The 57,671-nt window shown below is 64.2% G+C and carries 42 protein-coding genes (1 of these 42 running past the window's edge); 27 read left to right on the plus strand and 15 right to left on the minus strand.

Annotated features, from left to right (window positions below; all coding sequences use genetic code 11):
- Both F757_RS0120775 and F757_RS0120780 read left to right on the plus strand, forming a co-directional pair.
- Window positions 1-255, plus strand: a 255-nt coding sequence (locus F757_RS0120775) for an IS3 family transposase (protein ID WP_027213072.1), incomplete at its 5' end; no start/stop codon positions are given.
- Between the two features lie 454 nt (window positions 256-709).
- Window positions 710-2,185, plus strand: coding sequence for a DUF1254 domain-containing protein (locus F757_RS0120780; protein WP_027213073.1), 1,476 nt, complete (start codon window positions 710-712; stop codon window positions 2,183-2,185).
- Between the two features lie 133 nt (window positions 2,186-2,318).
- Here F757_RS0120780 and F757_RS0120785 read toward each other — a convergent pair whose 3' ends face one another.
- Genes F757_RS0120785 through F757_RS0120795 form a run of 3 tightly spaced genes read right to left on the minus strand, consistent with a single transcriptional unit; the run spans window position 2,319 to window position 7,836 of the window.
- Complete coding sequence (locus tag F757_RS0120785) at window positions 2,319-5,396, minus strand: Hsp70 family protein (RefSeq protein ID WP_027213074.1); 3,078 nt, start codon at window positions 5,394-5,396, stop codon at window positions 2,319-2,321.
- The gene (locus F757_RS0120790) at window positions 5,393-7,252 is read right to left on the minus strand and encodes an Hsp70 family protein (protein WP_027213075.1); all 1,860 of its coding nucleotides are present in this window, start codon (window positions 7,250-7,252) and stop codon (window positions 5,393-5,395) included. The genes F757_RS0120785 and F757_RS0120790 overlap by 4 nt, the downstream gene beginning before the upstream one ends.
- Entirely contained in the window at window positions 7,249-7,836 is a 588-nt protein-coding gene (locus F757_RS0120795) for a DUF2760 domain-containing protein (RefSeq protein ID WP_027213076.1), read from the minus strand. Before F757_RS0120795 ends, F757_RS0120790 begins: the two co-directional genes overlap by 4 nt.
- 460 nt (window positions 7,837-8,296) lie before the next feature.
- On the opposite strand from F757_RS0120795, the gene deoC reads away from it, so the two are divergent.
- The 7 genes from deoC to F757_RS0120830 all read left to right on the plus strand — a co-directional run bounded on the left by deoC (window position 8,297) and on the right by F757_RS0120830 (window position 17,929).
- On the plus strand, window positions 8,297-9,304 hold the full coding sequence (gene deoC / locus F757_RS0120800; RefSeq protein WP_027213077.1) for a deoxyribose-phosphate aldolase: 1,008 nt from the start codon (window positions 8,297-8,299) through the stop codon (window positions 9,302-9,304).
- A 14-nt stretch (window positions 9,305-9,318) separates the two neighbouring features.
- Entirely contained in the window at window positions 9,319-11,718 is a 2,400-nt protein-coding gene (locus tag F757_RS0120805) for an aldehyde dehydrogenase family protein (RefSeq protein ID WP_027213078.1), read from the plus strand.
- Between the two features lie 144 nt (window positions 11,719-11,862).
- Window positions 11,863-12,834: a ribokinase gene (locus tag F757_RS0120810; RefSeq protein ID WP_027213079.1), complete on the plus strand. Its 972-nt coding sequence runs from the start codon at window positions 11,863-11,865 to the stop codon at window positions 12,832-12,834.
- Between the two features lie 93 nt (window positions 12,835-12,927).
- Entirely contained in the window at window positions 12,928-14,007 is a 1,080-nt protein-coding gene (locus F757_RS33900) for an ABC transporter permease (RefSeq protein WP_035467289.1), read from the plus strand.
- Between the two features lie 157 nt (window positions 14,008-14,164).
- Entirely contained in the window at window positions 14,165-15,169 is a 1,005-nt protein-coding gene (locus F757_RS0120820) for an autoinducer 2 ABC transporter substrate-binding protein (protein ID WP_027213080.1), read from the plus strand.
- A gap of 102 nt (window positions 15,170-15,271) precedes the next feature.
- Window positions 15,272-16,819: a sugar ABC transporter ATP-binding protein gene (locus tag F757_RS0120825; protein WP_035467277.1), complete on the plus strand. Its 1,548-nt coding sequence runs from the start codon at window positions 15,272-15,274 to the stop codon at window positions 16,817-16,819.
- Between the two features lie 15 nt (window positions 16,820-16,834).
- Window positions 16,835-17,929 carry an ABC transporter permease gene (locus F757_RS0120830; RefSeq protein WP_027213082.1) on the plus strand — a complete coding sequence of 365 codons (1,095 nt, stop codon included), beginning with the start codon at window positions 16,835-16,837 and terminating at the stop codon, window positions 17,927-17,929.
- A gap of 206 nt (window positions 17,930-18,135) precedes the next feature.
- Here F757_RS0120830 and F757_RS0120835 read toward each other — a convergent pair whose 3' ends face one another.
- Window positions 18,136-18,861, minus strand: a complete 726-nt coding sequence (locus tag F757_RS0120835; RefSeq protein ID WP_027213083.1) for a DeoR/GlpR family DNA-binding transcription regulator — start codon at window positions 18,859-18,861, stop codon at window positions 18,136-18,138.
- A 381-nt stretch (window positions 18,862-19,242) separates the two neighbouring features.
- On the opposite strand from F757_RS0120835, the gene F757_RS0120840 reads away from it, so the two are divergent.
- From F757_RS0120840 to F757_RS0120855, 4 genes are all read left to right on the plus strand, one after another.
- Complete coding sequence (locus F757_RS0120840) at window positions 19,243-19,503, plus strand: DUF2934 domain-containing protein (protein ID WP_027213084.1); 261 nt, start codon at window positions 19,243-19,245, stop codon at window positions 19,501-19,503.
- A gap of 81 nt (window positions 19,504-19,584) precedes the next feature.
- Complete coding sequence (locus F757_RS0120845) at window positions 19,585-19,860, plus strand: hypothetical protein (RefSeq protein ID WP_013339370.1); 276 nt, start codon at window positions 19,585-19,587, stop codon at window positions 19,858-19,860.
- 170 nt (window positions 19,861-20,030) lie between these two features.
- A complete protein-coding gene (locus F757_RS0120850) occupies window positions 20,031-21,077 on the plus strand; it encodes a glycosyltransferase family 4 protein (RefSeq protein ID WP_027213085.1) in 1,047 nt (348 codons plus the stop codon).
- A gap of 69 nt (window positions 21,078-21,146) precedes the next feature.
- A complete protein-coding gene (locus tag F757_RS0120855) occupies window positions 21,147-23,093 on the plus strand; it encodes an HAD hydrolase family protein (RefSeq protein WP_027213086.1) in 1,947 nt (648 codons plus the stop codon).
- Window positions 23,094-23,142: 49 nt separating this feature from the next.
- On the opposite strand, the gene F757_RS0120860 is transcribed toward F757_RS0120855, so the two are convergent.
- The 4 genes from F757_RS0120860 to F757_RS0120880 form a co-directional block, all read right to left on the minus strand.
- A complete protein-coding gene (locus F757_RS0120860) occupies window positions 23,143-26,109 on the minus strand; it encodes a winged helix-turn-helix domain-containing protein (RefSeq protein WP_027213087.1) in 2,967 nt (988 codons plus the stop codon).
- A gap of 195 nt (window positions 26,110-26,304) precedes the next feature.
- Window positions 26,305-27,237 (minus strand): helix-turn-helix domain-containing protein, encoded by a 933-nt coding sequence (locus F757_RS0120865; protein ID WP_027213088.1) that lies wholly within the window; start codon window positions 27,235-27,237, stop codon window positions 26,305-26,307.
- A 240-nt stretch (window positions 27,238-27,477) separates the two neighbouring features.
- Window positions 27,478-28,299: an alpha/beta fold hydrolase gene (locus F757_RS0120875; protein WP_027213089.1), complete on the minus strand. Its 822-nt coding sequence runs from the start codon at window positions 28,297-28,299 to the stop codon at window positions 27,478-27,480.
- 391 nt (window positions 28,300-28,690) lie between these two features.
- A complete protein-coding gene (locus F757_RS0120880; RefSeq protein ID WP_027213090.1) occupies window positions 28,691-29,209 on the minus strand; it encodes a Dps family protein in 519 nt (172 codons plus the stop codon).
- Window positions 29,210-29,568: 359 nt separating this feature from the next.
- Here F757_RS0120880 and F757_RS0120885 point away from each other — a divergent pair, with 359 nt between their 5' ends.
- From F757_RS0120885 to F757_RS0120930, 10 genes are all read left to right on the plus strand, one after another.
- A complete protein-coding gene (locus F757_RS0120885; protein WP_027213091.1) occupies window positions 29,569-31,440 on the plus strand; it encodes an amidohydrolase in 1,872 nt (623 codons plus the stop codon).
- Window positions 31,441-31,497: 57 nt separating this feature from the next.
- Window positions 31,498-32,964: a mechanosensitive ion channel family protein gene (locus tag F757_RS0120890; protein ID WP_027213092.1), complete on the plus strand. Its 1,467-nt coding sequence runs from the start codon at window positions 31,498-31,500 to the stop codon at window positions 32,962-32,964.
- Window positions 32,965-33,237: 273 nt separating this feature from the next.
- Entirely contained in the window at window positions 33,238-33,879 is a 642-nt protein-coding gene (locus tag F757_RS0120895) for a phosphohydrolase (RefSeq protein WP_027213093.1), read from the plus strand.
- A 25-nt stretch (window positions 33,880-33,904) separates the two neighbouring features.
- Window positions 33,905-34,156, plus strand: coding sequence for a DUF1427 family protein (locus tag F757_RS0120900; RefSeq protein ID WP_027213094.1), 252 nt, complete (start codon window positions 33,905-33,907; stop codon window positions 34,154-34,156).
- A 368-nt stretch (window positions 34,157-34,524) separates the two neighbouring features.
- Window positions 34,525-35,475 carry a VOC family protein gene (locus F757_RS0120905; RefSeq protein WP_027213095.1) on the plus strand — a complete coding sequence of 317 codons (951 nt, stop codon included), beginning with the start codon at window positions 34,525-34,527 and terminating at the stop codon, window positions 35,473-35,475.
- Window positions 35,465-37,036, plus strand: coding sequence for an alginate export family protein (locus tag F757_RS0120910; protein WP_027213096.1), 1,572 nt, complete (start codon window positions 35,465-35,467; stop codon window positions 37,034-37,036). The genes F757_RS0120905 and F757_RS0120910 overlap by 11 nt, the downstream gene beginning before the upstream one ends.
- A 212-nt stretch (window positions 37,037-37,248) precedes the next feature.
- The gene (locus tag F757_RS0120915) at window positions 37,249-38,976 is read left to right on the plus strand and encodes an FAD-dependent oxidoreductase (RefSeq protein WP_027213097.1); all 1,728 of its coding nucleotides are present in this window, start codon (window positions 37,249-37,251) and stop codon (window positions 38,974-38,976) included.
- A gap of 11 nt (window positions 38,977-38,987) precedes the next feature.
- Window positions 38,988-39,977, plus strand: a complete 990-nt coding sequence (locus F757_RS0120920; protein WP_027213098.1) for an MBL fold metallo-hydrolase — start codon at window positions 38,988-38,990, stop codon at window positions 39,975-39,977.
- Window positions 39,978-40,048: 71 nt separating this feature from the next.
- A complete protein-coding gene (locus F757_RS0120925) occupies window positions 40,049-40,606 on the plus strand; it encodes a DUF3331 domain-containing protein (protein WP_027213099.1) in 558 nt (185 codons plus the stop codon).
- Between the two features lie 113 nt (window positions 40,607-40,719).
- Window positions 40,720-43,722, plus strand: coding sequence for a winged helix-turn-helix domain-containing protein (locus F757_RS0120930; RefSeq protein WP_027213100.1), 3,003 nt, complete (start codon window positions 40,720-40,722; stop codon window positions 43,720-43,722).
- A gap of 168 nt (window positions 43,723-43,890) precedes the next feature.
- On the opposite strand, the gene F757_RS0120935 is transcribed toward F757_RS0120930, so the two are convergent.
- The 3 genes from F757_RS0120935 to F757_RS0120945 form a co-directional block, all read right to left on the minus strand.
- Window positions 43,891-44,823 (minus strand): LysR family transcriptional regulator, encoded by a 933-nt coding sequence (locus F757_RS0120935; RefSeq protein WP_027213101.1) that lies wholly within the window; start codon window positions 44,821-44,823, stop codon window positions 43,891-43,893.
- A gap of 178 nt (window positions 44,824-45,001) precedes the next feature.
- Window positions 45,002-45,925 carry a LysR family transcriptional regulator gene (locus F757_RS0120940; RefSeq protein WP_027213102.1) on the minus strand — a complete coding sequence of 308 codons (924 nt, stop codon included), beginning with the start codon at window positions 45,923-45,925 and terminating at the stop codon, window positions 45,002-45,004.
- A 97-nt stretch (window positions 45,926-46,022) separates the two neighbouring features.
- Window positions 46,023-46,976 carry a 2-hydroxyacid dehydrogenase gene (locus tag F757_RS0120945; protein WP_027213103.1) on the minus strand — a complete coding sequence of 318 codons (954 nt, stop codon included), beginning with the start codon at window positions 46,974-46,976 and terminating at the stop codon, window positions 46,023-46,025.
- 401 nt (window positions 46,977-47,377) lie between these two features.
- Between F757_RS0120945 and F757_RS0120950 the strand changes: the two genes are divergently transcribed.
- Window positions 47,378-48,772 carry an MFS transporter gene (locus F757_RS0120950; protein ID WP_027213104.1) on the plus strand — a complete coding sequence of 465 codons (1,395 nt, stop codon included), beginning with the start codon at window positions 47,378-47,380 and terminating at the stop codon, window positions 48,770-48,772.
- 104 nt (window positions 48,773-48,876) lie between these two features.
- Here the strand turns inward: F757_RS0120950 and F757_RS0120955 are convergent, their stop codons facing one another.
- From F757_RS0120955 to F757_RS0120965, 3 genes are all read right to left on the minus strand, one after another.
- Complete coding sequence (locus F757_RS0120955) at window positions 48,877-50,295, minus strand: carbohydrate porin (protein ID WP_027213105.1); 1,419 nt, start codon at window positions 50,293-50,295, stop codon at window positions 48,877-48,879.
- 168 nt (window positions 50,296-50,463) lie between these two features.
- Window positions 50,464-51,246: an ABC transporter ATP-binding protein gene (locus tag F757_RS33905; protein ID WP_035467280.1), complete on the minus strand. Its 783-nt coding sequence runs from the start codon at window positions 51,244-51,246 to the stop codon at window positions 50,464-50,466.
- A gap of 14 nt (window positions 51,247-51,260) precedes the next feature.
- Entirely contained in the window at window positions 51,261-52,982 is a 1,722-nt protein-coding gene (locus F757_RS0120965; protein ID WP_027213106.1) for an ABC transporter permease subunit, read from the minus strand.
- A gap of 1,836 nt (window positions 52,983-54,818) precedes the next feature.
- Here F757_RS0120965 and F757_RS33910 point away from each other — a divergent pair.
- A complete protein-coding gene (locus F757_RS33910; protein ID WP_051376836.1) occupies window positions 54,819-55,493 on the plus strand; it encodes a response regulator transcription factor in 675 nt (224 codons plus the stop codon).
- Window positions 55,494-55,567: 74 nt separating this feature from the next.
- Entirely contained in the window at window positions 55,568-56,095 is a 528-nt protein-coding gene (locus F757_RS0120975) for a hypothetical protein (RefSeq protein WP_027213107.1), read from the plus strand.
- A gap of 78 nt (window positions 56,096-56,173) precedes the next feature.
- Here F757_RS0120975 and F757_RS0120980 read toward each other — a convergent pair whose 3' ends face one another.
- Window positions 56,174-56,938 carry a TerC family protein gene (locus tag F757_RS0120980; RefSeq protein WP_027213108.1) on the minus strand — a complete coding sequence of 255 codons (765 nt, stop codon included), beginning with the start codon at window positions 56,936-56,938 and terminating at the stop codon, window positions 56,174-56,176.
- Between the two features lie 132 nt (window positions 56,939-57,070).
- Between F757_RS0120980 and F757_RS0120985 the strand changes: the two genes are divergently transcribed.
- Window positions 57,071-57,671: the 5' portion of a LysR family transcriptional regulator gene (locus F757_RS0120985; RefSeq protein ID WP_027213109.1), read on the plus strand. It continues 281 nt past the right edge of the window; 601 of the gene's 882 nt are visible here — the first part of the coding sequence; the start codon lies at window positions 57,071-57,073; its stop codon lies off the right edge, out of view.

Consider the following 57,671-nt stretch of genomic DNA (forward strand, 5'->3'; position numbering starts at 1 on the left):
TACCGGAGGATGCTCGATCAACGTGGCCTGACCCAGAGTATGTCGCGCAAGGCAAACTGCCACGACAACGCAGCGATAGAAAGCTTCTTTGGCACCCTTAAGTCGGAGTTCTTCCGCCTGAACAGGTTCGAAAGCATCGATGCACTGAAGGCCGGCATCAAACAGTACATCCACTACTACAACCACAAGCGCATCAAGCTGAAATTGAAAGGGCTGAGTCCCGTGATGTACAGAACTCAGCCCTCAACAGCCTAGCCGACCAAACTGTCCAACTTTACGGGGTCAGTTCACCTTTGGGCGCCGTTTTTTTTCGCAGATTCGCTGGGAAGGCGAGGGATCACACGACTACCGACGACAAACTCAGGCCTCATTGAAGGCTGCGAACAATCGATCCCAGCAAGCTCCTGATTCAATGACCGTCCGCGCGCCCGACACAATCGCACATAATGTTCGCGCCATCGCCCCCTGAAAAGAGGGGGGCGAATTGCCCGCCCAAGTGAGTATCGTTATATTCGCCGTACTGCGTGGCACGCCGTACTGCGCGGCACGAACGGCTATCCGGACTTGGGCCGTGATCCGCCGCGGGGTAATGGCTGGCGTTTGGAACTATCGTCCGCTAGACGGTAGTCAACGGGCCTGCTATTTACGTTTTGCTGGTTGGGCATACCAACCGAGCCCATGTCGGCTCTTTCTGAAGAAGGGAGCGATTGTGAACACCCAGAAGAAACTTATTGTTGCCGGCGTTTGCGCATTACTGACCGTTGCCAGCGTGGCGCATGCCGGTGCTGTCGCGCCGTCGCCTGGCTGGAACGAGGCGATGCCAGTCGGTCCCGATACGAGTGTCCGGGTCACCGAGAGCTACGCCCGGATGGTTGCGCGCGACACTTACTTCTGGGCTTGGCCGATGGTCAACATCTACAACCGCCGGCTTGCGTTCAAGCAGGCGCCCAAAGTCGGTTTGATGAACGGCACGCTTCCCTACGCGCCGCTGAATCGGCTTGCCATGTTGCACGACTACATTCAGCCGGAGCAGCGCTGGGTTGCCTGTCCCAATCAGGACGTCGCTTACGGCGCGGGTATTGCAGCGTTGGACGAGACGCCCGTCGTCGTGCAGATTCCTGATTTTGGAACCCGCTTCTGGGTTTATCAGATCGTGAATACGCGAACCGACAGCTTCGCGCAGTTAGGCTCAATGTACGGCACGCGACCGGGATTCTATCTGCTGGTCGGCCCAGACTGGAAGGGCAAGGTCCCGGCCGGTATTACGAAAGTATTCCGGTCCAGCACCAACACGGCCTTCGTGGTCCCGCGGGTGTTCATGGACGACACTGCGGAGGACCGCGTCGCCATTCAGCCTGCGCTTGCCGGGATCGACATCTACCCATTGTCGGAATTCGACGGCAAGCCCAAGCGGCGCGACTGGAGCAATTTACCTGCGCTCAAGTCGCCAACCGGAGATGACAGCTCCGGCGAGACCAAATGGGTCCTGCCAGAGAAGTTCTTCGACGAATTGCCCCTCGTGTTGAAGGACTCGCCACCATTGCCGGGCGAAGAAGCACGCTACGCGCAAATCAATGCGGTACTCGCCGCAGCGAAAGATGACCCCGCGCTCAAGCGCGCGATGATTGACGAGGCCGTCAAGACCGAGCACGAGCTCATCGACCCGCTCCTGCAGTTCCGCAACTGGGGCCGGCCAGCGGGCAATCACTGGAGCTCGACCGCCAACAACGCCTCTTTCGGCACGGACTACTTCACTCGCACGGCGGTGGCCAAGTCGAACATACTCGTCAATGCGCAGACAGAGACCAAGTACCTGTACCAGGACCTGGATGCCAACGGCCAGCGGCTCTCCGGTGCGAATCGCTACGTGGTCACTTTTCCCAAAGGCCAGACGCCGCCCGTCGACGGCTTCTGGTCGCTGACCCTGTACGACGAGGCTCATTTTTTTGTGCCGAACCGCCTTAAGCGTTACTCGCTCGGCACCAAGAACCGGAACCTGAAGCTCAATGCAGACGGCTCGCTGACCATCTACGTGCAGGCAGATTCACCCGGTGCCGACCGGGAGACGAACTGGCTCCCGGCACCGGCCGGCGCACCGTTTTCGCTATACCTGCGAGCCTATTGGCCCAAGACGGGGATCGTCGACGGCTCGTGGGCTCCGCCACCCGTGTTGCTTGCCCGGTAATCGCACACAGGGTCGAGCGTCGTCCTAGGTCTGCGGTGTCACCACGTTCGCAGGCTTGCGTCGGCCCGCCATTGGTGTTGCGCAAGATAGCCTGGCATCCGGCGCGCTCAGCAAGCTCTTCCCGCCGAACCGCTCACTCCGAAATCAGCTTCAACCCGGCAGGCAGCGATTCGCCGAACACGCGCCCTTCGTCCGCATTGTCGAGCTCGATGATTTCGCCGACCATCGCAATCCACGCGCGCGGCGCGTTGGTCGCTTCGAGCCTGCGTATCACAGCTTCGCGCGTCTCGTCCGGCAGATCGCGCGAACGGTCGCCTGTCATGCGTGCAATCTGCACGGCGGCAAACGCGGCCGGGTCGACCTTCTTCCAGTCGAGCGCAAGTATCGCATCGAGCCACCTGCTCGCGACCTCGGGCGGCACGACGTTATGCGCGCTGCCATAAAACGGCTGGCGCGCGCCGATCCGTCCGACAGCCCACCAGGTCTGGTGATTTTCGGCAGGCTTTTGCAAACGCGCGAGCACGGACTCGCCGAGCTCGACCTTGCGCTCCACGGGAATACGTTCGAGCGACGCGCTCAGGCGAACCATATCGGCAATACCGGTTTTCGACACGTCGAACGGCAGCTTGTGACGCGACTGCGCCGCTGCTTGCAGATACGTCATCGCGTCGAGCACGCGCAACTGCGCAGTTTCGTCGAGGCCGCCTGCGGCGCGGCGCCACAGCGTCCACCATTCCGACCAGACCTGGCTTTCCTGGACGTACTGAATACCGTCGTCGAACAGCGACCACAGTTGCTCGACGCGCCATTCGTCGAGCGGGTAGCCAAAGCCCGGGCGCACGCAGTAGCCGGCCAGATTCAGCCAGAGCCGCTCGTGGTCCGCGGAGCGTCGGCGGCGCTTCGCGCGTTCCCATAGCGCGCCGAACAGTTCCCGCAGTAGCGCGCTGTTCCACGTCTCGCGCGGGCCGAGCAGATGTTCGAGCTGCGAGCGCAGGCGCCTGATTTCCTTTTTATCGACGTTTTGCGAGCGCGCACCGAACGACCGGTCGATGTGTTCGATGGCTTCGTCGAGCCGCGCATGCCGCGCGCTGGCCGCATCGTCCGCGACAGTCACATGCGCGTGCTCGCGCCGCAGCTGGACTTCGAGTAGCCAACGCTCGGCGGGATTGTCCCGGTCGATGCAGTGCACTTCGAGCGTGCCGACCTCGGTGAGCGAGGTGGCGATGCGCACCGCTCGCTCGCGGGCATTGCCCGCACCGCGCGGCGCAACGATGGTGGCGATGGGCGGCAGGCGCACGAAGTCGCCGCTCGAAAGGTCCGCGAGCTCGCCGGGCGCATACACCGTGTCCGCGCTCGACGACACGAGGTGAAAGCGCACCGGATGCCCGAGCCGCAGTGCAAACGTGCGTTCCGCGATCAGGATTTCGTGGCCTTCCTCGGTGCCGCGCGGCAGCAGGCAGATGCCGCGTTGCGCAGGGGGGCCATTGTCCGCCTTGTGCTGTTCGTGCTGTTCCTGCGGTTGGTGCGGTTCGTGCGAGTGGTGCTGTCTATGCGGTTCGTGCGGTTCCTGGCTGCCCCGCGCCGGTTCGTCCAGTACGAGAAAGTAGCTGCGCGGCGAGCCGCCGCCGATTCGCGGCGCGCCGCCCGCGCGCGCGAGGCTGTAGGCGACGGCCCCGCGCGCGACGGCGACGTCGGGATTGTCGTTATGCAGCACGTTGAGCGGCTCGCCGCGCCACGCGCCCAACGTCTCGGCGAGTCGCTGCTGCAGCGGCTGCGCACGGAACACGCCGCCGTTCAGCAGCAGCGTGTCGGGCACGGGAAGGGGCGGCGGTGCGTCGCTCGCGGCCCCAAGGCTCCCCGCAGCGCTGGACGATGTGGAAGAGGCCGCAGCCCCCGCCGCGTGGCCATGCCCGGTACCGCTCGCGCTCCCATCGCCAACGTCTGCGCCCAGCGCCTTGCGCGATTGCGCGTCGAACCGGCTCAGAAAAGCCGCGATATGGCGCGTGACGGCGGCGTCCGTCGCATAGGGCAGACCGAATTCGACAAGCGCGCCGCGCGGCCTGCCAGGCCGCTCATGCGACCCGACCACCGGAAAGAATCCGTCGACGATCACGCGCTCCACTTCTTCGCGCGTGATCCGGGCGCTGCGCGCGCCGCCGACCAGCTTCGAGCCCGCGCCAAGCAGCGTGATCGCCGCAGACTCGGGCGCGTCGGCTCCGAGCAACTGTTCCTTCGCAGCCCGGCAGCGCTCGACCAGTTGCGACAGGCTGGCCGCCGACAAACGGGCACGCTCGCCGCCGCCCGCGAGCCGCGCTTCGACCAGATGCGCGAGCGCGAGGTCCATGTTGTCGCCGCCCAGCATCAAATGGTTGCCCACGCCGATACGCGTGAGCTGTGGCTCGCCATCGGCCATGCTCACTTCGATGAGCGTGAGGTCCGTGGTGCCGCCGCCCACGTCGCAAATCAGCACGAGGCGCGTATGAGCGAGTTCTTCGGCAAGGCGTTCGCGATGGTGAAACAACCAGTCGTAAAAGGCCGCCTGCGGTTCTTCGAGCAGGCGCAACGCGGGCAGCCCGGCCATGCGCGCCGCCTCGACGGTGAGGGCGCGCGCGCCTTCGTCGAACGAGGCGGGCACCGTGAGCACCACGTCCTGATGTTCGAGCGGCGCCTCGGCAAAGCGCTGATTCCATGCCGCACGCACATGCGCGAGATAGCTCGCGCTGGCTTCGACGGGCGAGACCTTGTGGACGTCGTCGGCGGCGCCCCAGGGCAGGATCGGCGCGACGCGGTCGACGGACGCATGCGAGAGCCAGCTTTTCGCGCTGGTCACGAGGCGGCCGGGCACCTGCGCACCGAGCACCCGTGCAAGTCTTCCAATGACGGCAGGCGCTGCCTCGGCAGCGCCTTGGGCCGGCGCGCCGGACATTCCCGCGCCTGGCCCCGAACCGCTTGCGCGGCCAGCGTGCGCGGGCGCTGCGGCGGCACCTTGCGCCGCGCTCCACGGCAACAGCAGATCAGCTGGATCGAGCTCGCCCGGCGCCGGGTGATACCGCACCGAGGGCAGCAGCGGCCGTTCGGCAACTTCGCCGGGACTGACGAGCTGGTCGATGCCGAAGACGCGAATCTCCCGCGCCCCGGCCTCGGCATACGCGAGCACCGTGTTGCTGGTGCCGAGGTCGATGCCGACGCAGTACCGCTTCATGTCAGTCATGCATTGACGCTGCCGCGCACGTCGAATTCGACTTTCCAGCGCTCGTCCGTGCCGCGGGGCACGGCTTCGAGTTCGAGCGTGCCCGCTTCGGTCACGCGCGCGTGCAGCTTCACGGGGACCACTTCGCCGGCCGTGCGGCCCGACGCAGGCAGGGTCGCCTGAATTTCTTCAAGCTCCTGAAGTTCGTCGGGCCCCCAGAAGTCGAGCAGCGTGCCCACCTGATCGTGACGCCGCACCGACGAGCCGAAAAAGCGGAAGTGCACCGGCTCGCCGACCACCAGCCCGAACTCCTGCGCGGGCAGCTCGGCTTCGGTGCCTTCTTCCATGCCGAACGGTGCGACGCACAGCGCCTGAATGGGCGGCTCCATGCCGGGCACGGCCGGCATCGCCGATTCGATCGCGATGTAGTAGGCCCGCGCGGTGCCGCCGCGAATTCGCACGCCCTGGCCGCGCCGCACGTAGCCGTAATAGGCGGCGCCGCGCGCGACGGCCAGATCGAGATCGGCGCCTTCGAGCAGACGCGCCGGCGCCGCGCCTTCCGCGGCAAGCCAGCCGTTGAGCGTGCCCATGATGCGCTCGACGAGCAGCGCCGACTTGAACACGCCGCCGTTGAACAGCACCGCCGTGGGATGCAGGAAGCTCGCTTCGTGCGCCGACGCTTCGGCCGCGACGGGACGCAGTCCTTCGAGATCGGCGAGCGCGCCGACCTGCTTGCCGAGAAACGCCGCCAGATGCCGCGTGATACCCGCGTCCTGCGCATACGGCAAGCCGAGCTGCGTGAGGCCGGCGCGCGTGCGGCTCACCGGACGCGCGGCGCTTTCCACCTGTGGGAAAAAGCCTTCGAGAATTGTCTGTGTCAACTCGGCGCGCGTGAGTTCCGTGCGAATCGATCCGCCGATCAGCTTCGAGCCGCGGCTCGGCACGATGAGCGGCACGGTGTCGGTGGCCGGGTCGCTCAGCAGCGTTTCTTTCGCCGAGCGGCAAGCATAGGTGAGTGCGCGCAACTGCCACGCGTCGGCCTGGGTGCCTTGCGCGGCCAGCTTGCGTGCGACCACGTGCGCGAGCGCGAGGTCCATGTTGTCGCCGCCGAGCAGAATGTGTTCGCCGACCGCCACCCGATGCAGTTCGAGATTGCCCTCGCGCTCCACCACCGCGATCAGCGAGAGGTCGGTCGTGCCGCCGCCCACGTCCACCACGAGGATGATGTCGCCCACCTTGACCTGCTTGCGCCATTGGCCGCCGCTCTTCTGGATCCAGCTATACAGCGCGGCTTGCGGTTCTTCCAGCAGCGTCATGCGGCCGTAGCCCGCTGCCTCGGCGGCTTCCGCCGTCAGCTCGCGCGCGGCCGGGTCGAACGACGCGGGAATCGTCACCGTGATGTCCTGGTCGCGAAACGGCGCGTCCGGATGCGCGTGGTCCCACGCTTCGCGCAGGTGGGTGAGATAGCGCACCGAGCTTTCGAGCGGCGAGACGCGCGCGACTTCGGGCGGCGCATCGTTCGGCAGGATCGCCGCGCGCCGGTCCACGCCCGGATGGCACAGCCAGCTCTTCGCGCTGGAAACGAGCCGGATCGGCGTCGCCGCGCCGCGGCTGCGGGCAAACTCGCCGACCGCGAAGTCGCGCTCGCCGGTCCACGGCAAATGCAGATCGCCGGCGCTGAGTTCGTCCGGATGCGGCAGATACAGGAACGAGGGCAGCAGATCGAGATCGGCAATCGCGCCGGGGCCGCTCAACTGGGCGATGGGCAGCACGGCGAGCGTGGTCCTCTCGCCGTCGCTGGCGCTGGTGTCGACATAGGACAGCGCACAGTGCGTCGTGCCCAGGTCGATGCCGATCGAATAACGCGCGCCGCTCATAGCTCCACCTCGGCCGGCGCAATCACCTTCGCGTTGTGGGTTTCGGCGAGCCTCGGCAGCCGCACTTCGTCGACACGCCAGCCACGGTGGCTGATGTTGCCGACAAACGGCGCCTTGCCGACGACATTGCCCGTCAGGCGGATCGCGCTTGCGTCGAAACCTTCCTGCAGCGTTACGCGGCTGCCTTCGGCTTCGTCGCGCACCGGACGGATCGTGAAGTGCTCGCGCAGCGTCGCGCGGCAGCCTTCGTGCACGAGGCGCGCGGCGGCGCCGATATCGGCGTCGCTGAAATGCCTGATTTCTTCCTCGACGAAGTCGATGAAGCGCGCGTCGCGTTGCAACAGACCCAGCAGTTGCAATGCGGCATCCGGGCTCGCCTCTTTGAGTACCGGCGCGGGTGCGGCGGTCGGTGCGGGGGCGGGTGCTGACGAGGGTGCCGGCGCTTGCGTCGCGGTGTGCGCAGGCGCGGCGCCGTCACGCACGCGCAGTACCGCGGCGGCGAAGTCGCCGTCGCCGAGAATGCGGAAAAAGGCGCCGACAGCCAGCGAGATCCTGCCGAGGAAGGATGGGTTCGAATCGTTCATCAATGCTCCTGAGATGCTCTGTTAGAGGACGAGCTGTCCTGTGTCCGGAGCGGGCGCGCGAGGTCGATAGCCACGGCGCCCGCGTGCAATACGCATGAGGCCAGAACCAGTGTTGCCGTCAGCAACGGCGCAGTGCGCCGCCACGAGCGGCGCGAGGCGCGCGCAAACCCGTATTTTGCCTTGTGACGCGCCCGCTGAGGGCAAACCCGCACATTCTCGCGCGCGAACGCGGGGAGATTGGCGGCGACGAGCGGCCTTGCCGGGCGCCGCCAGGCGTTTTGTGAACTTTACATCGCGATTTCACATCGCTTATCACAGCGGGCAGCCCGCCGCGCGCGCCTTCAGCGCGAAATGTGAGGATTTACCCGTAGACGATGTGATAATCCTCTCAAAGCGGAGTAGCATACGACTCACTCATTCGCCGGCCGTTGTCGTGCCATGTGCTCATTCCGGACGTCTCATGCCTGATTCTTTCCCGTCGTCATCGGTCGTCGCGCTGCGCGGCGGGCCGCTCGTTCATCCGGTGCGCAACCCCGGCATGCCGTTCGACGCCGCGTGGCTCGACGGCTTGCGCGTCAATCAGTCGGCCGTCGAGCGGCGCTGCGCCACCCTGACCACGCGCCGCACCGTCAAGAAAGATGCGCAGGCCGCGTGGCTGCTGAAAGCCGTCACCTGCATCGATCTCACCACGCTCAGCGGCGACGACACCGAGGGCCGCGTGCGGCGTCTGTGCGCCAAGGCGCGCCAGCCGGTGCGCGCGGACCTTCTGGACGCGCTCGGCATGGGCTCGGAGCGCATTGCCACGGGCGCGGTGTGTGTGTACCACCGGTTCGTCGCCGCCGCCGTGGATGCGCTCGAAGGCAGCGGCATACCCGTGGCGGCAGTGTCCACGGGTTTTCCGGCCGGCTTGATTCCGCATCCGCTCAAGCTCAAGGAGATCGAGGCTTCGGTCGCGGACGGCGCGGCGGAAATCGATATCGTCGTCACGCGCGAACATGTGCTGACCGGCAACTGGCAGGCGCTCTACGACGAAGTGCGCGAGTTCCGCGCGGCCTGCGGCCCCGCTCATCTGAAGGCGATTCTGGCGACCGGCGATATCCGCACGCTGTCGAACGTGGCGCGCGCGTCGATGGTCTGCATGATGGCCGGCGCCGACTTCATCAAGACGTCGACGGGCAAGGAGGGCGTGAACGCGACGCTCGACGTTTCGCTCGTGATGGTGCGCATGATCCGCGAATATCAGGAGCGCACCGGCGTCGCGATCGGTTTCAAGCCCGCGGGCGGCGTGTCGAGCGCCAAGTCGGTGCTCGCGTATCAGATCCTGATGAAGGAAGAGCTCGGCCGGGCGTGGCTCGAACCGGCGCTCCTGCGCATTGGCGCGTCGAGCCTGCTCGCCGATATCGAGCGGCAACTCGAACACCACGTGAGCGGCCGTTATTCCGCTTTCAACCGTCACCCCGTAGCCTGAAAACAGACCAACCCATGAGCGTAGCGGAGTATTTTTCTTCGATGGAGTACGGCCCCGCGTCGGAAGACGACCAGCCCGCGCGTGCATGGCTCGCGCAGCATGACGCGCGCTTTGGGCATTTCATCGGCGGTGCGTGGCATGCGCCGGCCAGCGGCGCGCGGTTCGTGTCCCACGCGCCGGCAAGCGGCGAGCGGCTCGCCGAGATCGCGCTGGGCGACGCTGCGGACATCGACGCGGCGGTCGCCGCTGCGCGCGCCGCCCAGCCGGGGTGGGCAGCGCTCGGCGGCGCGGCACGCGCGCGGCACCTGTATGCGCTTGCGCGCATGGTGCAGCGGCACAGCCGGCTCTTCGCGGTGCTCGAAGCGCTGGACAACGGCAAGCCGATTCGCGAGACGCGCGATATCGACGTGCCGCTCGTCGCGCGCCACCTGCTGCATCACGCGGGCTGGGCGCAGTTGCAGGACAGCGAGTTCGCGGACTACGCACCGCTTGGTGTGATAGGCCAGATCGTGCCGTGGAATTTTCCGCTGCTGATGCTCGCGTGGAAGATCGCGCCGGCTATCGCAACCGGCAATTGCGTGGTGCTGAAGCCTGCCGAGTACACGCCGCTCACCGCCTTGTTGTTCGCGGAGCTCGCGCATCGCGCCGGGCTGCCCGCGGGCGTGCTCAATGTGGTGACCGGCGACGGCACGACGGGCGCGGCGCTCGTCGAACATCCGCAGGTCGACAAGATTGCGTTCACCGGCTCCACTGAAGTCGGCAAGCAAATCCGCTCGGTCACGGCGGGCTCCGGCAAATCGCTGACGCTCGAGCTCGGAGGCAAGTCCCCATTCATCGTATTTGACGACGCGGATCTCGACGCCGCCGTCGAAGGCGTGGTCGACGCGATCTGGTTCAACCAGGGGCAGGTTTGCTGCGCGGGGTCGCGCCTTCTCGTGCAGGAAGGCGTCGAAGCGCGTTTCATCGCGAAGCTCAAGCGCCGCATGGCGAGCCTGCGCGTGGGGCCGTCGCTCGACAAGAACATCGACATGGGCGCGGTCGTCGATACAGTGCAACTGGAGCGGATCCGCTCGCTTGTCGAAAGCGGACGGCGCGAAGGCTGCACCGTCTGGCAGGCCGAAGAATGCGCGTTGCCCGCCGCTGGCTGTTTCTATCCGCCCACGCTCGTGACGAACGTTGCGCCCGCATCCATTCTTGCGCAGCAGGAAATCTTCGGGCCGGTGCTCGTGACGATGAGCTTTCGCACGCCCGACGAAGCCATCGCGCTTGCCAACAATTCCCGCTACGGGCTCGCCGCCAGCGTATGGAGCGAGACCATCGGCCGGGCGCTCGACGTCGCGCCGCGGCTCGCGTCGGGCGTCGTGTGGATCAATGCGACGAATCTGTTCGACGCGGCGGTCGGCTTCGGCGGCTACCGCGAGTCGGGCTACGGACGCGAGGGCGGACGTGAGGGCATTTACGAATATCTGAAACCGCGCGCGTGGCTCAATCTTCCGAAGCGCCGCACGGTGGACGCCACGCAGCAGACAAGCCAGCGCACGCAGTTAGCGCATGACGCGCCGAACATCGTGTCGATCGACCGCACGGCCAAGCTGTTCATAGGCGGCAAGCAGGTGCGGCCCGACAGCGGCTATTCGCTGACGGTGCATGCGCCGGACGGCACGCCGGTCGGCGAAGTGGGCGCGGGCAATCGCAAGGACATTCGCAACGCGGTGGAAGCGGCGCGCGCGGCGCACAAGTGGTCGCAGGCGAGCACGCATAACCGGGCGCAGGTGCTGTTCTATCTTGCGGAAAACCTGGCGGTGCGCGCGGACGAATTCGCGCAGCGGCTCTGCATGCGCAATGGCGCTGCGCCCGAAGCGGCGCGTGCCGAAGTGCAAGCGTCGGTCACACGACTCTTCGCTTACGCGGCGTGGGCCGACAAGTTCGACGGCGCCGTGCATACGCCGCCGCTGCGCGGTGTCGCCCTTGCCATGCACGAACCGCTTGGCGTGATCGGCATTGCGTGTCCGGACGAAGCGCCGTTGCTGGCTTTCGTTTCACTCGTGGCCCCCGCGCTTGCGATGGGTAATCGCGTGGTGGTGCTGCCGGGCGAGGCGGGGGCGCTCACGGCGACCGATTTCTATCAGGTCGCCGAGACGTCCGACGTACCCGGCGGCGTGGTCAACATCGTCACGGGCGCGCGCGCCGGTTTGCTGCCGGCGCTGGCGAGCCACGACGATGTGGATGCCGTCTGGTGTTTCGGCAACGCGGCGGACTCCGCGCTTGTCGAGCGTCTGTCGGTCGGCAACCTGAAGCGCACCTTCACCGACTACGGAAAGCAGTTCGACTGGTTCGGCCGTGCAAGCGAAGGCAGGCCGTTCCTGCGTGAGGCGGTGCAAGTGAAGAACATCTGGATACCGTACGGAGATTGACCGAGCAGCAGCGAATGCACGTCAATCAAAACATGGAGGAGACAACGTGCCGAACAATCTGGACTTCTTGCCGTTGACGAACGCGGGGCATCCGCGCGCGCCGGGCTGCCACGCGATGCGCGCCGCGCGCGGAGGGCTCGGGTCATGAGCGCACAGCAGCAGGCGGGCGGACGTGTCGTCATTCTCGGCATCTACGTGACGGACCTGACCTTTCGCGCGGCGCGCATGCCGTTGATCGGCGAGACCATTGCGGGCTCGGCATTCGCGATGGGGCCCGGCGGCAAGGGCTCGAATCAGGCGGTGGCTGCAGCACGTGCCGGTGCCGAAGTGGTGTTCTGCACGCGCATCGGCGACGACGCGTTCGGCTCCATCGCGCAGGCAACGTGGGTGCGCGAAGGCATCACGGCACGCGCGTCGGTGTTGCGCGGCGTCGCGACGGGTGCGGCCCATATCTTCGTCGACGACACCACCGGCATGAACGCAATCATCGTCGCGGCGGGCGCGGCGGGCACGCTTGGCGCCGCCGACGTGGACGCGATAGAAGCCGACATTGCGAGCGCGCGCGTGTTCGTCACGCAACTGGAGCAGCCGCTCGCGGCCGCGCGGCGCGGCCTGGAAGTGGCGCGCAAGCATGGCGTCGTCACGGTGTTCAATCCCGCGCCCGCCATGCCGCTCGACGACGACATGTTCCCGCTGTGCGACTACATCACGCCGAACGAAAGCGAGGCGGCTGCGCTCACCGGCGTGCCCATCGCGAATGTCGACGATGCGCGCCGCGCAGCCGACGTGCTGCTCGCCAAGGGCGTTGGCGCGGTGATCGTCACGCTTGGCGAAGGCGGCGCATTGCTGCATGACGCAACCCAGTCGGTCTGGCTGCCCGCGTTTCGCTGCGGCGCCGTGGTGGAAACGGCGGGCGCGGGCGACGGCTTCACCGGCGGCTTTGCGGCCGCACTCGCACGGGGCGACGATCCGGTCTCGGCGATGCGCTTTGGCTGCGCGCTCGCGGGCATCTCGGTCACGCGCGCGGGCACGGCGCCTTCCATGCCGACGCTCGCCGAAATCAACCAGGTGTTGAGCGAGTACAGCGAGTCCGGTCAGGCCGCGCAGGTGTCGTAAGGCGCTCGGGCAGTTCCGGGTTCGCGCAGTGCGGTGTCGTCGCGCGCTAACGTGCAGTACAGTGCAATGCAGTGTCAGGAGATCATGAGCGCCATGAAGTCTTCGTTTGCTGCGGGAAAACTTTTTGCCGACCGGCAACTGAATTTCCTTCTGATCGTCAACGTGCTCGTCGTGCTGGTTGCGACGTGGCTCTCGCACGGCCAGTTCGTGGACATCGACAACCTACAGTCGATGGGCGGCCAGCTTCCCGAACTCGGTCTGCTCGCGCTCGGCATCATGCTTTCGATGGTGTCGGGAAACGGCGGCATCGACCTCTCCGGTGTCGGGCTCGCGAATCTCTCGGGCATGGTTGCGGCCATCGTGGTGCCGCGCTTCGTCAACGCTGACGAAGCGCCGCTGCTGTACACGTCGCTCTTTTGCGCGATCGTGCTCACCATGGGTTTGCTGGGCGGCCTGCTCAACGGTGTCGTGATCGCGCGCCTCAGGCTCACGCCGATTCTTTGCACGCTCGGCACGCAACTGCTTTTCACCGGCTTCGCGGTGGTAATCAGCAACGGCGCCTCAGTACATGTCGATTATGTCGAGCCACTGTCGGACATCGGCAACGGCACGGTGTTGCAGGTGCCGATTGCGTTCTGCATCTTCATTGCCGCGGTGATTCTGCTCGGCTGGCTGTTAAGGCGCAGCCCCTTCGGCCTGCGTCTCTATCTGATGGGCACGAATCCGAAGGCTGCGTTCTATGCCGGCATTCCGCGCGCACGCATGCTCATTACGACTTACGCGATTTGCGGCGTGCTCGCGTCGCTCGCCGGTCTGATCAGCGCGACTCATACGTCGAGCGCGAAATGGGACTATGGCAACTCGTATCTGCTGATCGCGATCCTCATCGCGGTGATGGGCGGCGTCAATCCCGCGGGTGGTTATGGACGCATCGTCTGCGTGTTTTTCGCGGCCACGGTGCTGCAGTTTCTGTCGAGCCTCTTCAATCTGCTCGGCGTCTCGCAGTTTTTCGGCGACTGCGCGTGGGGCTTTTTGCTGCTCCTGTCGCTGGCGTTTGCGGGCGGCGAACGCTTGCGCGCGATTTTCGGCTTCGGCGGCGGTGGGGCAAGCCCGACGACCGGCCCGGCAGCGGGAAGCGCCGCTGGCGCTAACGGCGGTGCACGCAAGCCATAGCGTCGGCATTAGCGCGTGAGCGCAAGGCAAGGCAACGATCAAGGTAACGATCAACGTAACGATCAACGTAACAACCAGGGCGAGCAGGGTGCCCTCCCTGTTCGCGACGGCTGACACGGCCAGCACGGGCGACATCGAACGATAAAGGAGACATTGCATGAAACTGACTCGACTGGGTGCCGCGCTCGCAGCAGGCGCAGTGGCGGTGGGCGCGATTGCCGCGGCGCAGGCAGCCACCAACGAAACCATCGTCACGGTCGTCAAGGTGACGGGCATCAACTGGTTCAACCGCATGGACGACGGCGTGAAGGAATTTGCCAAGGAAAACGCCGGCATAACTGCGTACCAGACCGGGCCTGGCCGCGCGGACGCGGCGCAGCAACTGAAGATCATCGAGGACCTGATCGCGAAGAAGGTGACCGCGATTGCCGTGGTGCCCTACGACCCGCCGACGCTCGAGCCGGCGCTGAAGAAAGCAATGGACCGCGGCATCAAGGTGGTCACGCACGAAGCGGACAACGCGAAGAACACGATGGTCGACATCGAGGCATTCGACAACACCGCCTACGGTGCGGGCCTGAACGAACGGCTTGCCTCTTGCATGCACAACGAAGGCAAGTGGGCGGTGCTGGTCGGCTCGCTCGGCAGCCGCTCGCAGGTGCAATGGGCCGACGGCGGCATCGCCAACGCCAAAGCCAGGTACGCAAAGATGAATCTCGTCGAGCCTAAGCTCGAAACCAATAACGACGGCGAGCGCGCGTACGAAGTCGCGAAAGAAGTGCTGCGCAAGCATCCGGACCTGAAGGGCTTCCAGGGTTCGTCGTCGCTGGATGTGATCGGCATTGGCCGCGCCGTCGAAGAAGCCGGCATGCAGGGCAAGATTTGTGTGTATGGCACGGGCCTGCCGACCGAAGCCGGCAAGTTCCTCGAAAGCGGCGCGATCAACGGTATCGCCTTCTGGGATCCGAAGCTCGCGGGCATCGCGATGAACAAGGTCGCGAAAATGCTGGTCGACGGCAAGACGGTGGAAAACGGCGCCGATCTCGGCATTCCCGGCTACACGAAGGTGACGGTCGCGAAGGGTCCGGGCAAGGGCATCATCGTGCGCGGCCAGGGCTGGGTGAACGTCGACAAGTCGAACTACAAGCAGTATCCGTTCTGATTCCGCTGTTCATTTCGAGGCGTGCCCTGTTGGCACGCCTCGACCTTGCGACCGATCATGATGAATCAAGAAGACCAGGCTTCCAGGCCGTCAGCTCAACCCATGTCCGCTCAGTCCGCTCACTCCGCTCACTCCGCTCAGCCCTTCTTGCAAGTGGTGGGCGTGCATAAGCGCTTTACCGGCGTGCATGCGTTGCGCGGCGTGAGCCTTGCGTTCGAGCGCGGCCAGATCTATCACCTGCTCGGCGAAAACGGCTGCGGCAAGAGCACGCTGATCAAGATCATTTCCGGCGCGCAACCGCCGGACGAAGGGCAGCTCGTGATAGAAGGCGTCGCGCATGCGCGGCTCTCCGCGCTCGAGGCGCTCGCTGCCGGCATCGAAACCGTGTATCAGGACCTGTCGTTGCTGCCGAACATGAGCGTGGCGGAAAATGTCGCGCTCACCGCGGAACTGGCTACTCACGAAGGGCGGCTCGCGCGCACCTTCGACCGCCGCGTGCTGGCCGCCACGGCCGCGCGTGCGCTCGAAGCGGTGGGGCTGCCCGGCAATGCGGAATTCCAGGCGACGCTCATCGAGCAATTGCCGCTCGCCACCCGCCAGCTCGTTGCAATCGCGCGTGCGATTGCAAGCGAGGCGAAGTTCGTGATCATGGACGAACCCACTACGTCGCTCACGCAAAAGGAAGTCGACAATCTGATCGCGGTGCTCGCAAGTCTTCGTGCGCAGGGCGTGACGGTGCTTTTCGTGAGCCACAAGCTTGACGAGTGCTACGCGATAGGCGGAGAAGTGATCGTGCTGCGCGACGGACAGAAGATGGCGCAGGGACCGATCGCGCAATTCACCAAAGCGCAGATCAGCGAGTTGATGACAGGCCGGCATCTGTCGAACGAGCGGTATCGCGAAAGCGCGCACGCACAGAACGTCGTGCTCGACGTGCGAGGCTTCACGCGCGCCGCCCAGTTCAGCGACGTCAGCTTCAAACTGCACGGCGGCGAGATTCTCGGCGTGACGGGGCTGCTCGATTCGGGCCGCAACGAACTCGCGCGCGCACTGGCGGGCGTGGCGCCCGCACAAGCGGGCGAGGTGCTGCTCGACGGCAAGCCCATTGCGCTGCGCATCCCTTCGGATGCGAAACGCCACCGCATCGGCTATGTGCCCGAAGACCGCCTGAACGAAGGGCTTTTTCTCGACAAGCCGATTCGCGACAACGTGATCACCGCAATGATCTCGAGCCTGCGCGACCGCTTCGGCCAGATAGACCGCGCGCGTGCTCAGGCGCTTGCCGAGCAGACCGTGAAGGATTTGCAGATCGCGACGCCCGGCGTCGACAAGCCCGTGCAATCGCTTTCCGGGGGCAACCAGCAGCGCGTGCTGATTGGCCGCTGGCTCGCCATCGACCCGCGCGTGCTGATCCTGCACGGACCGACAGTAGGCGTGGACGTGGGCTCGAAGGACATCATCTACCGGATCATGCAGCGGCTTTCGCAACGCGGCATCGGCATCATTCTGATCAGCGACGACCTGCCCGAGCTTCTGCAGAACTGCGACCGCATCCTGATGATGAAAAAGGGACGCGTGGCCGCCGAATATCGCGCCGACCAGTTGGCCGAGGCCGATCTGTATCACGCGCTGCTTTCCGAAGCGGCATAGAGGACGTCAACCGCCATGAACTCGCGCATCCAGCCGCGCATGAATTCGTCCAAAGTTTCGTCCAACGCTTCGCCAGGCAGGCAGACCATGACCACTCCGAATGTCGTCGAAGTCGCGCCGAGCGTCGAACCGCAAGGCTTGCGCATGAGGCTCGCGCGCAACCCCGAATGGTTCACCGTCGCGCTGATCGTGGTGACGTGTCTGATTGTCGGCGCGATCAACCCGCGCTTCTTCCAGTTCGCGACGCTGTTCGATCTGCTGCATTCGGCGACCACCATGTCGCTGTTCGCGCTCGGTACGCTCGTCGTGCTGGCGTCGGGCGGCATCGACGTGTCGTTCACCGCCATTGCCGCGTTAACGATGTACGGCATCACCAAGGCGGTGTTTGCCTGGTGGCCGGATGCGCCGTTTGCGCTGATACTCGTCACCGGGGCGCTGGGCGGTGTAGTGCTCGGCGTTGTCAACGGGCTGCTCGTGCATCGGCTCAAAGCGCCTTCGCTGATCGTCACGATCGGCACGCAGTACCTGTACCGCGGCTTGCTGCTGACCTTCATCGGCACGACGTTCTTCATGAACATTCCGCACAGCATGGATCACTTCGGCCGCATTCCGCTGTTTTTCTATCACACCGCGGACGGACTGCGCGCGGTGCTGCCGGCTTCGGTGCTGGCGCTTGTCGCCGCCGCGCTCGTCACATGGTGGCTGCTTAACCGTACGATGATGGGGCGCGGTGTCTATGCAATGGGCGGCTCGCTCGCCATCGCCGAGCGGCTCGGCTACAACCTGCGCGCAATCCATCTGTTCGTGTTCGGCTATACGGGCATGCTGGCGGGCATCGCCGGGATTCTGCATGTGTCGAATAACCGCCTGGCGAACCCGTTCGACCTGGTCGGCTCGGAACTCGACGTGATCGCCGCCGTGATTCTGGGCGGCGCGCGCATTACGGGCGGTACGGGGACCGTGGTGGGAACCTTGCTCGGCGTGGTGCTGGTTACGCTGATCAAAAGCGTGCTGATTCTCGTCGGTGTGCCTAGTACGTGGCAGAAGGTGATTATCGGCGCGTTCATTCTGCTGGCCGGTACGCTGTTCGCGTTGCAGCGCAAGCGCTGAGGGATGGGTGGTCGCGGTTTGGCGGCTTTGCGCCATCACGCGGAGCGCAAGCACTCAGGCAGACGGTTTAGAGGCTTTGCGGTTTAGAGGTTCTGCGGTCCAGCGGTTCTGCGGTTCTGCGGTCCAGCGGTCCAGCGGCTTTGCGCCGCAACACCGCGCGAAGCGAAGCGCGCCCCGCGAGGAACACCTCGCGCCCCCGACCCGTGCTACTGAAGCTTGCGCGCCTGCTGGCCCTGTTCGGTGATGATCGAGTCGAAGTCTTCGATCTGCGAGAAGCGCACCGCCTTCACGACGCCGAACTTGCTTTTATCCACCACCAGATGCCGTTCGACGGCGCTCGCCATCGCGGCCTGCTTCACCGCGACCTCATGGAAGTTCCAGCAGGTCACGCCACGCGCGGTGTCCACGCCGCCCGCCGAGATAAACGCCTTGTTGATGCCCATGCGGCGCAGCATCTCGAGGCTTTCTTCGCCCGCAAACGAATCCGACGAAGGCACATAGACGCCGCCGAGCAGAATCATCCGCACATTCGGCTTGCGCCGCAACGCCTCCGCGACGTTCAGCGAATAACACACCACGGTGACGTGGCGCTCGGGCGGAATCAGGCGCGCAAGCGCCACGAGTGTCGTTCCGCAATCGATGAAAAGCGTTTCGTTGTCGCCGATCAGCCCCGCGGCAATGGACGAAGCTTCGGCCTTGGCCTGCGCGAAATGATCCTTCTCCTGCTCCAGCGAATAGCCCGCGTTGTTCGGCACGTCGGTCGCGCTGACGATGTAGCCGCCCAGATAGGTGAAGCGGTCTGAACTGGCAGCGATGTCGCGACGTACCGTCATCTCGGAGACGCCGAGCAGGGCGGCGGCATCGCGCAGGCGCATCACGTTTTGCCGGGTCAGCGCGTCGGCCAGAGCGCGTAGGCGATCGGGTTTGAGCATGGATTTCCTGGCGCGTGGGGTGTGTGAACGACGTTAGATTTTGTTCAGGCGTGTTGAAACGATTATAACGACAGCTGACAGGCGCGGCGAGCGCTGAGGCGAAGCAAACCGCGAGTTTTGTGCACGCAGTGCTGCTGCGTCACATGCACGAATAACAACACTCCGTAGCGCCATACGCATAGCGCAACACAACTAGCGCCATACGAATAGAGACGCACGACAGGACGCGCACGCGGCCAGACCGCGCGCGAACACGCCGGAGACCGCGCAAACACGCCGCCCGCCGCCAACGTGGCGAATAGGAACGCGCTTTGCTCGCTTCACCAGGCGGCTCCGCATGGGGCCGCGCCTTTCGACTGACAACCACGTTTGGAGATTGCCATGGACGGCCTGCCGGGCGAACCCACCGTAGAGGACCGCATCCGCAAGCGCGCTTACGAATTGTGGGAAAGCGACGGCTCGCCCGAAGGCCGGGCCGACGATTACTGGGCACGCGCCGAGGCGCAGATCCAGGCTGAAGGCGAAGCGGGCGACGGCGAGCCCACGGCCGCCGCCGATCAGTCGGGCAAAGGGCGGCGCGCGGCCGAAGCCATTGGCGACGAAGGCGCAGAGGTGCCCGACAACACGCCCGGCAGCCGCTAGCCGCGGCGTAACGCAAGGTGCCGCAACGCAGCGCAGCGCAAGGCAACGCAGCCCATAACCACGACACGCGGGAGGAGCATCATGGATTTCGAATACGGAGGGTGCATCGTTCACCTGACGGCGGGCGTCGACGCCGGCACGATCGTCGCGCATGCAAGGATCGAGGTCACACCAGGCAGCGTAAGTTCCGGCGACGACACGCACGACATGGAATTTCACCGTGATTTCGTGGACGAACACGAAGCGCTCGAATTCGCGCGCGAGCGTGCGACGGCGTGGATCGACGAGCACGTCGAGCGTGCAGAGGGCGCGGAGCCGGCGGCGCCCGCAGACGGCTACAGCGGCCCGATCGCCTAGTGCCTTCGCAACGCGATGGCGGGCGCTCGACATGCGATGAGCGCTACGCTTAATTTCATTGCGGGTCTGTACATTTTTCCATCCGCGAAAACTGCCGCGGCTCACGCGCGACCTCGGCGGGCATGCACCATGCGGCGCGTCTCGCATCGGTTAGTCGAACGGAGCAGGGCATGCGTATCGCGCAGGTTTCGCCGCTGTATGAGAGAGTGCCGCCCGTCGCGTATGGCGGCGTGGAAAGAGTGGTGGCGTGGCTGGTGGACGGTCTCGTTGCGCGAGGCCACGACGTGACGCTCTTTGCGAGCGGCGACTCGTGCACGCGAGCGCGGCTCGTGTCCGGCAGCGACTGCGCGATTCGCCTGATTGAAGATACCGCCGACCCGCAGGCGTTCCACTTCGCGATGCTCGAGGAAGTGGTGCAGCGCGCGGACGAATTCGACATCGTGCATTTTCATACCGACTACGCGAGCTTTCCGTTCGCGCGGCGGCTGAGCTGCGCGTCGCTGACCACCTTGCACTGGCGGCTCGATGTGCCGGGCCTCAGCACGCTTTACCGGCAGTTCGCCGACATGCCGGTGGTGTCGATCTCGAACGCGCAGCGCGCGCCGTTGCCGTGGCTCGACTGGCGCGCCACGGTGCATCACGGCCTGCCCGCCGATCTGCTGCGCTTTCATGACCGGCCCGACGCTTACGTGGCTTTTCTCGGCCGCATCGCGCCCGCCAAGCGGCCCGATCGCGCGATCGACATTGCACGGCGTGCGGGTTTGCCGATTCGCATCGCCGCGAAAATCGACAATGGCGACCGCGCGTATTTCGAGGAAGAGATTGCCGGCCTGTTGCAGATGCCGCATGTCGAGTATTGCGGCGAAGTGGACGACGCCGGCAAGAACGATCTGCTCGGACAAGCACGCGCATTGCTGTTTCCGATCGACTGGCCCGAACCCTTCGGCCTCGTGATGATCGAGGCGCTCGCGTGCGGCACGCCGGTGATCGCGTTCGATCACGGCGCGGCGCGTGAAATCGTCGAACATGGCGTGACAGGCTTTCTGGTCGATTCCATCGACGAAGCCGTGGCCGCGCTCGCGAAAATCGACAGCATCAGCCGCGCCGCGTGCCGCGCGGCCTTCGAGCGCCGCTTCACGGTGGAGCGCATGGTCGATCAGTACCTGCACATTTACGAGGCGATGGTGCGCGACGCGCAACCGCTGCAGGCCGGCTGAAGTTCGGCTCAAGTACGGCTGAAACACGGCTCAATCAGACAAACGAACGGGGATCACGGAGCGCTTTCCATGCGATTTTTTGCCCTTGCGACCGACTATGACAACACCCTGGCGTCCGACGGACGCGTTGCCGACGCTACGTGGGACGCACTTGAGCGCCTGCGCGCATCGGGCCGCCAGGCGATCCTCGTGAGCGGCCGCGAGATGGACGACCTGCTCGAAATCTGTCCGCGGCTCGATCTGTTTTCGCGCGTCGTCGCGGAAAACGGCGGCGTGCTGTACACGCCTTCCACGGGCACGCGGCGCCTGCTGGCGCCGCCGCCGCCGCCCGCGTTCGTCGACGAATTGCGTAGACGTGGCCTCGCGCACTTCAGCGTGAGCGAGACGCTGGTCGCGACGATGAAGCCCGCCGAGCAGATCGCGCTCGCGGTGATTCGCGATCTGGGCCTCGGCCTGCAGATCATCTTCAACGGCGAGGCGGTGATGATCGTGTCGCCGGGCATATCGAAAGCAAGCGGCCTGCACGAGGCGCTCGACGAACTAACGCTGTCGCCGTTCAATGTGGTGGGCGTGGGCGACGCGGAAAACGACCACGCACTGCTCGACGCATGCGGTTTTTCGGTCGCGGTGGCCAATGCGCTGCCGGCGCTCAAGGAGCACGCCGATATGGTCACGAGCCAGGCAGCGGGCGCGGGTGTCGCGGAACTGGTCGACGCACTGGTGAAGGATGATCTGCACGAGCGCGCGAGCAGGGCGCAGCGCAGCCGCGTGCTGATCGGCCATGCCCGCGAAGCTGTTGAAGCCGCTGGGGCCACCGGGGGCAGCAGGGCAACCGAAGCCACCGAAGCCAGAAGAGTCACCGAAGCCAGAAGAGCCACCGAAGCCAGAAGAGTCACCGAAGCTAGCAAAGCCACCGAAGCCCCGGACGTGTACTGCGCCGCGCACGGTTCGGTCGTGCTGCTCGCGGGCGAATCCGGCTGCGGCAAGTCAACCGCGTGTGCGGGTCTGCTCGAACGCCTCGCGGGCATGCAGCAGCTCTTGTGCATCATCGACCCGGAGGGCGACTATCAGAACGACGACGATACCATCGTGGTCGGCGACGCCCACACCGCGCCGCTGATCGACGAAATCGTGCAACTGCTGCTGCGTCCTCCACGCTCGGCCGTGGCCGTCAATCTGCTACGGGTGCCGTTGGCGGAGCGGCCGGCATTCTGCGCCTCTCTGCTGCTCGAGGTGCAGCAGTTACGGATGCGAACAGGGCGGCCGCATTGGCTCGTGTTCGACGAGGCGCATCATCTGTTTCCGGCCGGCTGGGCCGGCGCGAGCCAGACCATCCCGCAGACGCTGGAAACAGCGCTCGCCATTACCGTGTCTCCGCAGCAACTAGACAGCGCATTCCTGCGCCAGGTGAACCTGCTGCTCGCGATGGGCCCAAGCGCCGGCAAGGCGGTGCAGGAACTCGCGAAAGCCACCGGCAGGGCCGTGCCGCAGCTCGCTGGAACCGAACTCGAAACGGGGCAGGCGCTGTTATGGCGCCTCGACTCGCCCGCGCCTGAAGGCGTGATCCGCCTCGAGCCGGGTAGCAAGCACCGGCTCAGGCATCGGCGTAAATACGCTGAAGGGCTGCTGATTCCCGAGCGCAGTTTCTATTTCCGCGGGCCCGAGCAGGCTTTGAACCTGCGCGCTCATAATCTCGTGCTGTTCGTCGAAATTGCCGAGGGTGTCGATGCGCCCACGTGGCAGTATCACCGCGAGCGGGGCGACTATTCGCGCTGGTTCGACAAGGAGATCGGCGACCCGGACCTCGCGGCGCAGGCACGGCAAATCGAGCAGGACGCTTCGCTCGATGCAGCCGAAAGCCTCGCGCGGATCAAGGCGGCTGTGCAGGAACGCTACACCCAGCCGGAAAATCCGTCGATGCCCGCCGTGCTGACGGCGAAGAACATGGATGCCGCGGCGGACGTAGCGACCGGCGACGGCGGCCGGAAGCGCTCCAAAGGGGAGAACGCGACGTAGCGAAAATCAATCCGGACACCGTATTAGTCCGGCATGCCGTGTGTGCTATCTAATCGACCCGCGCAAGGCTGCGGTTTGCCTTGCGCGCAGCGCGCCGACGTGTGTCCGACCGTGCCGCATGCACCGCATCCACCGCATTCACCGCATTCGCCCCATCCACCTCATTCGCCCCATTCGCCGGCCGCGACAGTGCGCCGCTCGTGCGTTGTGCGTCGCGCAGGGTCGCGAGCGTGGCGAAGAGCATGCGCACGTCCGTCGCACTGGAAGATGCATCAAAACAAGGCGCGATCTGCTCGAGCATTTCAAGGGCTTTTGCGGCGCGCGCGCCGTCGCCGGCCTCTTCGCACCACAGCGCCGCCAACGCGAGACACGCACGCAGTTCCCACATCTTCGCGCCTTGCCGGCGAGCCATCGCGAGCGCTTTGGCCAAACACGCTTCTGCGTCGGCGAACTGCTGTTGCGCGCGCGCGGCGATGCCGAGCACGCGCAACAGTTCAGGCACGAACATCATCTCGCCGTTGCTCTCGCAGAACTGCAGCGCTTCGTTGAGCCGGCGCGCCGCTTCGTCGAGCCGCCCGGTTTCCACCAGCGCCTCGGCATAAGCGGCGATGAAGAGCGTGATCAGCCGCCGGAAGCCGCGTGCGATCAGCGCGTCGAGAGAACTTTCCAGCAGCGCGATGCCGCGTTGCGTTTCACCGCCGAGAATATCGTGGTACGCGGACAAGCAGTTGCAGTAGTCGCGCCACACGTCGAGGCCGTGCAGCGCTACCTGGGAGCGCATGATGTCGAGATACACCGCCGCGCGGCCCAGATCACCGCACATCAGCGAGAGCGGCGCCGCCGAGGCTCCCAGCGTGTGCGTGAGCGAAGGCTCCATGATGTCGGGGCGCACGAGGCCAACGAGCGTGTCGACGAGCCGCATCGCCTCCCCGCAGTTACCCTCCAGCCATGCAATGCGCGCGAGCGTGCCGTTGCAGTAGACGAGCGGGTCGACGGGAATGGTGTTGTCGCGCAGTCCGCTGTATTCGAGTTCCGCAAAGCGGTTTCTGGTGCGCAGCAGTTCTGTCCGTGCGAGCGCATGACGGCCGAGGCAATGCTGCGAGATGGCGGCGATCTGGTCGGCCAGGGTTTGCTGCCAGGGGTTGTCGCTTTGCTGCGCGAGCTGTTGCAAGCGCGCGGCGAATTGAGCGGATGCATGAATGTCGCCGCTCGAAATCATCGTGGTCCATAAGCCCCACAGCGCACGCGCCTGGTATTCGCTGTCGGCACGCTGTGTGGCGAGCGCGTAGACCTTGCGCCACAATTGCCCGGACTTCGGCACAAAGCCGCGCACGTGCGGCAGCGCCGAGGCGAGCGCCGTGCGCACGCGCATTTCGTCGCGAGCATCCACGCTTGCCTCGGGCAGCGCGTCCAGGGCTTCCACGGCGCGCTCCGCGCGTTCGCAGCACTCCGCGATCATGCCGGCGTCGAGCAGCGCGGCCGTGAGATTCGACGCGAGCTCGATGCCCAGTTGCACGTCGCCGTCCGCTGAAAACGCCCAGTCGTACGCATGGCGCGCGTCGTCCAGTGCGTGCTTGAGGGCGGCGGCGCTGTGCGCGTTGCCCCGCACGGTCTGCGCGGTATGCAGATTGAAGCACTCGGACAGATAGCGCGCGTGGCGCACGGCGAGTTCCTGACGCTCGCCTTCGGCCTGCAGTTTTTCGAGCGCGTAGGCGCGGGTGGATTCCAGCAGCCGGTAGCGCGCCACCGGGCCGTCGAACTCCACGTTCACGAGAGACTTGGCGAGCAACTCGCTGATAGCGCTGATTGCATCGGCCACGCTCAGGGACGCATCGCAGGCCACCGTGCACATCGCTTCAAAACTGAACACGCCGCCGAACACTGCGCTTCGGCGAAACAGCGCCTGCGACTTGGCGTCGAGCAGCGCGAAGCTCCAGTCGAAGGTCGCGCGCAAGGTTTGGTGGCGCGGCAATGCGGTGCGGTAGCCGCCCGCGAGTATCGCGAGGCGATCGTCGAGCCGTTGATGCACGCCAACCACGCCCAGCGTCACGACGCGCGCGGCCGCCAGTTCGAGCGCGAGCGGAATGCCGTCGAGCCGCCGGCATATTTCGCCGACGAGCCGCAGCTCCGTACTGTTTGTGCCGATATCGCGCTGCATGGAGTTCGCGCGCAGCAGAAACAGGTTGACGGCGGACTGCTGCAGGATCTCGGCGTCAGCGCTGCCTGGCTGCGGCACGTCGAGCGGTTCCACGCGAAATACGGCTTCGGCCATGATCCGCAAAGGTTCGCGGCTTGTCACGAGCACGCGCAAGTCCGCGTTGGCGGCGGCCAGTGTTTCGACCACTTCCGCGACATGGGCGATCACATGCTCGGCATTGTCGAGCACCAGCAGGCGGCGCCCGGCGAGCGCCGCCGCGATCTGCACAAGGCTCGGCGTGGTGTGTTCGGCCGGCAGGCCGCAGCCTTGTGCGATGGCCGCCAGCACGTCGTCGCGCGTGCTGAGCGTTGCGAGTTCGACGAGCCACACCGGCTGCGGGAAATCCTCCGCGGCTTGCCGCGCGGCTTCGACGGCGAGACTCGTCTTGCCGATGCCGCCGGCGCCGACCAGCGTCAGCACGGGCACGTCGGCCAGCATCGAACGGATTTGAGCGATCCCCGCATCGCGCCCGACCAGTTGCATGCGCTGCGGCGGAAGNGGGTGCCCGGCGGTCGCGTTGGCCGTGGTCCGTTGCCGGGGCACGAGCCGATAGCCGCGGCCGGGCACGGTCAGGATCAGATCGCGGTCCGCGCCGAGGATCTTGCGCAACGCGGACAGATGAACCTGGATATTGTTTTCTTCAACGATGGTGTCGGGCCACACCGCATCCATCAACTCGTCTTTCGTGACGAGGCGGCCTTCGGCCTTCGCGACGATCGCGAGAATTTCGAACGCGCGCGAGCCGAGCGGCACACGTTCGCCGTCGCGCCACAAGGTGCGCAGTTCCAGATCGATTTGAAAGCGGCCTAGTTCAATCATGTCGTTTTCAATTTCCGGGACAACGGGCTCTAAAGGAAAACATGCAAGCGGCATGGCAGAAATTACCGCATGGGGGCCGCCTTGTCTTGTCGGTTAGTGCGATCTTTGTTGGAAAGTGTAAAGAGGAACAAGCAGGGAATGCCTCGCGCCGTCTCTGGCACCGCGCATTGAGCGGCAGCGGCTATAGCCGCCCGCCTAACGCCCGGCCTGCCGACGCCAATGTCCAGGGGGCGTGCCGACCAGTTGCGAAAATGTCCGCGTGAAATGGCTCTGATCCGAGAAGCCGCAGGCAATGGCGATGTCGGACAGCGAACGGTCCGAGCGTCTCAGGAGTTCGCGCGCTTCTTCGACGCGCCGCTCGAGCGGCCATTGATGCGGCGTGCGCTGCGTGGTCTCGCGAAACGCGCGAATGAAGTAGCTGCGCGAGAGGTTGCACGCCGCGGCGATCTCTTCAATGGACACATTGCCTTGCGTCCTCGCGAGCAGCATGTCCTTGGCGCGCGCTTCCTGCCATGCGGACAGACGCCGGCTGACGCGATCCGAACCACGCGCGGGCTCGCCGTAACGATCGAGCAGATGCGTGCCGATCGTCACGCCGAGCTGTTCGATGAAAAGCGGACTCGCCTTGTGTTGCGCTTGCAGCGTGAGCGCGAGCACCTGGGCGAGATGGCCGAGCACCGGGTCCTTGCTACCGGCCACGGTGGCAATGCGCGCGAGGCCGCTGCCGCCGCGCTCGTGGCAGGTGTCGCTGACGAACGCGCGCGACAGTTCGATCAGCACGAAGTCGAAGCCGCCCAGTAGTTCGGCACGGTAGTCGTCGGCGAAATTCCGGACGTACACCGAGTCGCGCTCGAACTCGTGCGTAGTCCAGCGATGTTGCGAATAGATGCGCCGGCGGTGTCCTGTACCCAGCGATACGCCGATCAGAATGCCGCGGTCGCAGCCGTCCAGTGCGACCGGGTTCGTCTCGCTGCCGCGTGTGCATTTGCGATGGAAGCGGAATTCGCCGGTATCGAGCTCGACATCGTGCTGCAACTGACTCGACAGACAGCCAAGCGAGTCCTTGCGACGCACGGCCGGATCCACACAAGCGGAAGAAGCGGCGGATGCAAGGGTTGGGTTGAACATGGTCGTCACCTCGGTTCGTCGCAGCCCCCGACTGCATGCCGCTAATTTACTCGGACATAATTAAATGTAAGTGAATCGTCATTATGCCGGTTCGCCGGCCATTGGGAAATGCGTCTACGCCGCCCGCGCCGCAGCGCGTGGCGGGCGAATGGTGCGCAACGGGTCCGGTGGGAACGTGGCCGCGAGCCGCTCGTGAGCGAAGCCCGCGGCCAGAAGCTTCGGCGCGCGGCCCATGCAGTCTTAGCTCTGCAGGAATTCCAGCAGGTCGGCGTTGACCTTGTCGGCGTGCGTGGTGCACATGCCGTGCGGTGCGCCGGCATACACCTTCAGCGTCGCGTTCTTGACAATCTTTGCCGACAGGCGGGCGGAGGCGTCGATCGGCACGATCTGGTCGTCGTCGCCGTGCAGGATCAGCGTGGGCATGTCCATCTTCTTCAGGTCGGGCGTGTAGTCCACCTCGGAGAACTGCTTGACGCATTCATACTGGCCTTTGATCGAGCCGAGCATGCCTTCGCGCCAGAATTCGTCGATCGCGCCTTGCGAGACTTTGGCGTTAGGCCGGTTAAAGCCGTAGAAGGGCATCGCCAGATCCTTGTAGAACTGCGAGCGGTTGGCCGCGACGCTCGCGCGAATGCCGTCGAACACGGACATAGGCAGGCCGTTCGGATGCGCTTCGGTCTTCAGCATGATGGGCGGCACTGCGCCGATCAGCACGGCCTTCGCGACGCGCGAACCGCCGTGGCGGCCAATATAGTGAGCGACTTCGCCGCCGCCCGTGGAGTGGCCGACCAGCGTCGCATCCTTCAGATCCAGCGCGTCCATCACCGCCGCGAGGTCGTCGGCGTAGGTGTCCATGTCGTTGCCGTGCGACGGCTGGTCCGAGCGGCCGTGGCCGCGGCGGTCATGCGCGATCACGCGATAACCCTTCTGCACGAGGAACAGCATCTGCGCGTCCCAGGCGTCCGCATCGAGCGGCCAGCCGTGCGAGAAGACGACCGGCTTGCCGGTGCCCCAGTCCTTGAAGAAAATGCGCGTGCCGTCTTTCGTGGTGACCGTGTTCATGGTGTGTCGCTCTCCGTGCCTGGAATGAGGTGAGTTGCCCGCAGGGCTGCTGCCGCCGGTCGATGCCGCGGCCATCGCGACGCCGGGCGCGGCGAACGCGGCCACGGCCGCGCTTGCGCCCGCTGCGAGCAAGTGGCGGCGATTGGCCGATGGAACTGCGGATGGGTTAGCCAAATCTTTTCTCCGTACCTGTAACGTGATGGTGTGCACCGCGCATGCGCGATGCGTGAGTCGCAATGCGGACGTGACGCGGCATCGCAGGATTGCAGATCCTACGGACGCGAATATTCGCCGTACTTCAGATTGCTTAATTGTTGTTAATGCGGCGCGGTGCAAGCGGCCCCGCGCAAGCCGCCCGTTCACTGCGCGCTGTCAACCGTGGCGCGCAGGCTCACGCATGGCGTCCGGACTCGAACAGGAACCACACGCGCTGTTCGGCTTCGTCGATCCAGTTTTCGAGCAGGCTCGCGGTGGCCACGTCGCCGTACTCGTCGCACAGCGAATGCGTTTCGCGCATGTGGCCAGCTAGCGCGAGGTTGTCCTCGCGCAGCTCGGCGAGCATGTCGCCGGGCGTCACGAACTCGGCGTCGTTATCGGCAATGCGTTGCAGCTTCGTGATGTGCCCGGCCGAGCGCAACGTCTTGCCGCCGATCTTGCGTGCGCGCTCCGCAATGGGGTCGGTGGTCGCGTAGATCTGGTCGGACTGCTCGTCGAGCAGCAGGTGATAGTCGCGGAAGTACGGGCCGGACATGTGCCAGTGGAAATTCTTCGTCTTCAGATATAGCGCGAACACGTCGGCAAGCAGCGTGGTCAAGGCGGCGGCGATGTCGCGCGTCGCGTCTTCGGTCAGGCGGCTGGGCGTCCTGAGCGGCGCTGCGCGATGCGCTGCGGCCTCTTTTGCGTCTTTCATGTCGAGTCCTTGCAAGTCCTTGTTGGAAGAGGGTGAGCGGGCAGGCCGGCAGAAGGTCTACCGCGCTGCCAGTGTAGGAACGCCGCGCCCATAAAGTCCTGCAGAAAAGATGAAAAATTCTGAGGCGCGTGCACATGCGCGCTGCGTCTCTTTCGGCGGACAGTTCTTTTAAGAACTATTAAGGGTCTCCACAAGGACTCGGCGAAACGTCGCCGATAGACTGCCTCCAGTCGATCTGCAAAGCGCGACCTGCACAGCGCGACCCGCAGGGCGCGCTCGCAACGCCCGGCTCGCGCAGTGAGCCGGCGCGGCACGTCGTTCATATCAGTCTGCCTGTCCTTTCCCCTACGGAGCCCGTCATGTCCCAGGACCCGTCATCCGGATTCACCCCGGCCGAGGTCGTTTTCTTCAACGGCAAGATCGCCACGCAGGACGACAAGCGTTCGTTCGCGGATTCGCTTGCCGTCGCCAACGGCCGCATTGTCGCCGCGGGCTCGCGCGACGCCGTGATGCGTCACGTGAACGACGCCACGCGCCATGTCGACCTGAAAGGCCGCACAGTCATTCCGGGTCTCAACGATTCGCACCTGCACATCATTCGCGGCGGTCTGAACTTCAACATGGAGTTGCGCTGGGACGGCGTGCCCTCGCTCGCCGATGCGCTCGACATGCTGCGCAAGCAGGTGGCGCGCACGCCGGCGCCGCAGTGGGTTCGCGTGGTGGGCGGATGGAACGAATTCCAGTTCGCCGAGCGGCGCGGTCCGACGCTCGAGGAAATCAACGCGATCGCGCCGGATACGCCGGTATTCATCCTGCATCTGTACGACAGTGCGCTGTTGAATGCGGCGGCACTGCGCGCGGTCGGCTACACGAAAGACACCCCCAACCCGCCGGGTGGCGAAATTCAGCGCGACAAACGCGGCACTCCGACCGGCATGCTGATCGCGCGGCCCAACGCGGGCCTGCTGTACGCCACGCTCGCCAAGGGACCGAAGCTCGCACCGGAAGACCAGCGCAATTCCACGCGCCACTTCATGCGCGAGCTGAACCGCCTCGGCGTGACGAGCGCCATCGATGCGGGCGGTGGCTATCAGGCGTATCCGGACGACTACGCGGTCATCATGGACATGGCCAAACGCAACGAGTTGACGGTGCGCATCGCTTATAACCTCTTCACGCAGAATGCAAAGAAAGAGATTGAAGACTTCGCGAAGTGGGTGAAGATGACGAAGCCCGGCGAGGGCGACGACTTTCTGCGCGTGAACGGCGCCGGCGAAATGCTGGTGTTTTCCGCGGCGGATTTCGAGGACTTTCTCGAGCCGCGTCCCGACCTGCCCGCCACGCTCGAGGCCGAACTCGAGGCGGTGGTGAGGCTGCTGGTCGCCAATCGCTGGCCTTTCCGTCTGCATGCCACTTACAACGAATCCATCGAGCGCTTCCTGAATGTGTTCGAACGCGTGAACGCCGACATTCCGTTCGACGGTCTGCGCTGGTTCTTCGACCATTGCGAAACCATCACGCAGAAAAACATCGAGCGAATCCGCGCGCTTGGCGGCGGTATCGCGATCCAGCATCGCATGGCCTATCAGGGTGAGTACTTCATCCAGCAATACGGCGAAGAGGCCGTCAGGCACACGCCGCCGATCCGCCAGATGCTCGACGCGGGGCTGCCGGTGGGCGCGGGCACGGACGCAACCCGCGTCGCCAGTTTCAACCCCTTCGTATCGCTTTACTGGATGGTGTCGGGCAAGACCGTTGGCGGCACGGCGATGTACCCGAGCGCGAACCGGCTCGACCGCATGGAGGCGCTGCGCCGCTACACGGTGGGCAGCGCGTGGTTCTCCAGCGAAGAAGACCACAAGGGCGCGCTCATGCCGGGCCACTTCGCGGACTTCGCGGTGCTGAGCGACGACTACTTCACCGTCGACGAAACTCGCATCAAGTACCTTGAATCGGTGCTGACGGTGGTGGGCGGCAAGGTCGTCTACGCAGCCGACGAGTTCTCGCCGCTCGCGCCGCCTGACTTGCCGGTGAGTCCGTCGTGGTCGCCCGTCGCCGAATTCGGCGGCTACAGCCGTTACAAGCCGACGGCGCTCGCCTGCGCCGACGGCTGCGTGAACCTGTGCGGCGTGCACGCCCATGCGCACGGCTGGGCATGGCGCAAGAACGTACCGGTCAGCGATTCGAACGGCTTCTGGGGCGCGCTCGGCTGTAGCTGCTTCGCGTTCTGACGCGCGGCGCCTGGTTACGTCACGTACTTCAATGTTTAGCCGCAAGCGGGAACCATCATGCCGACTCTGACCGATGGCGTGCTCTATGGGCTCGGCATTCTGGTTCTCGACTTCCTCGCGTGGCGCTTCATGGGGCGGCATAGCCGCGGCGCGCGACTTGCATTGCGCGCGCTGATGTTCGGCCTGTCGAGCTACGTGCTGTTCACCCACGGCATGAATCCGCTGCGCGAGGCGCCGTGGCCGGCCGAGCCGGTGCGTCATCTGCTCGCGCAGATTCTGGAGGTCGTGTGGTGGCTGCAAGGCGCGCGGCTTCTGACGGTGGTGCTCGACCGCCTGGTGCTGCCCGAAACATGGCACAAGGAGCGCCTCTTTCAGGACGTGCTCGGCGCGCTCGTGTTTCTCGCGGCCGCAGTCGGGGCGATTGCATTCGTTCTGCAACTGCCGGTGCGCGGGCTGCTCGCCACTTCCGGCGCGGTGGCCGTGGTGCTGGGTCTCGCGATCCAGAGCACGCTGAACGACGTGTTTTCCGGCGTCGTGCTCAACGCGACGCAGCCGTTTCGCATCGGCGACTGGATCACCATCGGCGAAGTGGAAGGCCGCGTGGTGGAGAGCAACTGGCGCGCGACCAGCCTGCTCAACGCGCAGGGCAACATCGTCGTGATTCCGAACAGCGCGGCGGCACGCACGAATATCGTCAATGCCAACCAGCCGATGCACACGCACGGCGTGAGCGTGGTGCTGCCGGTGAACCCTTCGATTCGCCCCGCCACCGTGCTGCAGGCGCTCGCGCACGCCGCCGCCAGTGCTCCGGAAGTGCTTGCTGAGCCGAAGCCGCTGATCAGCGTGAAGCGGGCGACCAACGATGCGATCGAGTACGAGATTGTCTGCTATGTCGACACGTGGACGAGGAAGATCGCCGTGCGCAATGACCTTTACGACCTCGCGCACCGGCACCTGCTGTCGCGCGGCGTGGTGTTGCGGCCGTTGTCGGTGGCCGAGCCGCCAGGCGAGCCTTTCGACGAAAAGCGCCGCCTGCTGCGCAACGTGCTGATCTTCCAGACCCTCGGCGATGCCGAGATCGCGGAACTGGCGGGGCAACTCAGGCTGCACGAGTTCGATAGCGGCGAAACGATTTACAGCGCCGCCGACGAGGGCGGCCACGAGCTGCACATTCTCGCGCGCGGCGTCGCCAAAGTAGTGGTGCCGAAGGAGAGCAGCGAGGTCGAATTGCGCCGGCTCGCGCCTGGCGACTCGGTCGGCCAGTCCGGAATTCTTGCCGGGATGCGCACTGGCGTGATCGTGCGCGCGCTGACGCGGGCCACGGTGTTCCGGCTCGACAAGGAGGCGCTCACGCCGGTGCTCGCGCGGCGGCCGGAAGTTGCGCGCGAAATGTGCCGGCTGCTCTCGGTCCATCACGAAAGCGAAAAGATGCTGCTGGCACCGGCTGACAGCGGCGAGGCAGGCGGCGGCCTGCTGCAATGGATTCGAGACGGCATGCGGCGTTTTCACGAACTGGCGCTGTGAGCGCGCCCGCCGTGCAGCGCATCTTCGCTTCAGAGTTTTTAAGTCGGCGCCAAGGCTTTTATCGGCGGCAACCGGTAGGCTGCGTGGGAATTGGGCGATGGGTGGCCGTGGCCGCAACCCGCGCGTTTTTTGCGGTTTGCAGCGCTGCCAGCGTTCATGGCGCCGGCGCGGAATCGCGTGACAGGGTCAAAGAGTGAAGCGATGTGAGGAAGAGGGCCCGCCGGAAAGAGGCCCGCGCGCATCGCTGGCGATGCGGCACATGGAGGAGGTGACATGAAGCAGACCATTGCAGGCATCGCCATGCCCGACAGTGCGATGGCCCGCGGGGCGACAGAGCGCATCCGCGCGACGGAGTCCACGCTGATGTTCCATCACGCGCGGCGCTCGTTTCTGTTCGGCGCGTTGACGGGTTATCGCGAGAACCTGGTGTTCGACCTCGAGCTGCTGTACGTGGGGGCGATGTTCCATAACGTGGGCCTCGGTGCAGCGCATCGGCTTTCGGCGCGCCGCTACGAGGTGGACAGCGCGAACGAGGCGCGCGAGTTCATGCGCGAGCACGAGGCGGCGGCAAGCGCGATCGACGAAGTCTGGCTGGCTATTGTGTTGCATACGACGCCGGGCATTCCCGAGCATCTGACGCCGCTCGCGGCGTTGCTCGCCGCAGGTGTGCAGATGGACGTGCGCGGCGCGCGCTATGACGAATTCGCCGCGCAGCAGCGCGACGAGATCGTCGAGGCTTGCCCCCGTGAAGCCGGGTTCAAGAAGCGGCTGCTCGAGGACTACGCGCGCGGCATGGAGCACCGGCCGGACACGACGTTCGGCACTGTGAATGCCGACGTGCTGGACCGCTGGGACCCGAACTACCGGCGGATGAATTTTTGCGGGCTGGTGCTCGGTTCGGAATGGCCGAACTGAGCCTGGCCTCGATACGGAGATTGGCATGGGTTACATCGTTTCACTGGGCGTCGGCTTCGGCGTCGGACTGCTTTACTGGCTGCTGAAGGTGCAGTCGCCGGCGCCGCCGTTGATCGCGCTTGCCGGTCTGCTCGGCATGGTGCTGGGCGAACACGCGATACCGGCCGTGAAGGGTCAGCTCTTCACGCACAACGCGACGGTTCAGAGCGCTGTGTCGTCGTCGGCTGACGCGTCGAAACCGACGCCCTCAGCGGGCGCCGCGAAAGAGGGCGGTTGAAGCGGCGTGCGCGGCCGGCTCGTTAAGGCGGCCGGTCATGTGGCTGTTCATGTGGCTGTTCATGTGGCTTGCAGGCGGCTCACATGGGTCTCAAATGCGGAGCTTGCGGGCTCAAATGGGGCGCTTGTGTGGCGCAGATGTGGAGCTTTTGCCGCTCACATGAGGCGTTTGTATCGCTTACACGTGGCGCTCACGCAAGGCTCACACGTGGCGCGTACGCAAAGCTCACATTTGGCGCTCACGCAACGCTCACATGCACGACGTACATGCGGCTCTAATGTGGCTCTAATGCGGCCCCAATGCGGTTGCGCCGCTCCTCTACCCGATCCATCGCACAACCATTCTTTCCGCACCATCAGGTCATGCATATGTTCAATCCGGTTTCTGCTTTTCGTCCTGTCGCGGCGGTGTCTGCCGCGCTGCTGATCGGCCTCGCGCCGTTCACCTCTGCTTTCGCCGATGCCGGTCCGCCGGAAGTCGCCAGCGCGAAGACCGCGCTCGCCGTGCGCCATGCCGACGTGTCGGTCGGCCCGCAATACGACACCACGCACGTCTACGTGGCGTCGGCCGATCTCGACGCATTCGTCAACAGCTTTGTCGCGACGTTCGGCGGCAAGGCCTCGCCGCGTGCCGTCTTCACCGTGACGCCGACGCCTAGCCGCACCGCCTCGCAATACGTGCAGACGCCGGTGGGCATGCTGTCCGTGTTCGGCTTCGAAACGCCGGTGCCGTACCCGTTCGGCAACGAGCGCACCGGCTACCTGGTCAGCAATATCGACGACGCGCTCAAGGCCGCGCGCGCGGCGGGCGCCGACGTGCTGGTCGACAGCTTCGACGATCCGATCGGTAAGGACGCGATCATCCAGTGGCCGGGCGGTCTCACGATGCAGCTCTACTGGCACACCAAGGCGCCGAACTACGCGCCGCTGCAAAGCGTGCCGGATAACCGCGTGTACGTGTCGCGCTACGAGGCGGACAACTTCGTGCGCCGCTGGCTGCACTTCTCGCATGGCAAGGTGGTGTCGGACAATCCGCGCGCCGATGCGGGCGTGATTGGCCGTAAAGGCGAGACCATCCGCGAGATCCGCCTGACTTCGGGCTTTGGCCGCATGGTCGTGTTCGTCACCGACGGCAAGCTGCCGTTCCCATTCGGCCGCGAAACCACCGGCTATGCCGTCGACGATGTCGCGCAAACGCTGCAACGTGCGCAAGCGGCCGGCGCCAAGGTGCTGTACGCGCCGTACGCGACGGCCTCCGGCAAGACTGCAGTGCTCGAATTCCCGGGCGGATACATCGCCGAAGTGCACGATGGCCGCTAAAGCGAGCGCGATCAAGGGGCTCTTCGCGGCGGCCACGCGCGCGCCGCGAGCCGCAGTGAGCGCGCGGCCCCGGCGGCCTGCAAGAGCCATGTCGAGCGCCGCGTGGCGCACATGGCTCGTGCGCGGTAGCGTCAGCGCCGGTCTCACGGCAGGGCTCGGCGCAGCGCTACCCGTCATGGCCGCGGATACGGCGCTCGGCAGCGCCGACGACACAGCGGCCGTGAGCGCTCCCGCATCGGCTGCCTCTTGCGCGCGTCCCACGGTGATGTTCAACCGCTGGCAGGAAAACTGGGGGGCGCTTGCCAATCCGTGTGTGCCGAAGCGTCCGTTCGACTCGCTCAAGTACGTCCCGCTGTTCGGCAATCCCGACGCTTATGTGTCGCTCGGCGTCGTGCTGCGCGAGCGCCTCGAAATGAACGACGCGCCGCTCTTCGGTCTCGGCGCAGCGCATGACGATACCTATCTGTTGCAGCGCCTCGAAGTGCACGCGGACGTGCGGCTCGGTCCGCACGTGCAGTTCTTCACGCAATTCGAAGATGCGCGTCCGTTCGGCAAGGACCTCGTCTCGCCGGTCGACAGGAATCCGCTCGACTTGCGCCAGGCGTTTGTCGCCGTGGTCGAGCCGCTGGGACCGGGCGTCATCAAGTTCCGCGTCGGCCGCCAGGAGATGGCGTTCGACTTGCAGCGTTTCATTTCGGTGCGCGACGGCCCGAACGTGCGCCAGGCGTTCGACGCGATCTGGGCCGACTACGAGACCGGCCCGTGGCGCTGGATCGCCTATGCAACACAGCCGGTCCAGTACCGCTACAACAGCGATTTCGACGATGTGTCGAACCGGCACCTCACGTTCAGCGGCGTGCGCGTGGAGCGCAAGGGCGTCGGTCCCGGCGACGTGTCCGCGTATTACTCGCGCTATAACCGCAGCAACGCGCGCTTTCTCGACGCGGCCGGCGACGAGCACCGCGACGTGTTCGACGCGCGCTATGCCGGCACGCTCGGTCACGCGGACTGGGACATGGAGGCGATGTACCAGTCAGGGCATGTGGGCGCGAAGACAATCGGCGCATGGGCTGTGGGATCGCTCGCGGGCTATACCTTCGCGAGCGCGCCGTGGACGCCGCGCGTCGGCATCCAGGTCGACGCCGCCTCGGGCGACAGCCATCCGGGCGACGGGCGTGTCGGCACCTTCAACCCGCTGTTTCCGAATGGCTACTACTTCGCGCTCGCCGGCTACACCGGCTACACGAACCTGATCCACGTGAAGCCCACGCTGGTCGTCAAGCCCACCAGCAAGCTCTCGCTGCTCGCGGGCGTCGGCCTGCAATGGCGCGAGACTACGGCCGACGCGGTCTATCAGCAAGGCTCGGCGGTCGTGCCGGGCACGGCGGGACGCGGCGGGCGCTGGACCGGCTTTTATACGCAACTGCGCGCCGATTGGGCCGTCACCGCCAATCTCGCCGCGGCGCTCGAGGCCGTGCACTTCCAGGTCGGGCCGTCGCTGCGCGAACTCGGCGCACGCAACGCGGACTACGTCGGCGCGGAACTGAAGTTCGGCTGGTAGCGGCGAAAAACCTGGCGACGCCCGCGCAAAAACCGGGCGGCACCGGGCGATAGCCGGGCAACACCCAGGCAACACCCAGGCAACACCCAGGCAACACCCAGGCAACACCCAGGCAACACCAGGCAACACCCTGCAACACCAGGCGGAAAGCGGCCCACGTCGATCGGGGCGGGCTTGACACGGGCCGTCATGAATACAGGAGAGTCATCGTAATGAGCACTTCGAGCGTGTCGCACGACACATCGCAACCGTCCGAGCTCGAGTTTCCGTATTCGTCGCTCGAATACCGGCGTCATCAGATGTTTCCGCGTCTGTCGGCGGCGGAGATTCAAAGCGTGCGGCGTTTCGCGCGGCCGATGAACTTCAGCGCCGGCGAGCTCATCTTCAGGACCGGAGAAGTCGCGCTCGGCCTCTTCGTGCTGTTGCATGGGCGCGTACGGATTTTCTCGCGCGACAGCTTCGGCCGCTCGACGCTCGTCACCGAACACGACGACGGGCACTTCATGGCGGAGATGGCGCAACTCTCCGGCAAACCTGCGTTAATCGACGGACTCGCGCTCACCGACGTGGAAACGCTAGTGATCGAGCCGGAGCGCCTGCGCGCGCTGATCGTCGCCGACGCCCAGCTCGGCGAGCACATCATGCGTGCGCTGATCCTGCGGCGACTGGGGCTGATCGAGCAGGGGCTCGGACCGATCATCGTGGGCAATGGCGATGACGCGCGGCTCGTCCGCTTGCAAGGCTTCCTGCGCCGCAATGCGTATCCCGCGACCGTGATCGACGCGCGCTCCGACCCGGACGCCGTCGCGCTGCTCGGCGGCATGACCACCGGCCCCGGCGACTTTCCGCTGGTGTTCTGCGCCAACGGTCATGTGCTGCGCGCGCCGGACGAAGCGCAGCTCGCGTCGTGCCTCGGGCTCGTGCCGACCTTCGAACAGTCGCATCGGTACGACGTCGCGATTGTCGGCGCGGGGCCGGCGGGGCTCGCCGCCTCGGTGTATGCGGCGACCGAAGGGCTCTCCGTCGCCGTGTTCGATCAACGTGCGCCGGGTGGCCAGGCGGGCGCGAGCTCGCGCATCGAAAACTATCTGGGGTTTCCGACCGGCATCTCGGGCCAGGCGCTGGCCGCGCGGGCGTTCCAGCAGGCGCTCAAGTTCGGCGCGCATCTTGCGATTCCGGGCAAGGTCACCGAGCTGCGCCGACATGACGACATGTTCACGCTCAAGCTCGTCGATGGTCAGCGCATCACCGCGCGCACGGTCGTGGTGGCAAGCGGTGCCGCGTATCGCAAGCCGACGGTGCCCGGCTTCGAGCGCTACGAAGGTCGCGGCACCTACTATTGGGCGTCGACGATCGAAGCGAAGCTCGTCAAGGGGCAAGACATCGTGCTGATCGGCGGCGGCAACTCGGCTGGGCAGGCGGTGGTGTTTCTCGCCAACTTCGCGCGCAGCATCCGCCTCCTGATTCGTGGCCGCGATCTGAATGCGAGCATGTCGAAGTATCTGATCGACCGGATCGGCTCGCTGCCCAATGTGTCGCTGTGCACGGGCTGCACGCTGAGCGCGCTCGAAGGCGACGAAGCGGGCCTTACGCAGGTGCACGTGCGTCATCAGGAAAGCGGCGAGAACGAAGTGGTGGCAACGCGGCATCTGTTTCTCTTTATCGGCGCCGATCCGAAGACTGATTGGCTCGCGGCCAGCGGCGTGGAGCTCGACAACCGCGGCTTTGTCGTGACGGGCGCCGCAAGAAGCGGACAGAACGCGGCCGCGGCCGGCGTGCACTATCCGCTCGAGACGAGCGTGCCTGGCATGTTCGCGGTCGGCGACGTGCGCTCTGATTCAGCCAAACGCGTGGCCGCGGCGGTGGGCGACGGTGCGGCGGTCGTCGCGCAGATTCATGCCTATTTGAGCCGGTCGACCAGGCTGGCGGCCAACTCTTGATGGAGTAGAAGATGAAGTCGTTTCGACGTGGCTGGACTCTGCACGCAGCCGGGCGTTGCATGCTGATGCTGGGCGTGGTTATGAGCATGTTCAGCAGTGCGGCGTTCGCGGCCGCGCCGCAAATGAAGTACCAGGGACCGGGCTTTTACCGGCTCATGCTCGGCAAGTTCGAAGTGACGGCGTTGCTTGACGGGACCCATCCGTTTCCTATCGACACGGTGGTCGAGGACGTGTCGAAGGACGAGATCGCGCGGGACCTCGCGCGCGATTTTCTGAGTGGGCCGGTGCAAGGCTCGATCAACGCGTTTCTGGTCAATACCGGCGCGAAGCTGATCCTGATCGATACCGGAGCGGGCGTGCTATATGGCGATTGCTGCGGCAAGCTGCTCGCGAATCTGCGCGCGGCCGGCTATCGGCCCGAGCAGATCGACGAGGTGTTGCTCACGCATCTGCACAAGGATCATGTGGGCGGCATCGTCGCAAACGGCGCGCCGGCGTTTCCGAACGCGATCGTGCGCGCGAGCCGGTCTGAAGCCGACTACTGGCTCGATCCGGCGAACAGATCGAAAGCGCCGGACTTTCTCGGCACGTTCTTCGACGCCGCACGCGCGAGCATCGCGCCGTACGCAGCCGCGGGCCGCTTCAAACCGTTCGATGGCGACGTGCAACTCGATGCGGGCATCCGTGCGCTCGCGCTGCCCGGACACACGCCGGGCCACACCGGCTATCTGGTGGAAAGCGGTGGGCAGCATCTTCTCGTATGGGGCGACATCGTGCACGTGGCTGCGATCCAGTTGCAGAACCCGACAGCGTCGGTCGAATACGACACCGACGCCGGCGCGGCGCAACGTTCGCGGCGCAGCGCACTCGAACTCGCCGCCGACCGGCGTTACCTGATCGGTGCTGCGCACATCGCGTTTCCTGGCCTTGGGCACATCCGCAAAAACGGCGCCACTTACGACTGGGTGCCGGTTAACTACGAGGCGGCGCCCGGCCCATGACGCAGCGTTGCGCGGCGAGGAGCCCGCACGCTTTCGCACGGCCGCCTAGCCAACTTTCGAGGAGAATCGCGATGCAGATCGAAACCCGCGCCAGGCCCCGCACGCATGCAGCGAGGAACGAAGCATGCGGGCACCATGAACGATGCCGGGCCTCGCTTCACGAGGACGAGAGCGCGCAGGAGCACGCGCATGAGGACGCGCACGAGCATCAGCATCAGCAGGAAAGCAGCCGCGCGTTAGTCTGGAATCACGTGATCGAGCGGCTTGTGGCCGGCTATCGCAACGACACCGAAGCGAGGGCATATCGCGCCGTGCCGCTCACGCGCGAGGCCGCCAGCGGTCCGTCGCGGCACCGCCAGGTCGAAGTGATCGAGCGTCTGTCGGACACTTCCATTGCGGTGCTCTGGCAGGACGCCACGCTGTGCCGCTATGCGGACCAGGTGTGGATCAGTTGCCGCGCGAGATTGAAGGGCCGCTGCGCATTGAGCGGCGCGACGATCCGCCGGAACGATCCGATCTACAAGCCGCGCGTGCGCAGCGCGGTGCCGGTCAATGCCGCTGCAATGATTCTGGCTTCGGTGGTCGACGTTCAGCATCCGCTCGCTCAATACAAAAATTTTGAACGATAGGTTCAGTTTTTTCCGCGCATGCCTAATTGCGGTTAGTCTAGACTTCGGGGACTCATTGCCGGGCGGCTGTTGCCCGGCTGCATCGTCATCCCACGTGTTCTGGATACCGCCTCATGATCCGCATCGGCCCGCTACAGGTGGACCTGGCCAGTCGGGAACTGGTCGTCGATGGGCAACCCGTGCGCATCGGCAGCCGCGCCTTCGACATGCTTGCCGTTCTGATCGCCGCAAAAGGCGAACTGGTTTCGAAGAACGATATGTTGAAGCAGGTGTGGCCCGACACCATAGTCGAAGAAAACAACTTGCAGGTTCACATGTCCGCGCTGCGCAAGGTGCTCGGCGAGAGCCGCGGACTCATACAGACCGTCTCGGGACGAGGCTACCGGCTCGTCGCACGGCAATGGCCGCTGTCGCCTGAGAGCGGCAACGCGTCGGCCGGGCCCGGCCGCGATGCTCACGCACCCGATCAGCAAGGAAGCGCCGCGGCTGCGATTCCCCACAACCTGCCCGCCAGTTTCTCGCCGTTGATCGGCCGCGACGACGCACTGCGCGACGTCGCACACGCGCTCGCGTCGGCGCGTCACGTCACGCTGCTCGGCGCGGGCGGCATCGGCAAGACGCGCCTCGCGGTCGAAGTCGCGCGGCGCCTGGTCGCGCAGTATCCGGACGGCGTCTACCTGATCCCGCTTGCGTCGACCTCCGACGCAAACAGCGTGCTTGCCATGTTCGCCGCGAGCGTGGGTGTGAGCAAGGCAAGCGGCCCGCTCACGCTCAAGCGGGTCAGCAGCGAGTGGGGCGAACGGCGTGTGCTGTGCGTGCTCGACAATTGCGAGCACGTGCTCGGGCCGGCCGCCGAACTGGCCGAAGCACTGCTGAACGCAGGCCCGGGGGTGCGCGTGCTGGCGACGAGCCGCGAGCCGCTGCGCGTGCCCGAAGAACATCTCTATTGGGTCGCTTCACTCGACGTGCCCGCGCAGGACGATCCAAGCCAGCAGATGCTCGCATGCAGCGCTGTGCAGCTGTTCCTCTCACGCGCCCGCGCCATGGACGCGCGCCTTTCGTCGGACGAGCGCAGCATTCAACTCACCGGCACCGTATGCCGTCGGCTCGACGGCATACCGCTTGCCATCGAACTCGCGGCGGCACGCGCGGCGACACTCGGCATCGAAACGCTCGCCGGTCATCTGGACGACCGCTTCAACATGCTGACAGGCGGCAACCGCACGGCGCTGCCGCGGCATCAGACGCTCAAGGCCACGCTGGACTGGAGCCACGGTCTGCTCGACGACGCCGAGCGCACGACGCTGCGCCGGCTCGGCATCTTCGTGAACAGTTTTTCGATGGACGCGGCGCTTGCCGTGGTCGCCGACAACGGCTTGCATGAAGCGGATGTGATCGCGGCGGTTTCGGGTCTCGTCGAAAAGTCGCTGGTGGTCGCGCGGGTGGGCTTTGGCAAGGCGAGTTATCGGCTGCTCGAAACCACGCGCGCCTACGCGCTGCAAAAGCTCGACGACAACGGCGAGCGGCGCGCCGTCACGCTCAATCACGCGCGCTACTTCGCCGGACTGATCGAGCGCCAGATGTCGCCGCAAATGCGTGCCGCGCAGACCGACGCCGACGGCTGGCATGTGCGCATGCGCGACTGGCTCGACGACCTGCGCGCGGCCCTTGGCTGGGCGCTCTCGTCAAAAGGCGACGACGCGCTCGCGGAAAAACTCGCAGTCAAAGTGGTCGCGCTGCTGTACGAGCTGTCACTGGTGGATGAGTGCTGTGCATGGGCGCGCCGCGCGCTCGAGTGCGTCGCGCAAACGCATGGCGCGTCGGGGTCGGCGCGCCATCTGCGGGTGCGCATGCAACTGCTCGCGGCGCTCGGCGCGGCGCTCGTCTACGTGAATGGACCGAACCGCGAAACGCTTGCTGTATGGGCTGAAGTACTCGCGCTCGCCATCGCGCTGGGCGATCGCGCCTTCGAAGCGCGCGCGTTATGGGGCATGTGGAATGCGAGCCAGTCCTCGGGTTCGGCGCGCAATGCGCTCGCATTTGCGCATCGCTTCGCGTCGCTCGCGGCGCAAACGGGCGACGCCAGCAACGGCATTCTTGCTTCGCGGCTGCTCGGCATAGCGTGGCACTACGCGGGCAATCAGCAACAGGCGCGTGCGTCGCTCGAACGCTTTCTGCTGCATTCGGACACGCTGCAGCACGGCCTGCCGTTGGGCCAGTCCGTCGATCAGGGCGTGGTGGGACGCGCAACGCTGGCGCGGCTGCTGTGGTTGCAGGGCTCGCGCGACGAAGCGCTGGACCTCGCGCAAGCCTGCGTCGTGAGTGCGTGCGCGCAGGAGCAGTCCATCGTGACCTGCTACGTGCTGGTCGAAGCGGAGATTCCGCTCGCGTTGCTCTCGGGCATGCGCGAGCGCGCGGCGGCAGCCATCGCGTTGCTGCGCGATGTATCCGCGCGCACGGGCCTCGGCGTTTCGCAAGCGTGTGCGCGCTGTTTCGACGAATACCTGCGCTCGCTCGACGACGTGAGGCCCGAGCGCCTGCACGCCTATCGCCTCGCACTGGACGAACTGGACGCGCTGGAATACGGCGCGCAGCGTGCGCTGCTGGTGGCGCAATACGCGCTTGCGTTAGCCCGCGCAAATCGGCGCGACGAGGCCATCGCAGCGGTGACGCGTGCACTGGCCCAATGCGACGAAAGCGGCGACCACTGGTATGTGGTTGAACTTCGGCGCGTGCATGCCGAGCTGCTGCTGCGCGACGACGCCCACGCCCCCGCAGGCAGCGATGCCGCGACGGATGCGCAGGGGTGTCTGAGCGCGGCGATGGAGGAGTCTCTTGCACAAGGCTGCGCTTCGTTGCAGTTGCGGGTAGCGACGAGCCTCGGCCGGCTGTGGTGCGCGCAAGGGCGCGCCGACGAAGCGGTCCGTCTGCTTGAGTCCGCATGCGCAAGAGTGAGCGAAGGACGCGAGTTCGACGATTTCAACGCAGCGGCACAACTGCTTGAAGCCGCGCGGTCTGCGTCGGCCGCGATGCGGCGCTGTGTGCAGGGGCAAGGGCAGGCGGGTTCTTCGCTTGTCAGGCGTTCGCGACCACCGCGGGTGAGTGAGGACCGCTGAGGTTGCTGAGGCCGTTCAGGCCGCCAAGGCGGCTGAACGGCCGATAAAGCCGCAGGAACGGACAAGCCTCAAGGGCGGGCATACCGCCGCTAGCATCTGACGAAGCTGCTAGCGCCCGTTAAAGCCGCTCGCACCGCCAATTGCCGCGTGAACGTCACACGGCCTCGCTCACCCCTCGGACTGCGCGTGCAGTATGTGCTGTTGCACGGCCCTGTCGATCAGGTCGGGCCGGTCCAGCCGCTCGACCCACCAGCGTAGTGCCTTACCCGTTTCGTCGTCGCGCCAGGCCAGATAGAAATGCGTGACCTCGCGCATGCCTAGCACTTCTTTCTGAACCAGCTCGCCACTCTTGAGCGCATCGACGGCGAGACATTCGGGAATGGTGCCCGCGGCAAGCCCGCGCAACTGCGCGGCGAGCTTGGTTTCGAGCGTCGGTACGGTCAGCACTTCCTGATGGTCCGCAATTGCGATGGTGCGCGGCGCGAGCTTGCGCGACGTATCGCCGATTGCTACTGCACGATGACGCGCGACCACCTCGAGCGTCAACGGTCCGGGCAACGCTGCGAGCGGATGATCTGGCGCGACCACAAAAACATGCCGCAGCGAGCCGATCGGCTTTGCGACGAGATTGGGAATCGGCGGCGGGTCGCCGGCTGCGCCGACGATCAGATCCGCGCGGCGCGTGAGCAGCGCATCCCATGAACCGCCCAGCACTTCCTTCGACAGATTCAGGCGTGTGTCGAGCTTAAGCTTGTAGAACTCCTCGACGTGATCCCATAGCAGCGCAAACGGAATGATCTCGTCCACGGCCACGTACAGGTCTCGCTCCCAGCCCTGTTCCATGCGCTTTGCCTTGGATTCAAGGTCTTCTGCGGCCGCAAGCAGGCGGCGGCCTTCTTCGACCACCACGCGTCCGGCCGGCGTGAGCGTGGCGCGCCGGCCGCTGCGGTCGAACAGCTTGACGCCAAGATCGAGTTCGAGCTTCTGAACCAGATAAGTGAGCGAGGAGGGCACCTTATGCAGGATTTCTGCAGCGCTTGCAAACGTGCCGGTCCGATCCACCGCGTCGAGCACCTGCAGAACTTCAAAGGAAAGATTCATGGCGAGAATTGACGAACGGCGAAATACATGGGGGCGGAGCGGCAGAAGCACTCAGCGCATTGGTCTGGTTCCCTTCGCGACGCCTCATGCGCCGCTTCTCCCGCTGTTCTGTGCGTTGTTGTCTTCTGACGAAGTCGCGCAAGCATTATGCAACAGCTCGCTCTGCACGAGGAGCGCCTTATCTATTTTGCGCGGCACTGTTGCGCGTGCGCGCTTTGTCCGCGAAGTATTGCGCCGCCATCGAACGGAACGCGGTGACAGCCGGGTTGTCCTGATCGGCACGCCACGCCATGCCCATTTCCGCGTGGATCGCATTGCCGGCAATCAGGCGGAATTCGACGTTGTTGTAGCGAAACCGTTGCGCCGAAGCCGGCAGTATCGCAAGACCGAGCCCGGCTCGCACGAGCGAGAGGATGGTAGGTGTTTGATCGATATATTGCGCGATGCTCAGATTCACGTTCTCGGCCGCAAGCATGCCCATGATCCGATCATGAAAGTACTTGCCTTGCGCGGGCGAAGGCATGATGAACGGCTGCGCGTCCAGCTGTTTGAGCTCGATCTGCTCGAATTCGCACAACGCGTGGCGTTTTGGCAGCGCGACGATCAGCGGCTCTTCGTCGATGAGAACAAACTCCAGTTTCTGCCTCGACGGCAAAGGCCGCAGAAAGCCAAGGTCGATTGCATTCGCGGCGAAGGCCTCGATCTGCGCGGCGGAAACGAGTTCCAGCAGCACGACGTCGATGTCGGGCAGCGCATCGGCTGCGGCCACCAGCAACTCGGGAATCAGTTCATAACCGGCCGCGCCGGTAAAGCCCAGGCGCACGCGCCCGGTCTTGCCCTTGCTCGCACGGCGCACCGTGCCCTCCGCCTGTTCGGCGAGATTGAGCAGGCGCGTGGCGTCCGCGAGAAACACACGGCCCTCCGTCGTCAGCTTGACCGTGCGGCCAATGCGTTCGAACAGCTTCACGCCCAGATTGTCTTCGAGCAATTGAATCTGCCTGCTCAATGGCGGCTGGGTCATGTGCAGCAGCGCGGCAGCGCGTCTGAAGTTCAGTTCTGTCGCCGCGGCGACGAAGCAACGCACTTGTCCGAGATCGAGCATGCTTGTATCGACATGGATGGGAATCGACGCTCATTATAGGTGCGCTCGTTCCCACCCGAATCGCAACGGCCACGCGAAGGCGCAGGCCGCGCTTGTGTCAGGTCGTGAGACTGCCCTCGGGACGTTGGCCAGCCAGCGCCTGTTCGAGGCTTGCGAGCACCATTTCGCCCATTGCGGTGCGCGATTCCACCGTGGCGCTCGCACGGTGCGCCTGCAGAACGACGCGGTCCATGCCGAAGAGCTCAGGCGGCACATTCGGCTCGTCGACGAACACGTCGAGGCCGGCGCCTGCAATCACGCCGCCTTCGAGTGCCTCGACGAGGTCGCGCTCCACCACCAGTTTGCCGCGCGCCACGTTGATGAGGTAGCCGTTCCTGCCGAGCGCGTCGAGCACAGCGGCATTGACGATGCCCTGTGCCTTGTCGGCGGCCGCGGCCAGCACGAGAAAGTCGCTACCGCGCGCGAGCGACAGCAGATCGCCTATGAACGGATGCGCGACATCCTCCATGCGGCGCAGGTCGGTATATGCAATCGGGCAGTTGAACGCGCTCGCGCGCTGCGCGATGGCGCGCCCCACCTTGCCCATGCCGACAATGCCGACACGCTTGCCACTCAAGCGGCGCGACAGCGGCAATGCCCCCGGATGCGGGTTCTTCTGCCAGTTGCCGGATTTGACGAACTCGTTGCCTGCGCAGATTTCCCGGCACACCGCGAGCATCAGGCCGATCGCGAGATCGGCGACATCTTCCGTCAACGCGCCGAACGTGGCCGTGACCGGAATGCCTCGCGAACGCGCGAAAGCAAGATCCACCGCGTCAGTACCCACGCCGTTCACCGCGATTACTTCAAGAGCGGGCAAGCGTTCGATCAGCGCGTTCGAAATACCCGTGTGGCCGCCGGTGATCACACCTCGGATCGACGCGCCGTGCTCGCTGATATAGGCATCCTTATCATTTTGCTCAAAGAGCCGATGCACGGTGTAGAGCGATGCAAGTTTCTCGTTGATCGCGGGAATCAGAATGGGGTTCAGTTGCAGAATGTTCGGTTTCAATGTCGTGCTCCTTGTTGTAGTCGACGATGCGCTACGCGCCGCGAGCAGCGCACGCATGCCGTCGTGATGTCGGCGGATGATGGGCCTTTTGGTGAGCGGCGTCCAATCCCAAAACGCTATCAGTTGATCTACGAATCGAAGCGCAGCCCGCGCTCGCCGATGATTCAATCCAGGAATCAGGTAATAGCGAGAAAAGATTGGACGGCCGATGGCATGGGCCGCGAGAATCGACAGTGTCGGAAGGAGCATTGCTTCGCAGATTTACCGGCAGGCAGGCGCCCATACATTTCAAATACATCGGAGACAAAGCGTGAAAACATGCTGCCGCATGACGCCTCTCGTTGCACCTGGCTTTTCGCTAATGCCCCCGCGTCACGACGCAACGCCTGCGCGGAGCCGCCATGAATAATGCCGAGAGTGTGGTCGCCGCTGCCAGGGCGGAGCCGCTTGCGCAAAAGCGCACGAGCCATCGTTGGGTGGTGATGGGCCTGATCTTCTGCATCTGGGCGATTGCCTGCGCGGATCGCGCCAATTTCGGCATTGCACTGCCGTACCTGAAGAGAGAATACGGCATTACCAACACGCAGGCCGGCCTGATAGTCAGTCTCTTTTCGTTTGCATACGGCTTCGTGCAAATACCCGTCGGCCTGCTTTACAGGCGGCTCAGTGAAAAGACCACGGGCTTTCTGTTTTCGATCTTCATGATCTTCACCTCGGTCTTTACAGGGCTGATGGGCACGACCTCGTCGGTGTTTCTGCTGCAGGCGTATCGCGTCGGTCTCGGCCTCTCGGAAGGCCCGTTGGGTATCGGCTGCACGAACGTGATCAATCGCTGGTTTCCCGCGAAAGAAAAGGGCACGGCGACCGGACTCTGGATCGCTGCGTCCAAACTGGGTCCGCTGATCGTGCCGTCGGTATGCATCGTCGTGATCCAGTTGTGGGGGTGGCGCGAGATCTTCTACGTGTTCGCCGTTCCGGGCATCGTGCTCTCGATCGTCTGGATGTTTGTCGTCACTAATTCGCCTGCTGAAAACCGCTTCTGTTCCGAAGCCGAGCAGCGTTATATCGCCGACGACACCCCACGCGAGAGCCGCGGCGCCAACGGGTCCCGGCGCAGCGAGGGCGCGCCTATTCCTTACCTGGATGCCTTCAACCGGACGAAGCGTGTTGCGCAACTCGAGACGGTTCGCCAGGTGTTCGGCTCATGGAACATCCTCGGCGTGGCGCTCGGCTATGGCTGCATGATCGGCATCAGCAATATCTTCATGTCGTGGATGCCGACCTACCTCGTTACGGTCAAGGGTTTTGCCTCGGTGAAAATGGGCTTTCTCGCGTCGGCGCCGTTTATTGGCGCGGTCGCGGGCAACATGCTCGGCGGCGTGATCTCGGACCGGCTGCTCGGCGGCCGCCGCAAGCCGATGATGATGCTCGGTGCGCTCGGCACGATGCTCACCATGCTGCTGTTGATCGACGCGCCGAACAGCGTCGCGTATCTCGGCGTGACGCTGATGCTTGCCGGCCTGATGCTCGGCATCGGCTTCGCCGGTTATTCCGCGTATCCGATGGGACTGGCGACCAAGTCCACGTATCCCACGGCGTTCGGCATCGTGAACTGTGTGGGCCAGATAGGTGGCGCCTGCGCGCCGCTTGCGGTCGGCATGCTGCTCGACAGATTCAGTTGGACCAGCGTGTTTCTTTACATGGTCGGCACCGCGCTGTTGTGTCTATTGCTCCTCTTCAGCGTGGTGGAGCCGATGGTCGCGCGGCACGGCGATGCGCAGGGGAAGGGCCGGTAGGTCGCCTGCGCGGCACATTCTGCAGGGATTTTCGGACGGGTGCGGCGTTGTTTCCAATGTGCCGGGTGCCGGTCGCGCGCAAGTGCGCGACGCACCGTCTTGAGTCAGAACTCGATGGTACTTTTTATTCCGACGATGGTCTCGTTGCCGATGCGCGAGGCGGGGTGGTTCGGATCGGGTATGCCGCCGGACGGGCGAATCGCAAACTGCAAGTCCCCTTGAAGCTGCCACCATGGCGCGACCTGATATTGGTAGGTCGCCTCGAGTATGGTCTCGCCGGTGCGTTCAGGGTAACCGGTAGTGTAGTGCTGCGTGTCGCGATCGAGGCTGCGCGCGTGCGATCCGATTCGCGAATAGCCGAGCGCCAGTCCCACAACGTCCGCGTCCCGCCCATTGAACGGCGCGCTGAGTGTGACGCCGGCGTTGATCCCCATGTCGATGAGATTACGGTCGCCGGGCGCAGCCATAAGCTCGGCAAATACACTTAGCGAGCGAGCGCTGTATGTGTTCTGACGCCAGACCATCTGGTCGGCAATGGCATAGAACCCGTGGTTGCCCGCATGCTGGCGTGCTGCGCCGTTGCTCGTGCTATTGGCGAGCGATCCCCCCGCGCTGTCGATGCGAAGATCGCCGAAGTGCTGCGTGTTGTACCACAGGCCCAGCTTGTAAGTACCGGGCATCCCCCTAGTCTGCTGCGCGGAGTGCTTAGCGGATTCCTGATTAACAGTGAATTGCGCTTCGGCAATCAACAATGCGCCGCCGTGCAGGTTGAATGTGGTGCCATGCGCATTGCGTCGTTGAGGATCCCCTTCTCCCGGGCCAGCCGGGTTGCCGTCGAACACGCCCGCGAGTATCGTCCATGCATTGGACGGCGAAACGCGAAGCCGCGCACCGAGCGAGGAGAGCGGGTATGCCGGACCGCCGTCGGGCATATCCGCGGACGGCAGGCCAGGCCAGCCAAAAGTCGCGTTCATGAAAGTCGCGCCGTGCTCGCTCGTCATGAACTCCTGATCGAGACTCTGCTGGCCCAGTTTCAGGTCTGCGCTGCCCTCGAGCAGAGACTGCCGGTACCAGAGTTCCCAAAGGCGCGTGCCGGCGTTCGCCTCGAGACCGCTCGCATTCTGCAGAAGGTCGAGGTTGCGTTGGCTCAGGCTCGTACCATGAATCTGCAGAGCCGATGCGTGCAGCGTGCCGCCGGGAAGGCCGAATGCCCTCTGCGTGTCGACACTGAGATCGAGCTGGGTCGTCCCGTCGTATGCGCCGCCGCGACGGGTCCCCCCAGACAGATTGCGTAGATATTCATCAGTTTCCTGCAGGCCGAGGCTGACGCCGTAGCGATCGAGCCATGAGCGCACTCCGGCCATGTCACCGAACAGCACCGTGCGGTTCCACAGTCCCTGCGACGAAGGCTCGGGAGCTGATGCTGCGATTGTGTCCGCCAACGCGGGGCGTGCGAGAAAGAGCGCGAGCAGGGCGCCTGCCGCGATGGGCTCCAGTCGCTTGATCGTGAATATGTTGTTCATGAACGTGCAGAGTGATGGATGCATGAGCGCGTTCGCGCGTTGTGCATTCCCGGATTGGAATAGGCGAGTTGCTACGCGGGCTTCTTTAATTCGCTGCTTGATGGCGCAATGGTCACCATGTGATGGAGTCGTTTGGGGACCGCAGGCGCTCTGCGGCCCCAAAACGACTCACGCGTAGGCTAGCGCGCTTCTGTGATTGAACAGGTCGGTGATGTACTCGATCGTGTCCAGCATGTTGCGCAGCGTTCGATCGTGCCGCGGCGTGCTTATCGGAATATCTTCTGTAATGCGGCCGGGGTGCGCGTCGAGCACGATCACGCGGTCGGACAACATGACTGCCTCCGAGATGTCGTGCGTGACCATGATCATGGCTTGTGTCGTGATTGTGCCCTCGGTCCACATACTCATCAGATCGGTGCGGAGCTTTTGCGCAGTGAACATGTCGAGTGCCGAGAAGGGTTCGTCGAGCAGCAGGAGTTCAGGCTGTACCGCGAGTGCCCGGGCGAAACCGACGCGCTGGCGCATGCCGCCAGACAGCTCCCGCGGGTAGACCTTCTCGTAGCCCTCAAGGCCGATCATTCTGATCAGATTCGACACCGCAGTGCTGACGTCCACCAGATCCCTACCTGTGGCAACGAGGCCGAACGAAATGTTCTGGTACACCGTCAGCCAGGGATAGAGCGCGAACGTCTGGAAAACCATGCTCACCGCAGAATGTGGAGTGGTCACTTGTTGCCCCATCAATGACACTGTACCGAGCGTCGGACGGATCAGGCCAGCGATGATCTTGAGCAGAGTGGACTTTCCGCATCCGGATTTGCCGAGAACGCTGATGAACTCATTCGAATCCACAGTGAGGTTGATTCTGTGCAGCACGTCTTGCCGTGAGCCGCTGCTGTCCACAAATGTCTTGCCGAGATTCTTCAGTTCGAGCAGATTTGACTTCGTCATTGCAGTTACCTCGATCAGTCGTATTTGTACTTTTGTTCGGCGAACCGGTACACCGGTTGCCACACGAACATGATGCAGAGCCCCACCATGAAACACATCGCTGCACAGCCGAGTGCCGCAGCCGCGTTGTCGCCCTTGTCCGTCGCCTGAGAGATGTAGGCTCCAAGGCCCGTAGTGCTGACGGTGTTTGTGCCCCACTGAATGATTTCTGCCGCAATGGCAGCGTTCCATGCACCACCGGCCGCGGAGATGGTGCCCGTGACGAGGTAGGGAAAGATCGCCGGCAGCATATACAGGCGCCACCACATCTCGCCTTTCAGATGAAAGATCCTGCTCACTTCGGTAATCTGGTTGGGTACGGCGAGCGTGCCGGCGATCGTGTTAAAGAGGTAATACCATTGCGTTCCTACCATAATCATGGGGATCGTCCACCACCCCAGGCTTTGATGCCGCGTCATGACGAAGAACGCAATGATCGGGTAGTAGATGTTGGGCGGTACTGCAGCCAGAATCTGCGCGATGGGCTGCGCGACAGTCAGCCGCTTCGGGTTCGAGGCAAGCCAGATCCCAAGGGGGACGCACAGCAAACAGGACAGCACCATTGCGAGCACGACACGAGCCGACGTCTCCAGCATCCACCACGGCAAAACGTTGAAGAGATTCTTGGGAAACAACTCCCACAGCTGATAGCCAAAGTACGCGCCTGCCATGGTGAGCCCGAAATACCAGAGGGTGGCCCACAACCAGTTGAGTCGGGCGAGAGCAGTCACAAGGCAGTGCAGTCGTAGCGCGTACCAGATCTTTGGAAGCTCGTAGAGCCACAGGTCGCTAAAGGCGCGCAGTTCCTGTCCTATGAACGCCGCAATGTTCGACGCAAGCAGGCAGTCATAGAGCCATGAGCGATACAGCGAGTCCTTTTTCGCAGATGCGTCGTCGTTCTTGAACCGGATCGTGTAGCGCACGAGAGGCCGAAAAACGAGCTGGTCGATCAGGATGATATTCAACGCGAGCGCAATGATCGCGTAAAACACAGCCTTGATGCTCTCGTGCGCCAGCGCAACCGACACATACGAACCCACGCCGGGAAGCAGGGTCGTGTTGCCGTTTGCCGCCGGGATTGCTTCGGATGCGACCAGCGCGAACCACGCAGCCGCTTGCGAATTAATGACGTTCCAGAGAAAACCCGGCGCAGAGTACGGTGCTTCGAGACGCCAGAAACGTTGCCAGGCGTTGTACCTGAACGAGTCAGCGACGTCGCACAGCTCCTGCGGCACGACCCTCATCGTCTGATAGACACTGAGCATCATGTTCCAGGCTTGCCCCGTGAACACCGCAAAGATCGCAAGTGCCTCCATACCCATTGTGTTGTCCGGGTACAGGTTGAGGAAGAAGCCCGTGGTGAATGTCATGAAGCCCACGAGCGGCACGGACTCCATGAAATTCACAAAAGGCAGAATGACCCGGCGCATTGGCGCATAGCGTGCAGCAAGGACGGCAAACGTCAGGGTGAACAACGTTGACCAGACCATTCCAAACAGGAAGCGCATTGTGGTGCGGGACGAGTAGTAGAGCAGGTTGGTGGCGTCGAGCGTCACTTCCGGGTTGTCGGCGGCGGGCTGGTGCATGCCGTGCCAGGCGACTCCCAGGAACCACGCAAAGAGCATCAGCAGCGTGAGTACTACGGCATCGCACAGCAGCGAGACGACTCGACGATCAGGCTGTAGGTGAAGTTGCATAAGAAGTTCTCGTAGGTTGCGCATTAAAAGCCCTCTCTTGGGTATATCGAGCCGTCATCGGGACATGAATGACGGCTGTCTCGCCTGCTCGCAGGGACGCTTGGGTGCACGCAGTCTTTTGCGGTTCTTTTTGCCTCTCGAAGCGAGCCACACTGTCGGGTTCAGGGTCAGGCGGTATGCGGCGTAGCCACGCACGGCGCACGGATCGCAGTTGGTGTCCGATCGCCCCGTAGTGGGGCTCGGGCAACGCTTTTCGGCAAGTGCGAAGTACAGCAGGCTTCCAAGCATGAAGCGGGAAATGATTTGTGGTTTCATGATGTGATGACGCGCCTCGCGCTTGATCTAACGCCTGCGTGATCGAATCGCAGTGCTTGCGCACATCGCAGCGGATCAAAGATTCCGCTGCAATGAGTCGTACTCCTTATCAGACACATCTGATCACGGACTAATCGAAGTCAGTGTTCCGAATGATGGCCACGAAATCCGGTCTGCGTCTGACGTTCGACACAACGCTCGAGACGTGTCCCTCCTTGCTAGAGTAACTTGCAGAATTGAAGCCACGCATGCAGCGCGGCACGGCCCTGGACAAAGTTATCCACCACGAGGCAGGCAGCCGTCGCGCGCCGCAACGCAGGTCGCGCAACGCGACGAGCAGAAATGCTCAGGCGCTGTTGCGGGCGAGCGCAAGCGACGACGCGGGAAAGCCCTCGTGTCGGTTAAGTGGCAACTCTGGCCGGGGTGAATCGAATGGCCGGCCACACGTGTTCGTCGCGAGTACGTGCGCTACGCGAATGGCGCGCAAACGCATCACGTCGGGTGGCGTGCTGTTCGATTTAAAGGCGGGGAATTTGCCCGGAAGGGGCGAGAAGCGCCGCATCCTGCTGCTCTGGATGCGACGCAGAGTTCTGCGTTACATCTCAGAGTGCAGTCAAGTTGGTACAGGACCAACTACAACTCGCATCGGTGTTCACAGAAATCTCCGGCAGTTCAGATGGACCGAATGGTAATTGCTCTTTATCTGCCTCGTCAATAGGCAATCGTGCGGCAAATGGTATTGATCAAAAGAGTCCTAAACAGGAGCGCAACAGCGCAAGCCACGACGCGAATGGATTCACTTAACACATGCGCGAAGATTCGAAAGGTTCATTACGAAACCTGCCGTCTGTATGGCATTGGTTTGTCCTCGCATTACCTGATGAATTCAGTGCGGTGTACGCGCTGTTCGCTGTGCCCCGTGCTGGACATTTCATTCACGAATCGTACTGCTTTGGTATTGGCGATAGTTCCGTACCTGTCCGATTGATTGCGTGTTTCGGAACCTGTATCGTCCTTCTCCATGTCGACGGGTGCGACGATTTGCGCGATCTGACGTTCGTCCGGGCAGCCATTGCGAACAGTCGTGGTGCATCAGACTTTCCTGATTCGATGCTACTGCTACCGGTTCCCAGATCGGTGACATTGCAAAGAGTGCGACCGGTGCGGAAGTGGTAGGCGACCCCTCTACGCCTCTTCCGTGCCGGCAAGGCACTGATATCTCGACAGTGCCTTGCTTTTAGAGCCGCTCTCAGCGGCTCTCTTTTTTTCGAGGTGACCGCTCAATGATCAGTAGAGCTTTCTAATGGCCACGGCTGATTTCGTTTTGCGGTCAAGCTACCACGAATGCATGGACTGCCATTCATTGAACTGATCTCATTGTGCTCGACCGATGCAAGAACCGTACGTGTCCGATTGAGAGGAATTTGAATGAGAAATATGCTTGTCGCGGGGCCTGAGCGCACCGTTTCTCTTCGGTGTGATCAGCCGCGAAACCGATCAACCCTGTTACGAACGATCCTCATGTGCATCAAGGTTATCTGCGCTGACAGACATCCGGTTCTGTTAATTGGTATGCAGGCCATCATCGAACGTATGGAGGAGGTGGAACTGGTGGGCACCGCTAACAACTGTACCAGTGCGCTGCGCCTGTCGAGCGAAGTCTTCTTCGACGTGCTAGTCACCGACACGAGTGCCCCGGCACCCGATTATGACGACTGGCGCCCTTTGATCTGCCTCATGCGCGACAGACATCCGGAAAAGGGCGTTGTTCTGCATTCGTGCAATAGCAATGCCGCGTATCTGTCAACGCTGTCTTGCTGCGGAATCCACGCTCTCGTGGGCAAGAACGATATTACCCACCACCTGGGAATTGCCATTCAGTCCGCTTTCCGGGGGGGCACGTACCTGTCGCCGCAGTTGGCTTCGGCCACCGAGGCGCATGCGCAGCTACACGGTACGCCAACGCCGCTGTCTTACCGTGAAATCGAGGTATTGCAACTGCTTTTGTCCGGCAACAAAGTCAATGAGATTGCGAAAAAGCGGTCCCGCGCCAAGCAGACTATCAGCACTCATAAGTCGAGCGCGATGTCCAAACTTGGCATTTCGTGCGACGCGGGGTTGTTCAGGGCGATCTCCGAGGAGGACCTCTCACTGCTTGCGGGGCTGCGAAACACTGTGCGCGGGGTATCGAATTGAAGACCCGGTTATTCCGACGTTCAGTAAGCAAGTACCGTAGGGGGCGCGCGATTTTGACTGCAAGGAGTTCCATCATGAGGGTACTGGGCAAATTCACTTTGCCGGTCGTCGCATTGGGCATAACCGGATGCTCAGACCTTTTTTCAAATCCGTTTGCCGAGCACTTCACGGCCACGAACAGTACGCAGGACGTCTCGCGCAGTCCCGAAGCGCCGCGCAATGGGATCGATCTGCTTGTCAGGAATGACATCGAAGCGGAGCGCAGACACCTTGGCGACCTCCACTTTCGTCTGATCGGCACGTCGCGGTTCCGGTGGACAGAGCTCACATCCTGGCGCAGCGACGCGCTTGCTCAGGCGCGGGAGGTCGGTGCCGAGGTGGTGGTCGTCAGTCGGCGCCCGGCGAGTACGGTGACCCATACCATTCGAATCCAGTACCCGGATAACCGGACCAGCGTCCAGAAGGTACTGAATCCGCAGCCGCGGACCATGCTTGGCACACCTTTGCAGGACGAACCCGGTGGACTCACGTCGTACCAGGTCAACACGGTCCAGGTAATCGACTACAGCGCTTATTTCTGGTTGAGGCCTCAGCAGAAGTAATGGTGTTGCCGGCGGGTGGACACATCGCGACCACCTCGCCGGCGACATCATGAAAAGTGCAAACGGCGCTGCGGTGGCTCAGTCGTTCCTCTCAGTTGCCCTATGCGGCTTTGGGGTCCTTCGCCGGGTCAACATGTTCATCGCTTCGACGAACGCCGAGAATGCCATCGCCACATAGATGTAAGCCTTCGGCACATGCGATCCGAAGCCCTCGGCGATCAGCGTCATGCCAATCACGAGCAGGAAGCTCAAGGCCAGCGTGACGATAGTCGGATTGCGGTCGATGAATTGCGAAAGCGGGCGCGCGGCGAACAGCATGGCCATGACCGCGCTGATCACCGCAACGAACATGATCGGCACGTGGTCGGTCATGCCGACGGCCGTGATGATGCTGTCGATCGAAAACACGAGGTCGAGCAACAGGATCTGGCCTATCGCACCCGCCACCGTCAATTGCACAGCGCTGCTTGCTGCGCCGCGTTCCTCATTGCCGGAGGCATGCACCACGTGATGGTGCATTTCACGCGTCGCCTTCCATACCAGGAAGAGACCGCCGCCGAGCAGGATCAGGTCGCGCCATGAGAATGCGTGGCCGAACAGCGCGATTGCAGGGGTGGTCAATTGTGCGATCCAGGCGACCGTACCGAGAAGCCCCAGTCGCAATACAAGCGCGAGCATGATGCCAAGGCGCTGCGTACGAGCGCGCTGTGCTCGCGGCAGCTTGTTGGTGAGGATCGAGATGAAGATGAGATTGTCGATACCGAGCACGATTTCCATCACGACCAGCGTGAGGAGCGCGACCCATGCGGCGGGGTCGGCAGCGAGTGCGAGCAGAGTGTCCATGAGTTCGTGAGTGAATGGGTGGAATAGGCCAGACAATAGCGCCCATGATCGCGCATGGCGCGTATCGTATAAACCGGTGTTAAACTGACCAACATTCTGGTTTTTTCGAACCTGACTTCCGTGGACCGCACTATGCTCAACTACCGGCACTTGTACTATTTCTGGATCGTCGTAAAGGAGGGCGGCTTTGCACGCGCCGCCGAGCGGCTAGACATGGCGGTTCAGACCATCAGCGCGCAGGTGCGAGAGCTCGAAAAATCCATCGGGCGGCAGCTATTGAAACCGGCCGGACGAGGCGTGACGATGACCGAGGCCGGCGAGGCGGCATTCAGCCGCGCGGAGCAGATCTTCCAGCTTGGCGAGGCGTTGCTCGACGACATGCGCGAAGCAGGCGGCGAGGACGTGGCCCGGCTTGCTGTCGGTCTGTCCGACGGCATCTCGAAGCTCGCGGCTCACGCACTTCTTGCGCCGGTGCTCGGCACGCCGTCGCTCAGGCTGCTGTGCCACGAGGGCGAGCCCGCACAGTTGTTGTCCGAACTCGCGTTGCATCGGCTCGATCTGGTGCTTGCGTGCCAGCCTGCGCCGCACAATTCCGACCTGCGCGTACTGAGCCAGCGGCTCGTGGGCGCACCGGTCGACTGGTACGGTCCGGCCGAGATCGTGCGCAGGTCGGCGCGAGCCGGCTTTCCGCAGTGCCTCGCCGAGATTCCTGTGCTGTTGCCTACGCGGCATG

The sequence above is a fragment of the Burkholderia sp. WSM2232 genome (assembly GCF_000472545.1).
In the GTDB taxonomy this organism is placed as follows: domain Bacteria; phylum Pseudomonadota; class Gammaproteobacteria; order Burkholderiales; family Burkholderiaceae; genus Paraburkholderia.

Excerpts from the sequence above, each read along its gene's own strand:
- F757_RS0120785 (WP_027213074.1), bottom strand. The coding sequence starts at position 5,396 with ATGACTGACATGAAGCGGTACTGCGTCGGCATCGACCTCGGCACCAGC.
- F757_RS0120790 (WP_027213075.1), bottom strand. The coding sequence starts at position 7,252 with ATGAGCGGCGCGCGTTATTCGATCGGCATCGACCTGGGCACGACGCAC.
- F757_RS0120795 (WP_027213076.1), bottom strand. The coding sequence starts at position 7,836 with ATGAACGATTCGAACCCATCCTTCCTCGGCAGGATCTCGCTGGCTGTC.
- deoC (WP_027213077.1), top strand. The coding sequence starts at position 8,297 with ATGCCTGATTCTTTCCCGTCGTCATCGGTCGTCGCGCTGCGCGGCGGG.
- F757_RS0120805 (WP_027213078.1), top strand. The coding sequence starts at position 9,319 with ATGAGCGTAGCGGAGTATTTTTCTTCGATGGAGTACGGCCCCGCGTCG.
- F757_RS0120810 (WP_027213079.1), top strand. The coding sequence starts at position 11,863 with ATGAGCGCACAGCAGCAGGCGGGCGGACGTGTCGTCATTCTCGGCATC.
- F757_RS33900 (WP_035467289.1), top strand. The coding sequence starts at position 12,928 with ATGAAGTCTTCGTTTGCTGCGGGAAAACTTTTTGCCGACCGGCAACTG.
- F757_RS0120820 (WP_027213080.1), top strand. The coding sequence starts at position 14,165 with ATGAAACTGACTCGACTGGGTGCCGCGCTCGCAGCAGGCGCAGTGGCG.
- F757_RS0120825 (WP_035467277.1), top strand. The coding sequence starts at position 15,272 with ATGTCCGCTCAGTCCGCTCACTCCGCTCACTCCGCTCAGCCCTTCTTG.
- F757_RS0120830 (WP_027213082.1), top strand. The coding sequence starts at position 16,835 with ATGAACTCGCGCATCCAGCCGCGCATGAATTCGTCCAAAGTTTCGTCC.
- F757_RS0120835 (WP_027213083.1), bottom strand. The coding sequence starts at position 18,861 with ATGCTCAAACCCGATCGCCTACGCGCTCTGGCCGACGCGCTGACCCGG.
- F757_RS0120840 (WP_027213084.1), top strand. The coding sequence starts at position 19,243 with ATGGACGGCCTGCCGGGCGAACCCACCGTAGAGGACCGCATCCGCAAG.
- F757_RS0120845 (WP_013339370.1), top strand. The coding sequence starts at position 19,585 with ATGGATTTCGAATACGGAGGGTGCATCGTTCACCTGACGGCGGGCGTC.
- F757_RS0120850 (WP_027213085.1), top strand. The coding sequence starts at position 20,031 with ATGCGTATCGCGCAGGTTTCGCCGCTGTATGAGAGAGTGCCGCCCGTC.
- F757_RS0120855 (WP_027213086.1), top strand. The coding sequence starts at position 21,147 with ATGCGATTTTTTGCCCTTGCGACCGACTATGACAACACCCTGGCGTCC.
- F757_RS0120865 (WP_027213088.1), bottom strand. The coding sequence starts at position 27,237 with ATGTTCAACCCAACCCTTGCATCCGCCGCTTCTTCCGCTTGTGTGGAT.
- F757_RS0120875 (WP_027213089.1), bottom strand. The coding sequence starts at position 28,299 with ATGAACACGGTCACCACGAAAGACGGCACGCGCATTTTCTTCAAGGAC.
- F757_RS0120880 (WP_027213090.1), bottom strand. The coding sequence starts at position 29,209 with ATGAAAGACGCAAAAGAGGCCGCAGCGCATCGCGCAGCGCCGCTCAGG.
- F757_RS0120885 (WP_027213091.1), top strand. The coding sequence starts at position 29,569 with ATGTCCCAGGACCCGTCATCCGGATTCACCCCGGCCGAGGTCGTTTTC.
- F757_RS0120890 (WP_027213092.1), top strand. The coding sequence starts at position 31,498 with ATGCCGACTCTGACCGATGGCGTGCTCTATGGGCTCGGCATTCTGGTT.
- F757_RS0120895 (WP_027213093.1), top strand. The coding sequence starts at position 33,238 with ATGAAGCAGACCATTGCAGGCATCGCCATGCCCGACAGTGCGATGGCC.
- F757_RS0120900 (WP_027213094.1), top strand. The coding sequence starts at position 33,905 with ATGGGTTACATCGTTTCACTGGGCGTCGGCTTCGGCGTCGGACTGCTT.
- F757_RS0120905 (WP_027213095.1), top strand. The coding sequence starts at position 34,525 with ATGTTCAATCCGGTTTCTGCTTTTCGTCCTGTCGCGGCGGTGTCTGCC.
- F757_RS0120910 (WP_027213096.1), top strand. The coding sequence starts at position 35,465 with ATGGCCGCTAAAGCGAGCGCGATCAAGGGGCTCTTCGCGGCGGCCACG.
- F757_RS0120915 (WP_027213097.1), top strand. The coding sequence starts at position 37,249 with ATGAGCACTTCGAGCGTGTCGCACGACACATCGCAACCGTCCGAGCTC.
- F757_RS0120920 (WP_027213098.1), top strand. The coding sequence starts at position 38,988 with ATGAAGTCGTTTCGACGTGGCTGGACTCTGCACGCAGCCGGGCGTTGC.
- F757_RS0120925 (WP_027213099.1), top strand. The coding sequence starts at position 40,049 with ATGCAGATCGAAACCCGCGCCAGGCCCCGCACGCATGCAGCGAGGAAC.
- F757_RS0120930 (WP_027213100.1), top strand. The coding sequence starts at position 40,720 with ATGATCCGCATCGGCCCGCTACAGGTGGACCTGGCCAGTCGGGAACTG.
- F757_RS0120935 (WP_027213101.1), bottom strand. The coding sequence starts at position 44,823 with ATGAATCTTTCCTTTGAAGTTCTGCAGGTGCTCGACGCGGTGGATCGG.
- F757_RS0120940 (WP_027213102.1), bottom strand. The coding sequence starts at position 45,925 with ATGCTCGATCTCGGACAAGTGCGTTGCTTCGTCGCCGCGGCGACAGAA.
- F757_RS0120950 (WP_027213104.1), top strand. The coding sequence starts at position 47,378 with ATGAATAATGCCGAGAGTGTGGTCGCCGCTGCCAGGGCGGAGCCGCTT.
- F757_RS0120955 (WP_027213105.1), bottom strand. The coding sequence starts at position 50,295 with ATGAACAACATATTCACGATCAAGCGACTGGAGCCCATCGCGGCAGGC.
- F757_RS33905 (WP_035467280.1), bottom strand. The coding sequence starts at position 51,246 with ATGACGAAGTCAAATCTGCTCGAACTGAAGAATCTCGGCAAGACATTT.
- F757_RS0120965 (WP_027213106.1), bottom strand. The coding sequence starts at position 52,982 with ATGCAACTTCACCTACAGCCTGATCGTCGAGTCGTCTCGCTGCTGTGC.
- F757_RS33910 (WP_051376836.1), top strand. The coding sequence starts at position 54,819 with ATGTGCATCAAGGTTATCTGCGCTGACAGACATCCGGTTCTGTTAATT.
- F757_RS0120975 (WP_027213107.1), top strand. The coding sequence starts at position 55,568 with ATGAGGGTACTGGGCAAATTCACTTTGCCGGTCGTCGCATTGGGCATA.
- F757_RS0120980 (WP_027213108.1), bottom strand. The coding sequence starts at position 56,938 with ATGGACACTCTGCTCGCACTCGCTGCCGACCCCGCCGCATGGGTCGCG.